This window comes from Paraburkholderia sp. SEWSISQ10-3 4 (assembly GCF_030464785.1).
In the GTDB taxonomy this organism is placed as follows: domain Bacteria; phylum Pseudomonadota; class Gammaproteobacteria; order Burkholderiales; family Burkholderiaceae; genus Paraburkholderia; species Paraburkholderia aspalathi.
On sequence record NZ_JALPRI010000029.1, the window covers coordinates 1 to 57671 of the forward strand.

General features: G+C 62.4%; 49 protein-coding genes (1 of these 49 running past the window's edge). 27 read left to right on the forward strand and 22 right to left on the reverse strand.

Annotated features, from left to right (window positions below):
- Positions 1-152: 152 nt before the first annotated feature.
- From M0D68_RS33020 to garD, 6 genes are all read right to left on the reverse strand, one after another.
- Entirely contained in the window at positions 153-1505 is a 1353-nt protein-coding gene (locus M0D68_RS33020) for a TRAP transporter large permease (protein ID WP_054040217.1), read from the reverse strand.
- Between the two features lie 7 nt (positions 1506-1512).
- On the reverse strand, positions 1513-1992 hold the full coding sequence (locus tag M0D68_RS33025; protein ID WP_200621969.1) for a TRAP transporter small permease: 480 nt from the start codon (positions 1990-1992) through the stop codon (positions 1513-1515).
- A 140-nt stretch (positions 1993-2132) separates the two neighbouring features.
- Positions 2133-3125: a TRAP transporter substrate-binding protein gene (locus tag M0D68_RS33030; RefSeq protein WP_093646447.1), complete on the reverse strand. Its 993-nt coding sequence runs from the start codon at positions 3123-3125 to the stop codon at positions 2133-2135.
- 641 nt (positions 3126-3766) lie between these two features.
- Positions 3767-4696, reverse strand: coding sequence for an SMP-30/gluconolactonase/LRE family protein (locus tag M0D68_RS33035; protein ID WP_211708798.1), 930 nt, complete (start codon positions 4694-4696; stop codon positions 3767-3769).
- A complete protein-coding gene (locus M0D68_RS33040; protein ID WP_266226500.1) occupies positions 4693-5535 on the reverse strand; it encodes an NAD(P)-dependent oxidoreductase in 843 nt (280 codons plus the stop codon). The genes M0D68_RS33035 and M0D68_RS33040 overlap by 4 nt, the downstream gene beginning before the upstream one ends.
- Positions 5536-5569: 34 nt before the next feature.
- Positions 5570-7159 carry a galactarate dehydratase gene (gene garD, locus M0D68_RS33045; protein ID WP_200653857.1) on the reverse strand — a complete coding sequence of 530 codons (1590 nt, stop codon included), beginning with the start codon at positions 7157-7159 and terminating at the stop codon, positions 5570-5572.
- A gap of 227 nt (positions 7160-7386) precedes the next feature.
- Here garD and kdgD point away from each other — a divergent pair, with 227 nt between their 5' ends.
- From kdgD to M0D68_RS33060, 3 genes are all read left to right on the forward strand, one after another.
- Positions 7387-8304: a 5-dehydro-4-deoxyglucarate dehydratase gene (gene kdgD / locus M0D68_RS33050; RefSeq protein ID WP_093646437.1), complete on the forward strand. Its 918-nt coding sequence runs from the start codon at positions 7387-7389 to the stop codon at positions 8302-8304.
- Between the two features lie 125 nt (positions 8305-8429).
- Positions 8430-9782 carry an MFS transporter gene (locus M0D68_RS33055; RefSeq protein WP_200621973.1) on the forward strand — a complete coding sequence of 451 codons (1353 nt, stop codon included), beginning with the start codon at positions 8430-8432 and terminating at the stop codon, positions 9780-9782.
- Between the two features lie 198 nt (positions 9783-9980).
- Entirely contained in the window at positions 9981-10724 is a 744-nt protein-coding gene (locus M0D68_RS33060; protein WP_054040224.1) for a FadR/GntR family transcriptional regulator, read from the forward strand.
- Positions 10725-10838: 114 nt separating this feature from the next.
- Here the strand turns inward: M0D68_RS33060 and M0D68_RS33065 are convergent, their stop codons facing one another.
- Positions 10839-12422: an aldehyde dehydrogenase (NADP(+)) gene (locus tag M0D68_RS33065; protein WP_266226502.1), complete on the reverse strand. Its 1584-nt coding sequence runs from the start codon at positions 12420-12422 to the stop codon at positions 10839-10841.
- Between the two features lie 259 nt (positions 12423-12681).
- Between M0D68_RS33065 and garL the strand changes: the two genes are divergently transcribed.
- From garL to M0D68_RS33080, 3 genes are all read left to right on the forward strand, one after another.
- A complete protein-coding gene (gene garL / locus M0D68_RS33070) occupies positions 12682-13482 on the forward strand; it encodes a 2-dehydro-3-deoxyglucarate aldolase (protein WP_266226504.1) in 801 nt (266 codons plus the stop codon).
- Between the two features lie 11 nt (positions 13483-13493).
- Complete coding sequence (locus M0D68_RS33075) at positions 13494-14408, forward strand: 2-hydroxy-3-oxopropionate reductase (RefSeq protein WP_093646426.1); 915 nt, start codon at positions 13494-13496, stop codon at positions 14406-14408.
- A gap of 270 nt (positions 14409-14678) precedes the next feature.
- Complete coding sequence (locus M0D68_RS33080) at positions 14679-16874, forward strand: glycoside hydrolase family 28 protein (protein ID WP_266226505.1); 2196 nt, start codon at positions 14679-14681, stop codon at positions 16872-16874.
- A gap of 158 nt (positions 16875-17032) precedes the next feature.
- On the opposite strand, the gene M0D68_RS33085 is transcribed toward M0D68_RS33080, so the two are convergent.
- The gene (locus M0D68_RS33085) at positions 17033-18325 is read right to left on the reverse strand and encodes an MFS transporter (protein WP_266226507.1); all 1293 of its coding nucleotides are present in this window, start codon (positions 18323-18325) and stop codon (positions 17033-17035) included.
- A 29-nt stretch (positions 18326-18354) separates the two neighbouring features.
- A complete protein-coding gene (locus M0D68_RS33090) occupies positions 18355-19182 on the reverse strand; it encodes an NAD(P)-dependent oxidoreductase (protein ID WP_266226509.1) in 828 nt (275 codons plus the stop codon).
- Between the two features lie 419 nt (positions 19183-19601).
- On the opposite strand from M0D68_RS33090, the gene M0D68_RS33095 reads away from it, so the two are divergent.
- Positions 19602-20141, forward strand: a complete 540-nt coding sequence (locus tag M0D68_RS33095) for a DUF2867 domain-containing protein (RefSeq protein ID WP_266226511.1) — start codon at positions 19602-19604, stop codon at positions 20139-20141.
- 88 nt (positions 20142-20229) lie between these two features.
- On the opposite strand, the gene M0D68_RS33100 is transcribed toward M0D68_RS33095, so the two are convergent.
- Complete coding sequence (locus tag M0D68_RS33100) at positions 20230-21051, reverse strand: alpha/beta fold hydrolase (RefSeq protein WP_211606998.1); 822 nt, start codon at positions 21049-21051, stop codon at positions 20230-20232.
- Between the two features lie 613 nt (positions 21052-21664).
- On the opposite strand from M0D68_RS33100, the gene M0D68_RS33105 reads away from it, so the two are divergent.
- From M0D68_RS33105 to M0D68_RS33130, 6 genes are all read left to right on the forward strand, one after another.
- The gene (locus M0D68_RS33105) at positions 21665-21997 is read left to right on the forward strand and encodes a type II toxin-antitoxin system RelE/ParE family toxin (RefSeq protein WP_266226512.1); all 333 of its coding nucleotides are present in this window, start codon (positions 21665-21667) and stop codon (positions 21995-21997) included.
- Positions 21984-22271 carry a helix-turn-helix domain-containing protein gene (locus M0D68_RS33110; RefSeq protein ID WP_093646414.1) on the forward strand — a complete coding sequence of 96 codons (288 nt, stop codon included), beginning with the start codon at positions 21984-21986 and terminating at the stop codon, positions 22269-22271. Before M0D68_RS33105 ends, M0D68_RS33110 begins: the two co-directional genes overlap by 14 nt.
- A 386-nt stretch (positions 22272-22657) precedes the next feature.
- The gene (locus M0D68_RS33115) at positions 22658-24070 is read left to right on the forward strand and encodes a cytochrome ubiquinol oxidase subunit I (RefSeq protein ID WP_200622289.1); all 1413 of its coding nucleotides are present in this window, start codon (positions 22658-22660) and stop codon (positions 24068-24070) included.
- A gap of 35 nt (positions 24071-24105) precedes the next feature.
- The gene (gene cydB, locus M0D68_RS33120) at positions 24106-25110 is read left to right on the forward strand and encodes a cytochrome d ubiquinol oxidase subunit II (RefSeq protein WP_097396922.1); all 1005 of its coding nucleotides are present in this window, start codon (positions 24106-24108) and stop codon (positions 25108-25110) included.
- Entirely contained in the window at positions 25085-25276 is a 192-nt protein-coding gene (locus M0D68_RS33125) for a hypothetical protein (RefSeq protein ID WP_093646407.1), read from the forward strand. The genes cydB and M0D68_RS33125 overlap by 26 nt, the downstream gene beginning before the upstream one ends.
- A 340-nt stretch (positions 25277-25616) precedes the next feature.
- Positions 25617-26375: a response regulator transcription factor gene (locus tag M0D68_RS33130; protein ID WP_093646405.1), complete on the forward strand. Its 759-nt coding sequence runs from the start codon at positions 25617-25619 to the stop codon at positions 26373-26375.
- A gap of 48 nt (positions 26376-26423) precedes the next feature.
- On the opposite strand, the gene M0D68_RS33135 is transcribed toward M0D68_RS33130, so the two are convergent.
- The gene (locus M0D68_RS33135; protein WP_266226565.1) at positions 26424-28205 is read right to left on the reverse strand and encodes a hybrid sensor histidine kinase/response regulator; all 1782 of its coding nucleotides are present in this window, start codon (positions 28203-28205) and stop codon (positions 26424-26426) included.
- A gap of 354 nt (positions 28206-28559) precedes the next feature.
- On the opposite strand from M0D68_RS33135, the gene M0D68_RS33140 reads away from it, so the two are divergent.
- The 3 genes from M0D68_RS33140 (at position 28560) to M0D68_RS33150 (ending at position 33960) form a co-directional block, all read left to right on the forward strand.
- Positions 28560-29351, forward strand: coding sequence for a hypothetical protein (locus M0D68_RS33140; protein ID WP_175054841.1), 792 nt, complete (start codon positions 28560-28562; stop codon positions 29349-29351).
- 212 nt (positions 29352-29563) lie between these two features.
- Positions 29564-32974 carry an alpha/beta fold hydrolase gene (locus M0D68_RS33145; RefSeq protein WP_266226517.1) on the forward strand — a complete coding sequence of 1137 codons (3411 nt, stop codon included), beginning with the start codon at positions 29564-29566 and terminating at the stop codon, positions 32972-32974.
- 203 nt (positions 32975-33177) lie between these two features.
- Entirely contained in the window at positions 33178-33960 is a 783-nt protein-coding gene (locus tag M0D68_RS33150) for a substrate-binding domain-containing protein (RefSeq protein ID WP_266226519.1), read from the forward strand.
- Positions 33961-34023: 63 nt separating this feature from the next.
- Here M0D68_RS33150 and M0D68_RS33155 read toward each other — a convergent pair whose 3' ends face one another.
- Both M0D68_RS33155 and M0D68_RS33160 read right to left on the reverse strand, forming a co-directional pair.
- Positions 34024-35448 carry an FAD-binding oxidoreductase gene (locus tag M0D68_RS33155; RefSeq protein WP_266226521.1) on the reverse strand — a complete coding sequence of 475 codons (1425 nt, stop codon included), beginning with the start codon at positions 35446-35448 and terminating at the stop codon, positions 34024-34026.
- Entirely contained in the window at positions 35445-36434 is a 990-nt protein-coding gene (locus M0D68_RS33160; RefSeq protein ID WP_266226523.1) for an isopenicillin N synthase family oxygenase, read from the reverse strand. Before M0D68_RS33160 ends, M0D68_RS33155 begins: the two co-directional genes overlap by 4 nt.
- Positions 36435-36709: 275 nt before the next feature.
- Here M0D68_RS33160 and M0D68_RS33165 point away from each other — a divergent pair, with 275 nt between their 5' ends.
- The 5 genes from M0D68_RS33165 (at position 36710) to hutC (M0D68_RS33185) (ending at position 40668) form a co-directional block, all read left to right on the forward strand.
- Positions 36710-37537: a transporter substrate-binding domain-containing protein gene (locus M0D68_RS33165; RefSeq protein ID WP_093646392.1), complete on the forward strand. Its 828-nt coding sequence runs from the start codon at positions 36710-36712 to the stop codon at positions 37535-37537.
- Positions 37538-37564: 27 nt separating this feature from the next.
- Complete coding sequence (locus M0D68_RS33170) at positions 37565-38215, forward strand: amino acid ABC transporter permease (protein ID WP_054040252.1); 651 nt, start codon at positions 37565-37567, stop codon at positions 38213-38215.
- Positions 38216-38245: 30 nt separating this feature from the next.
- Entirely contained in the window at positions 38246-38908 is a 663-nt protein-coding gene (locus M0D68_RS33175; protein ID WP_054040254.1) for an amino acid ABC transporter permease, read from the forward strand.
- 19 nt (positions 38909-38927) lie between these two features.
- Positions 38928-39797 (forward strand): amino acid ABC transporter ATP-binding protein, encoded by an 870-nt coding sequence (locus M0D68_RS33180; protein ID WP_280530043.1) that lies wholly within the window; start codon positions 38928-38930, stop codon positions 39795-39797.
- A gap of 70 nt (positions 39798-39867) precedes the next feature.
- On the forward strand, positions 39868-40668 hold the full coding sequence (gene hutC / locus M0D68_RS33185) for a histidine utilization repressor (protein ID WP_093646386.1): 801 nt from the start codon (positions 39868-39870) through the stop codon (positions 40666-40668).
- Between the two features lie 40 nt (positions 40669-40708).
- Here hutC (M0D68_RS33185) and hutC (M0D68_RS33190) read toward each other — a convergent pair whose 3' ends face one another.
- From hutC (M0D68_RS33190) to M0D68_RS33225, 8 genes are all read right to left on the reverse strand, one after another.
- Positions 40709-41392 (reverse strand): histidine utilization repressor, encoded by a 684-nt coding sequence (gene hutC / locus M0D68_RS33190; protein WP_266226566.1) that lies wholly within the window; start codon positions 41390-41392, stop codon positions 40709-40711.
- A gap of 227 nt (positions 41393-41619) precedes the next feature.
- Positions 41620-43263: a histidine ammonia-lyase gene (gene hutH / locus M0D68_RS33195; RefSeq protein ID WP_211707563.1), complete on the reverse strand. Its 1644-nt coding sequence runs from the start codon at positions 43261-43263 to the stop codon at positions 41620-41622.
- Positions 43264-43317: 54 nt separating this feature from the next.
- Positions 43318-44109 (reverse strand): ABC transporter ATP-binding protein, encoded by a 792-nt coding sequence (locus tag M0D68_RS33200; protein ID WP_028197383.1) that lies wholly within the window; start codon positions 44107-44109, stop codon positions 43318-43320.
- 34 nt (positions 44110-44143) lie between these two features.
- Positions 44144-44899, reverse strand: a complete 756-nt coding sequence (locus M0D68_RS33205; RefSeq protein ID WP_093646381.1) for an ABC transporter permease — start codon at positions 44897-44899, stop codon at positions 44144-44146.
- A 15-nt stretch (positions 44900-44914) separates the two neighbouring features.
- Positions 44915-45637: an ABC transporter permease gene (locus M0D68_RS33210; protein WP_054040266.1), complete on the reverse strand. Its 723-nt coding sequence runs from the start codon at positions 45635-45637 to the stop codon at positions 44915-44917.
- A 92-nt stretch (positions 45638-45729) separates the two neighbouring features.
- Entirely contained in the window at positions 45730-46590 is an 861-nt protein-coding gene (locus M0D68_RS33215; RefSeq protein ID WP_200620806.1) for a transporter substrate-binding domain-containing protein, read from the reverse strand.
- A gap of 289 nt (positions 46591-46879) precedes the next feature.
- Complete coding sequence (locus M0D68_RS33220) at positions 46880-47560, reverse strand: isoprenylcysteine carboxylmethyltransferase family protein (RefSeq protein WP_266226526.1); 681 nt, start codon at positions 47558-47560, stop codon at positions 46880-46882.
- Positions 47561-47611: 51 nt separating this feature from the next.
- Positions 47612-48451 (reverse strand): arylamine N-acetyltransferase, encoded by an 840-nt coding sequence (locus tag M0D68_RS33225; RefSeq protein WP_266226528.1) that lies wholly within the window; start codon positions 48449-48451, stop codon positions 47612-47614.
- 404 nt (positions 48452-48855) lie between these two features.
- Here M0D68_RS33225 and M0D68_RS33230 point away from each other — a divergent pair, with 404 nt between their 5' ends.
- The 6 genes from M0D68_RS33230 (at position 48856) to M0D68_RS33255 (ending at position 56921) form a co-directional block, all read left to right on the forward strand.
- The gene (locus M0D68_RS33230; RefSeq protein WP_266226530.1) at positions 48856-50379 is read left to right on the forward strand and encodes a carbohydrate porin; all 1524 of its coding nucleotides are present in this window, start codon (positions 48856-48858) and stop codon (positions 50377-50379) included.
- A 100-nt stretch (positions 50380-50479) separates the two neighbouring features.
- Positions 50480-51631: a hypothetical protein gene (locus tag M0D68_RS33235; protein WP_200575109.1), complete on the forward strand. Its 1152-nt coding sequence runs from the start codon at positions 50480-50482 to the stop codon at positions 51629-51631.
- Between the two features lie 84 nt (positions 51632-51715).
- Positions 51716-53104 (forward strand): Dyp-type peroxidase, encoded by a 1389-nt coding sequence (locus M0D68_RS33240; RefSeq protein WP_093646370.1) that lies wholly within the window; start codon positions 51716-51718, stop codon positions 53102-53104.
- Between the two features lie 82 nt (positions 53105-53186).
- Positions 53187-54218, forward strand: coding sequence for an iron ABC transporter substrate-binding protein (locus tag M0D68_RS33245; RefSeq protein WP_093646367.1), 1032 nt, complete (start codon positions 53187-53189; stop codon positions 54216-54218).
- The gene (locus M0D68_RS33250; protein WP_266226534.1) at positions 54219-55823 is read left to right on the forward strand and encodes an iron ABC transporter permease; all 1605 of its coding nucleotides are present in this window, start codon (positions 54219-54221) and stop codon (positions 55821-55823) included.
- Between the two features lie 39 nt (positions 55824-55862).
- On the forward strand, positions 55863-56921 hold the full coding sequence (locus tag M0D68_RS33255) for an ABC transporter ATP-binding protein (protein ID WP_266226536.1): 1059 nt from the start codon (positions 55863-55865) through the stop codon (positions 56919-56921).
- Positions 56922-56966: 45 nt separating this feature from the next.
- Here the strand turns inward: M0D68_RS33255 and M0D68_RS33260 are convergent, their stop codons facing one another.
- Positions 56967-57671 carry the 3' portion of a LysR substrate-binding domain-containing protein gene (locus M0D68_RS33260; protein WP_211707556.1) on the reverse strand. It continues 183 nt past the right edge of the window, so 705 of the gene's 888 nt are visible here — the last part of the coding sequence; its start codon lies beyond the right edge, outside the window — the gene reads right to left on this strand; its stop codon occupies positions 56967-56969.

A 57671-nucleotide genomic window follows, 5' to 3' on the forward strand; every position in this document is an offset into this window, starting at 1 on the left:
CGTACAGCGTCACGCTGCTCTGAGCGTGTGCGCCGAGGGCGACCAACCCAAGGGCCGAGGTTGCTATTACCTTTTTCATTTCTGCTCCTCTTTAAAAAACTTATTTGTCGTATCTGGCAGTGCCACGCCGGCGCTGACTCTTAATCAAGCATTCAAAACACCGGGTGACCATTGATCAGGCTAGGCAACCACGTCGAAAACATCGGTACGTACGTCACAATGTTGATCGCGCTGAAGATAGCCAGGTAATAAGGCCACGCCACCTTGGTGGTTTCACCTATCGACACATTGCCGATCGCGCAGCCGATGAACTGCACCGAACCAATCGGCGGATGCACGAGACCCAATGCGCAGTTCAGCAAAATCATGATGCCGAACTGAACAGGGCCGACGCCGGCATGCATCGCCATCGGCAGGAACAAGGGCGTGGTGATCAGGATGTGCGCGGCCATGTCGACGAACGTGCCGAGGAAGATCTGGATGATGTTGATGTAAAGCAGCATCAACCAGGGGAGGCTCGTTGCCCCGTCGAGCATGTGTTCGATGGCGTCGGGAATCTCCAGATAGGCCATCTGGTAGCGCAGCATGTTCGACACGCCGATCAGCAGCAACACCACGCCCGTGGTTTTAGCGGCCTTGGAGAGCGCATGAAAGAGCTTCTTCATCGTCATCGTGCGATAGATGACGATCGTCAGCACGAGCGAATAAGCCACTGCGATAGCGGCGGCCTCCGTCGCTGTAGCAATACCTTTGGCCACGCAGAACAGAATGATCGCGATCACCATCAAGCCGGGCAATGCGCCGAGGAACGTGCGGGCCACCGCAAACCAGCCGGGAAAGCGCTGCAGTTCGGTCGAGCCGTCAGGACGGCGCGGATAGCCGAACTTGACCGCTTGCCAGTACGCGGCGATGAGCACGAAACCCATCACCCAAAGCACCGGCAACAGACCAGAAAACAACAGATCGCCGATCGACACGCCGCTCATCTGGTGACCGTTCAACGTCCCGGTGATGCCTTGGGCGGCGAACGCATAGATGATCATGTTCGTCGACGTGGGCATCAGCGCGCCCGCCAGCGACGAATGGGTCGTCACGTTGACCGCATAGGCCGCGCTGTAGCCTTCGCGCTTCATCAGCGGAATGACGACGCCGCCCATGGCCGACGTGTCTGCCGTCGGCGAACCGGACACACCGCCGAACAGCGTGCACGCGACCACGTTAGCCATGCCGAGCCCACCGCGGAAATGGCCTACCGTGGCCTGAGCAAAGCGCAGGATGCGGTCGGCGATACCACCGTGCAACATCAACTCGCCGGAGAAAATGAAGAACGGGACCGCGAGAAACGAAAACGCGTTCATTCCCGAAATCATCGACTGCATGGCGGTGGCCGCCGGCAAGCCTTCATACAGATACGTCAGGACGCACGAGAGTCCCAACGCGAACGAAACAGGAACCCCGAATACGAGGAAGACGAGGAAACTAACTGAGAGGATGGCAAGTTCCATGATTCTTCTATTTTTGTTTCTGTGCGAAAAGCCCCAGCAGGTTCTCGAACGAGAACAGAGCGATGCAGGCGCTGGCAATGACCGGAATCAGATATCGAAGCGCTTCCGGAAGGCCCAGGATCGGGATCTTGTCGTCCATCGTCGTCTCCGCCATCTGCCAGCAGCCGAAGAAAATCGCCACGGCCAGCACGATCAGGCAAATATGCTGGAACGCATGGGCGATCGTCTGGCCTTTCGGCGGCAGCTTCTTGACTAGCGAGTCGAGCCCGATGTGGCCGCCTTCGCGAACCTTGAGCGCAGCGCCGAACATGGCGATCACAATCACCAGCAGGAGGGCAATGGGTTCGACAAAATCCGGTGCATCGCTGAAGACATAGCGCATCACGACGCTATAAATCACCAACAGGCACAGCGTGGCGAGACTCGCCGACGCCACGATCACCAGCACGCGGAAGAGAAAATCGTTTGGGCGTTTCATGAATCTCATTGACCCCATCCTTGCATACAGCGGACTTATATTTGATCTTCAGGATTCCTGCTAACCATCACCGGCGCAGGAAACCGCGCGGCGGGAAGAACCAGCAGCGCGTGCTGCACGGCCCTTCGCCACCGCGTTACGTCCAAAACTTATTTGACTGCCTGGATTTCGTCGACGAGTTGCTTCATTTGCGGCGTCTTTTCATACTTCGCCCAGACCGGTTGCATCGCCTTCACGAAAGCAGGACGGTCGATCTGCGACGCGGTAACGATCGTCGCGCCGCCCTTGGTGACCGTCTTTGCCGCGTCGGCTTCACGCGCGGTCCACAGCTTGGTGTAGTAAGGCACTGAGTCGGCCGCCGCCTTCTTGATGATGTCCTGTTCCTGCGGCGTCAGCGTGTCCCACACCTTCTTGGAGAACACCAGCACTTCCGGCGTCATCGAATGCTGGGTTTCGGAATAGACCTGCGCGACTTCGAAGTGCTTGGTCTCTTCGTACGACGGCAGGTTGTTTTCCGCGCCATCCACCAGACCCGTCTTCAGGCCCGTATAGACTTCGGCGAACGGCATCGGCGTCGGCGTGCCGCCCATCGCCTTGATTTCGTCGACCATCAGATCCGACGGCTGCACGCGTACCTTGAGGCCCTTCATGTCGGCGGGAGAATGGATGGCCTTCTTCGCGTACATCGAGCGCGCGCCGCTCTCATAGAACGTCAGCGCGATCATGCCCTTCGCCTTGAAGGCGTCGAGAATCTTCTGGCCTTCCGGGCCGTACATCACCTTGCGGAAATGGTCGATGTCGCGGAACAGGAACGGCAGCGACGGAATCATCGATTCAGGCACGATCTCGTTGAAGGCTGCACCGTTGGCGCGCGCCATATCCAGTGCGCCGATACGCACCTGATCGATCGTGTCGTTTTCGGAACCCAGCGCGCTGTTGCCGAAGACCTTCACGGAATCCTTGCCACCGGTTGCCTTGCTGATTTCTTCACCCATATATTTCACGGCCATATTGGTCGGATAGGTGTCGCCATGCACGTCCGACACGCGGAACACGCGCGCGTGTGCCGATACGGTGCTGAACGCCAGCACGGAGGCCGCGACAATCATCGAAACACGGGAAGAGGCAAACTTGTTTTTCATCGTGACATTCCTTGAAATTAGATCATCCGGATGCGGAGGGCCGCTTACGAAGGACCGCTTTCGCGGGGTCGCTTACGGAAGGCCGCTTACGGATGCGACATGGTTTTGATGCGTCTCCCGGCTCCACGCACGCAACCCCTGTGGGTAGCGTGCGGTTTGCCGTGCTGGCCTGTTCTGCTTCCCCGGAACAGATGCTCAGCACTCCTGTCAGACAACTCGACTTCTTTGCTTCGACTGCTTCGGCATGAACCCCGCGCGCGTTGGTCATGCGCGCAGAGAACGCTGCCCTCTTTGTCCAGCGCCCCAAAACCATCTTGAAATGAATTTGTTGGGGCTCATATGTTGTACGACGACATATGAAGTCTATAAAACGTGGTATGAGTTGTACAGCCGGTATTTACCCGCACGACAGCGGGTTAGACGTAAAAGTTTCTGAGTCGAAATCCGGCCTTAAAGCTATGCCAGAAAGGGATGCGAGCAAAATCTCCGCTTCGCAGATTTATATTTTTCGTAGGGAGGAAGATGACCCGAGAGTGGCATTTTTGCCACTATGTTGTACGACAAGTGATGAATAAAAGGCTGCAACTGTTGGGCGCCGGCGTGCTAATTCCCCGGCGCCCCGCCTCATTCACGTCGCTTATTCAGAGTTCGCCCGCGTATTCGGGCTCAGGCAGCCCGGTCACAGCGGGGCGAACGGCGAACAGGTGGCCGTCGTGTTCACTCGCGCCCGTCGCGGGACGGATCGACGTCACGAACAGCGTGTCCAGATCCCGGCCGCCGAACGCGCACATCGCGGGCTTCACGGCCGGCACGGCAATCTGCCGATCGAGCTTGCCTTGCGGCGTAAAGCGCAGCAAGAGGCCGGCGTCGTTTGCGCAAATCCAGTAGCAGCCGTCCGCATCCACGGCTGCGCCGTCGGGACGACCAGCGTAATCATGCAGATCAGCGAATACGCGCCGATTGCGCGGCTCGCCCGCTTCGATGTCGTAATCGAACGCCCAGATTTGCCGGCGCAGAGGATGCGAGTCCGACAGATACATCGTGGTTCCATCCGGCGACCACGCCAGACCGTTTTGCGTGATCAACGCGTCGACAACCGGCGCCGACAACACGCCGCGCTCGTCGAAGCGATAGAGTGCGCCCGCAGGATTTGCCGCTGCCATATCCTGCACCATCGTGCCGGACCAGAAGCGCCCTTGCCGATCGCAACGGCCGTCGTTGAAGCGCATATCGTCGAAAGCGAAGTGCGGCGCGGCGAGCTTTCTGCCCGTCACCTTCATCGCTTCGCGACGGGGCGCGCCTTCAGTCAGCGTGACAGCGAAGAGCCCCGTCTCACAGCCAGCCAGGACCGTGCCGTGATGATCGAAGGCGATGCACGCCACCTTCTCCGGCAATTGCCACTCGGTGCGCTCTCCAGAATCGATCCGCTGCCGCACAATCTTTTGCGCCGGAATATCCACCCAGTAGAGCGCCTGTTCAGCGGCACGCCATACCGGGCTCTCGCCGACTGACGCGGGCGCCTGCCCTGCCGCTTCGACACGCTCCACCCGCGGGTTCGTCAAGCCGCTCACCGCTTCGGCTCCATCGGACCGGCCAGCACGAACGGGCCACCCTGGAAATGCTGTGTCGGATCGTCGAGGTCGGCGGTAGGCGCCGTGACCGGAAAGAGGTGCTCGAACTCGATCGAACTGTCCTGCGGACGAAAACCAAGGAACGCCGCCTTGGTGTTGTCAACCCACTTGGTCCGGTTATCCGACACACCATAAACAATTGCGTGGCCAACCCGGTTGGTGAACAGCGAGCAGCGCACCAGTTCGATAAAGTCGCGATAGCTCAGATAGGTGACGAGCATGCGCGGATTCTTCGGCTGCTCGAACGACGAGCCGATCCGCAGACACACCGTCTCGAGACCAAAGCGATCGAAGTAATAGCGCGACAGCGATTCGCCGAAGCACTTCGTCACGCCATACAGGCTGTCGGGACGCAGCGGCGCGTCGATATCGACCACCGACGTCGTGGGATGAAAACCCACCGCATGATTCGAGCTCGCGTACACGATGCGCTTCACGCCCTGCTTCTGCGCCGCCGAATAAAGGTTGTACAGGCCGCGGATATTCGCTTCGAGCAGATCTTCGAACGGCGCCTCGACGGAGATGCCGCCCAGATGCACGACCGCATCCACGCCTTCCAGCAGCGCGTGAACGGCGGCTTCATCTGCGAGGTCCACGATCGATGCTTCTTCGTGCGCCGCCACTTCGCCCAGCGGCGCGATATCGGTGACGCGCACGACATCGGCCCATGCAGCGAGCGCACCGCGCAACTGCTGGCCGAGGTTGCCGGCAGCGCCGGTGAGCAGAAGACGGCGGAAAGGTTTCTGCGCCGCCGGGCGGTCGAGGTTCGAGTCAGTCATGTCTCAGTCTTTGTCGTGATTACGATCGGTACTATCAGGTCACCGGCGCTGGATTGAACAGCGTCAACGCATTGTGGAGTTTGAGTTTCTCCGCGCACGTCTCTTTACGTCCGCTTGCGACGTCGAGCATCAGGCGGAACAGCTCCCAACCCACGTCTTCGATCGTCGCTGCGCCGGTCGCAATAGTACCGGCGTTGATATCCATCAGATCGTGCCAGCGGCGCGCGAGATCGGAGCGCGTCGCGACCTTGATGACGGGCACTTCCGCGAGGCTGTACGGCGTGCCGCGGCCGGTCGTGAACACATGCAGGTTGATGCCCGCCGCGACCTGCAGCGTGCCGCAGATGAAGTCGCTCGCCGGCGTGGCCGCGTAAATCAGGCCCTTCTGCTTGACCTTTTCACCTGGCGACAACACACCGGAGATGGCCGAGTTGCCCGACTTAATGATCGAGCCCATCGCCTTTTCAACGATGTTCGACAGGCCGCCCTTCTTGTTGCCGGGCGTGGTGTTGGCGCTGCGGTCCGCGCCGCCGCGCTTCAGATAATCGTCGTACCACTGCATCTCGCGGATGATCGCAGCCGCCACGTCCGCGTTGGCCGCGCGTGCCGTCAGTTGATCGACACCGTCGCGCACTTCGGTGACTTCGGAGAACATCACCGTCGCCCCCGCGCGCACCAACAAATCGGTAGCGAAGCCCACGGCGGGGTTGGCGGTCAGCCCGGAAAACGCATCGCTGCCGCCGCACTGCACGCCGATCACCAGATCGGAGGCCGGGCAGGTCTCGCGGCGGCGATTGTTCAGCCGCTTCAGATGGCCCTCGGCCATTCGCATGATCGACTCGATCATCGACTGGAAGCCGACGTGCGCATCGTCCTGAAGCACCACAACGTCACCGTTCAGATCGGCCTCGACGTCGCCGATGTCGGCCACTTCAGCGACATTCGCAGCAGCGGCAATCGGAATCGTGCCCGGCGGCATCAGGCGTTCAGGCTGCAGCTTCTCGCAGCCGAGGCTGACCATCATCACTTCGCCGCCGAAGTTCGGATTCAGGCTGATGTTTCGCACGGTGCGGATCGGCACCATTGCGTCCGGCGCGTCGATCGCGACGCCGCAACCATAGGTGTGGCCGAGGCTCACCACGTCGTCGACGTTCGGATAGTGCGGCAGCAGTTCTGCCTTGATACGCGTAACCGCGTGCTGAACTACATCAGCAACGCATTGCACCGTGGTCGTGATGGCTAGAATGTTGCGCGAGCCGACCGAGCCGTCGGCATTGCGATAGCCTTCGAACGTGAAGCCTTCCAGCGGCGGCATCTCCGGCGCCTTGATGGTGGCGATCGGCAGATCTTCCAGCCCCGGCGGGCTCGGCATGCGGATCACGTGTTCGTTGATCCAGCTGCCCTTCGGCAAATCCTTGAGCGCGTAGCCAATCACCACGTTGTAGCGGATGACCTCGTCGCCTTCCGCGAGATCGGCAAGCGCGACTTTGTGCCCCTGCGGAACACGCTCGCGCAGCGCGAGGCCATCGGGAAATACGGCGCCCTCACCCAGACCGCCGTCGTTGACGACAATCGCGACATTGTCATTGGGGTGAACGCGAATGTAGAGCGGGGTTTGTTCCATGACATCGATCCTTGTGGCGATTTCACGCCTGCTGCACCAACTGTTGCGTCAATCATTCATACGTCATCCTACAACATGAAAGATTGCCCAGACGTTCCGTATTTACCCTATGGCGCGCATTATGCCGTGAAAACATCGTTGAGTTAGCCGAATTGTTGTTGTACGATGACGTATAAGAAATCATCATTTCTAAATACCGACCCCATTCGACGCCCTGGATACCCATCATGACGACACCGCAGGAACTGAAGCAGATCGTTTCGGAAGGCCTTCTGTCCTTCCCCGTTACCGACTTCGACGAACAAGGCGATTTCCGCGCCGACACCTATGCCGAGCGCCTCGAATGGCTCGCGCCTTACGGCGCCTCGGCGCTGTTCGTCGCCGGCGGCACGGGCGAATTCTTCTCGCTCACGCATAACGACTACTCGAACGTCGTGCGTACGGCAACCGAAGTCTGCAAAGGCAAAGTACCGATTCTCGCCGGCGCCGGCGGCCCGACCCGCGTCGCAATCGCGTATGCCCAGGAAGCCGAACGTCACGGCGCGAACGGCATTCTGCTGATGCCCCACTACCTGACCGAAGCCTGCCAGGAAGGCATCGCGGCGCACGCCGAAGAAGTCTGCAAGTCCGTGCCGAACATGGGCGTGATCATCTACAACCGCGCGAACTCCAAGCTTAACGCCGACATGCTCGAAGGGCTGGCCGAGCGCTGCCCCAACCTGATCGGCTTCAAGGACGGTGTGGGCGAGATCGAGAACATGGTGTCGATCCGCCGCCGCCTCGGCGACCGCTTCTCCTATCTCGGCGGCCTGCCTACCGCTGAAGTCTACGCCGCGGCCTACAAGGCGCTGGGCGTGCCGGTGTACTCGTCGGCCGTGTTCAACTTCATCCCGAAGACCGCGATGGACTTCTATCGCGCGATTGCCGCGAACGACCACGCGACGGTCGGCAAGCTGATCGACGAATTCTTCCTGCCGTATCTGGCGATCCGCAACCGCCGCCAGGGCTACGCGGTCAGCATCGTGAAGGCCGGCGCGAAGCTGGTCGGCCACAGCGCAGGTCCGGTGCGCGCACCGCTGACCGATCTGACCGAAGAAGAAATGGCGCAACTCGACGTGCTGATCAAGAAGCTCGGCGCGCAGTAACACAGCAAGGCGCCAAGCCGTGCGAGCCTGGCCGAACTGGCTCGAGCACGCGGCACCGTAAAGAGCGTCCGGGACGGCAACGTCGCCGGGCGCTTTTTCACAGATAAAAAGTTCAGGAGATGACAATGGAAATGAGCCGCACCGCGAGCCCCGCCCATGTCGCAAAGCGCACCAAGGTCCGCTACGGGATTCTGTTGCTGATCTTTGTGATCACGACATTCAATTACGCGGACCGCGCCACGCTCTCAGTAACCGGATCCGCGATGCGCGCCGAGTTCGGTTTCGACGCGATCAGGATGGGTTACATCTTCTCCGCGTTCAGCTGGGCCTATGTTCTGTCGCAATTGCCGGCGGGGTGGCTGCTCGACCGTTTCGGCGCGCGGCGCGTCTACGCGGCGAGCATTTTCCTGTGGTCGTTGTTTACGCTGCTGCAAAGCTCGATCGGCCTGCTGGGCAGCGCAGCCGCCGCCGTCATCGCGCTGTTCGTGCTGCGCTTCGCAATGGGCGCCGCTGAATCCCCGGCGTTTCCGGCCAATGCCAAGGTCGTGGCGAGCTGGTTTCCCACCAACGAACGCGGCACTGCCTCCGCCATTTTCAATTCAGCGCAATACTTCGCAGCGGTCATTTTCACGCCGCTGATGGCCTGGCTGACCCATGCGTTCGGCTGGCACGCGGTCTACCTCGTGATGGGCGTGGCCGGACTGTTACTCGCCCTCACCTGGCTGAAGGTGATGAAGAACCCCGCCGATCACCCGCGTGTCTCGCGTGCCGAACTCGACTACATCGAACAGGGCGGCGGCGTGGTGAACGGGCACACGAAAGCAGCCCGGGCTGCGGACGTCGCCGGCACCGGTGGCTGGTCGCTCGTGCGTCAACTGCTGACCAACCGCATGCTCGTCGGCGTCTATCTCGCCCAGTACTGCATCAACGTGCTGACCTACTTCTTCCTGACCTGGTTTCCGATCTACCTCGTGCAGGCGCGCGGCATGACGATTCTGCAGGCGGGTCTGGTGGCGTCGCTGCCGGCGATCTGCGGATTCTCCGGCGGCGTGCTGGGCGGCATCCTGTCCGATGGGCTGATCCGGCGCGGGCATTCGCTCACCATCGCGCGCAAGGTGCCGATTGTCGGCGGCATGCTGCTGTCGGTGTGCATTATCGGCTGCAACTATGTTTCGACCGACTGGATCGTCGTCGCGCTCATGTCGCTCGCGTTCTTCGGCAAGGGTATCGGCGCACTCGGCTGGGCCGTAGTGGCGGATACGTCGCCGAAAGAGGCACTCGGTCTGTCGGGCGCGATCTTCAATATGTTCGGCAATGTCGCCGGCATCGTGACGCCCATCGTGATCGGCTATCTCGTCGCGAAGACCGGGTCGTTCAACGGCGCGCTGGTTTTCGTCGGCCTGAACGCCCTGCTGACGGTGTTCAGCTATCTCGTGATCGTGAAAGACATCAAACGGGTCGAACTGCGCCGCGGCTAGCAGTCAGGCTGTTATCGTACTTCCCGGGGCGCCTACAAATTAACGCGGCTTGTCCGCCAGGCGCCTGAAACCGGGCATCGACGCCTGGTCCGACACCGATGCCGAAATTGATCCGGCGTTTATATAATCAGTCGTCAGACGACGGTATAATGAATCGCAAGAAGTACCTGCAACTATCTGATTCAAGGGGCGTTTTCGATGGCTACACCACTGGCATCCGCAGCACCGCCACGGCGCGCGCGCAATCTTGCCGAGTTTGTCGTCAGCTACGTCACCGAGCAAATCGCGTCTAACGCCTTGAAGCCCGGCGACAAACTGCCGACCGAATCGCAATTGATGGTCACGCTGAGCGTGAGCCGCACCGTCATCCGTGAAGCGATTTCACGCTTGCAGGCGGGCAAGATCATCGAGACGCGCCATGGCATCGGCAGTTTCGTGCTGGAACCGCAGCGCGAAAAGCTGGGCATCGACATGGTGCCCGCCACCACCTTGCGCGACGTGCTGTCGATCCTGGAACTGCGCATCAGCCTTGAAACGGAATGCGCGGGTCTCGCCGCTCAGCGGGCCAAACCAGACGACCTCGCGCGCATGCGCGCCGCGCTCGACGCGATTGAAGCCACCCGCCACAACGGGCTGGATAGCGTCGATGCCGACCTGCAGTTCCATATCTCCGTGGCGCGCGCAACCGGCAACCGGTATTTCGTCGACATCCTCACGCAAATGGGCAGCGCGCTGATTCCGCGCAACCGGCTCGACTCGGCGGGGATCGCGCGTGCTGAACCCGACGCGTATCTGTCGCTCGTCAACCTGGAGCACGAAAGCATTCTCGAGGCGATCACGCGGCACGACGCCGAAGGCGCGCGCGCGGCGATGCGCATGCACCTGTCGAATAGCCGCGAGCGGCTGCGGCGCGCCAACGAAGCGGCGGAAGCAAATAGCTGATTCCTTGCGCTGAGCAAGGTCTGATTCATCACGCTGAATGCAAAAATGGCCGGGATATCCCGGCCATTTTTTTGTCTCATGCGGCGCCCACTTGGGCGCCGCTCACGGCTTCGCTTAGCTGCGCGTGATCTCGCCGTCACGACGACGCCACAGGTCCAGCGGGTTGGCGTCGGCCAGCGCTTCCGGCAGCAGATCGGCCGGGAAATCCTGATAGCACACCGGACGCAGGAAGCGCTCGATCGACGTCGTCCCCACTGACGTCGCCCGGCTATCGGACGTCGCCGGGAACGGGCCGCCATGCACCATCGCGTGCGAAACCTCGACGCCGGTCGGGAAACCGTTGACCAGAATCCGGCCGGCCTTGCGCTCGAGAATCGGCACCAGCTTCTTCGCCGCTGCCAGATCCGCGCTATCCATCTGCACCGTGGCGGTCAGCTGACCGTCGAAGTGCTCGGCGACGGCGAGCAATTCCTGCTCGTCCTTGCAGCGCACGATGGTCGACGCAGGCCCGAAAACCTCGTCCTCCAGTGCCGGTGTGGACAGGAAAGTCTGCGCGTCGGTAACGAACAAAGCTGCGCAAGCCTGCGTCGGTCCTGTCGCGTCGATGCCGCGCGCAACCGCCTCGACGCCGCGCGTCGCCGCCAGCTTGTCCTCGCCCTCTTCATAGGCCGCGTGAATGCCGGGGGTCAGCATGGTCTGCGCCGGCTTGCCGCTCAGCGCTTCGGACGCCGTTGCAACGAAACCTTTGAGTGCGTCGCTGTCAATGGCGATCGCGAGCCCCGGGTTGGTACAGAACTGGCCCGCGCCGAGCACCAGCGAATCGACGAAGCCACGCGCGATGGTCTCACCGCGTTGCGACAGCGCGTTCGACAGGAGGAACACCGGGTTGATGCTGCTCATTTCCGCGTAGACCGGAATCGGCTCGGCCCGGGCAGCCGCGACGCGCATCAGCGACGTGCCGCCGGCGCGCGAACCCGTGAAGCCCACCGCCTTGATCGCCGGATGCGCGACCAGCGCTTCACCGACCGAATTGCCGGCGCCGACGATCATCGAGAACACGCCTTCAGGCAAGTCCATGTCCTGCGCGACTTGCTGAATCACACGACCGACCATCTCCGAGGTGCCCAGGTGAGCACGATGCGCCTTCACCACCACCGGGCAGCCTGCCGCGAGCGCCGCAGCGGTATCGCCGCCCGCCACTGAAAACGCGAGCGGGAAGTTGCTGGCGCCGAACACGGCGACCGGGCCCAGCGGAATCTTTTGCATCCGTAGGTCGGAACGCGGCAGCGGCTTGCGCTCGGGCAACGGTGAATCGAGCGTGGCGGCGAGCCATTGGCCGGCGCGTACGACTTGCGCGAACAGTTTGAGCTGGCCAGTCGTGCGGCCGCGCTCGCCTTCGAGGCGCGCCTTCGGCAAGCCGGACTCTTCGTGCGCACGCTGGATCAGCGCGTCGCCGAGCGCCGTGATGCCGTCCGCGATACGCTCCAGAAACTCGGCGCGCACCGTGAGCGGCAGGTGCCGGTACGGGTCGAACGCTTTCTGTGCGAGTTCACAGGCGAGTTCGACATTCGCGACCGAGCCGCTGCCGAACACCGGTTCGGCGATGTCGGATCCCGTGGCGGGATTGAACGCGCGCAGGGGTTTTTCCTCGCCGCGCACTGCTTTGCGGCCAATCAGCATTTCGCCGGTAATAGACATTTCGCTTTCCTTGGATGGACATCTTAGATATAGGTCATCCTACAACATTGAGTAACCTATGCGCAACCTGAAACCCTTGCTCAGCGAGGAATTCGGGTTTACGTGGCCGTTACAACCAATCGGTCCGATGCTAATCTTCATTAAGATGTACGACGACCTATAACATTTCAATCAGTAAACGTCGGAGCTTGCCCGCTTATATCTGCCAGCTTATTTGCCAGTTTACCTGCCCGCTCAATCGCAGCTCGAGGAGACACCCATGACAGCCGCCACGCCTTACCAGCCTTTGCCCAATAGCTTTCGCCGCGCCGTCTGCAGCGGCGAAACCCTGATCGGCTGCTGGGCTTCGCTTGCCAGCCCGATTGCTACGGAGCTGCTTGGCATTGTCGGCTTCGACTGGATGCTGCTGGATGCCGAGCATGCACCGAACGACGTTCTGACGCTGATCCCCCAGTTGATGGCGCTCAAGGACAGCCCGAGCGCGCCGGTGGTGCGGCCGCCGGCCAACGACAGCGTGTTCATCAAGCGACTCCTCGACAGCGGCTTCTCGAATTTTCTGGTGCCGTTCGTCGATAGCGCCGAAGACGCGGTGCGCGCTGTCGCCGCGACGCGTTACCCGCCGCAGGGTATCCGCGGCGTCTCGGTGAGCCAACGAGGCAATCGCTATGCGACCGTTGCCAATTACTTCGATATCGCCAACGACAACGTCTGCGTCATCGTTCAGATCGAGAGCCGCAAGGCGGTCGATAATATCGACGAGATCCTCGCCGTGGACGGCGTCGATGCCGTATTCGTCGGACCGTCCGATCTTGCGGCTGCCTACGGCCACATCGGCAACCCGAACCATGCCGACGTGCAACAGGCCATAGCGCGCGTCTTCGAGCGCGCACAGGCGGCCGGCAAGCCGAGCGGCATCCTCGCGCCCGTGCAGGCCGACGCGGAGCGCTATATCTCGATGGGCTGCCGCGTCATCGCGGTCTGTGCCGATATGGGGCTGCTGAAAGCCGCAGCGCAGACCGTTCAAAAACACTTCATGCAGAAACAGGCGGACCGGAAGTAAGGACGGCCACCATGACATCTCCGGAGATTTCCATGCAAAAAGCAGGCTTTATCGGACTCGGCATCATGGGCAAGCCCATGGCCGCCAACCTTCTCAAGAACGGCGTGGCTCTCGCGGCGTTTACGCGCAGCGGCGTTCCAGACGAACTCACCCAGGCCGGCGCCGTCGCGTGCGACAGCCCAGCCGCCGTGGCCGCGCATGCCGACGTGATCTTCGTCATGGTGCCGGATACGCCGGACGTCGAACGCGTGCTGTTTGGCGAACACGGCCTCGCCGAGGCCTTGCGCCCCGGACAGACGGTGGTCGACATGAGCTCGATTTCGCCGATGGCCACCCGTGACTTCGCAGCCCGCGTCCGTGAGCGCGGCGCGGACTATATGGACGCACCCGTTTCAGGCGGCGAGGTCGGCGCCAAGGCCGGTTCGCTGACCATCATGGTGGGTGGCGAGCCGGCGACTTTCGATAGCGTGAAGCCGCTCTTCGACATGATGGGCAAGAACGTCACGCTGATCGGCGCTGTCGGCGCGGGCCAGGTGTGCAAGGTGGCCAATCAGGTCATCGTCGCCGCGACGATCGAGGCCGTCGGCGAAGCGCTGCTGCTCGCCTCCAAAGCCGGTGTCGATCCGGCGCGTGTACGCGAAGCACTGATGGGCGGCTTTGCGTCCTCGCGCATTCTCGAAGTACACGGTGAACGGATGACGAAGCGCACCTTCGACCCGGGCTTCCGGATCGAGCTCCACCAGAAGGATCTGAATCTCGCGCTCTCGACGGCCCAGGCGCTCGGCGTCTCATTGCCGAATACAGCCACCTGCCAGCAGCTCTTCAACGCCTGCGTGGCGCATGGCGGCAAAGCATGGGATCACTCCGCCATGGTGCGCGCGCTCGAAATACTCGCCAATCACGAGATCGGCCAGAAGACCGCTTAAGCCCGCAAGTCCAACTTGCAGCGCCGTCTCCGCCTGCTCTATGCAAATAGAGAAGATGGAACGGCGCACGCCGCGTTAGGCGTCCCAGCGAATCTTCACAGCAACCCAACCACACTCATCAACAAAGTTTTATTACAAATATTAAGGATGACTGATGGCCATGCAAACGGGTTCGATATTCGGCGCTGATTCAAGCGACGGATTGAAGAGGCATGGCCCATCGAAAACTGACGATTACTTACAACGCCCGCAAAGGGCAAGGAGACATCCGTGGCATCTAAAGATAAAAACAACGGCAAGCCGGCGACATCGAGAATCCGCAGCCAGGACGAACCCAACTCACCTAAACGCAGAGCGTTTATCGTGCTCGCGGGAACCTCCGCGGGCGCAACCCTGCTAGGCGGACTGTCCGCCTGCGGCGGCAGCAGCGGCTCTTTAAGCGCTACGACACCCGTGTCGACTACGCCAACCGCAGCTGCGGACCCAATCTGGGGACCAACCGGCCAGGCAACGGCGATTATCAACAAGCTTGCGGGCATCACCACGTCGACGTTCCCCGCGGTTGATTTCCAGGTGACGGGCTACGGCGCACGGACGCTGCCGGCGTCCGCCTTGATCCAGGCAAGCGCGTGGCCCGGTGGCGCGATTTCATGGGTGACGGGCGCGCAGGCCGCGACGTCGCCGCAAAGCCCCGGCTCGAACGTGATGGTGCCGTGGGATATGACGGACACCGCCTATGATTCGTGCTCCGCGTTCAATGCCGCGATTCAGGCCGCGCATGCGGTGGGCGGCGGGCGCGTGGTGGTGTCTGCGGGCAACTGGTACTGCGGCGGCCCAATCGTTCTCCTGAGCAACGTGAATTTCCATTTGAGTTCCGGTTGCACGATCTATTTCAGCCCGAACCCGGCTGACTACGCGAAGAACGGTCCGTACCCGACTGCGAACGGCAATCTGTACTGGACACGCTGGCAGGCGAACGACTGCCTGAACTTCGGCTCGCCGATCTATGCGTACCAGCAGAACAACATCGCGCTGACCGCCGCCGACAACACCTGCGTTCTGAACGGTCAGGCAATGACGCCGATGCAGTTGAGCACCAAGCCGCCGACGTCATGCTGGTGGACCTTCAAGGGCACGAGCAGCGCGTACGGTTACGTGAAACCGGCTTCGGGAGGCACACCGGTTTCGCAAGCCGACGCCAACACGGGCACCACCTCCTACCCGGGCAACGCCGGCACCTACCCGGCCAGCACTGCCCTGACGAGTCTGCCCGCGGCCCAGGTCACGAATCCGCAAGCCAACGTGTCGTTCACGAATCAGGATGGCACGACGACGACGCTGATGAACCTGCTCACGGTTTCGGGCTGGAATCAGGACCAGAACTACCTGCCCGCGCTGTCGGAACTCGGCGTGCCGGTCGTTAATCGCGTCTTCGGCCTCGGCCACTTTCTGCGTCCATGCATGGTCGAATTCATCGGCTGCACCAATGTGCTGCTGCAGAATTACCACACGCAGAACACGCCGTTCTGGCAGCACCATCCGACCGATTGCACGAACGTGGTGATCGACGGCGTGTTTGCCGACAGCATCGGCCCGAACAACGACGGCTTCGACCCGGATGCGTGTAACAACGTGCTGGTGCAGAACGTTCAGTTCAATACCGGCGACGACTGCATCGCGATCAAATCCGGCAAGTGCCTCGACACGGAGTACGGCCCGATGCAGAACATCGTGGTCCAGAACTGCACGATGCAGAGTGGCCACGGCGGCCTCACGATCGGCAGCGAAATGAGCGCGGGTGTGGAAAACGTCTACGCACGCAATCTGACGATGCAGAACGAGAATTGGGCGACCAATCCGCTGAATATCGCGCTTCGCTTCAAGACCAACATGAACCGTGGTGGCTTCATCAACAACGTGTGGATCAATGGTGTGACGCTGCCCAATGGCGTGAACCTGGCAGGGAAATACGGCGGCGGCGCGCTGGGTTCGAGCGTTCCCAGTTCGGTCCCCGGTACAGGCACGGTCGGTCTTGCGGCAAACCCGTCTACCGGACAGGGCGGCCTGATCACGTTCGACTGCGATTACAGCCCATCGGGCGATTCGGTACGCTGGAACCCGGCGACGATCAACAACGTCAACATCACGAACGTGAATGCGACCAACGTGTCGGGTACGGTGAGCTACGCGATGCCGACAGGCTTCTCCGCGACATCGGCCTCGTGCTTTCAGGCAATCGTCGCGCAGGGTCCGGTGGCTGCGGACTACAACGGTCCGCTACCCGTGCCGACAGTGCAGCCGATTACCGGCGTGACGATCTCGAACTGCAACCTCGGAACGCCGATCTGCGTGGGCCCCGCAACGACGACTACGCCAGGGCCGGTCTTTGTGAGCAACGTGAAATCCATCACGCTCAGCAATGTGGTGATCGGTGGCGTCACGTATAACAGCTCGCTGGTAGGCTGATGGGCAAGCGGTCTCCGGCATGCGTCATGCTGGAGACCTTACGTCGACCGTCGATCAGCGTTAAGGGTTAAAGCGCGAGGTAAAACAAATGGCGGCGCCCTCGGGCGCCGCCATTTTTCATTACCCGGCGCCATTCGCGGCCCGGGCCCAACCGTGACTCACTTGGCCGCTACAGTCGCTGCCACCCAGCGCGAGTCGATCGTCTTGTCGCCGCTTCTGGCCAGCAGGCACACCACAGCAGCCGCAATGATGTCGAACACAGCCAGCACCACGAACAACGGGCTGTAGCCGATCTGCGTGACCAGCACGCCGAACAGCGCCGTGAACGCCGCCGCGCCCAGGTAACCCGCCATGCCGCCCATGCCTGTGGCAGTGGCAACTTCGTTCTTGCCGAACATGTCGGAGGTAATCGCATACAACGCACCCGACAGCGTTTGGTGAGCAAAGCCGCCAACGCACAGCAGCGCGACGGCCGCATAAGGACTTGCCACCAGCCCGACGCAAGCCGGCCCGATCATGCAGAGCGCGCCAACTACGAACACCATCTTGCGCGACGTGAACAGCGATACCTTCGCGTACTTATGAAACAGCGGGCTGAGGTAACCGCCAAGCACGCAACCGATATCCGCGGCGAGAAAAGGCATCCACGCGTACAGCGCGACTTCCTTCAGGTTCATGTGCCGCTCGGTCATCATGTACAGCGGAATCCACGCGTTGAAGGTCTGCCAGGCCGGCTCGGAAAGAATCCGCGGAATGCCGATTGCCCAGAAGTCGCGGCTGCCGAGCATGGAAGCCCAACTGCGTTTAACCGCGCCGGCGTCGCTGTGCTTTGCCTCCTGCCCGCTGAGGATGTAATCGCGCTCGGTGTCGCTCAACAGCTTCTGTTTCTGCGGATGCTTGTACAGCAGCATCCACAGCGCGCTCCAGACAATCCCCGCCACGCCGACGATCAGGAAAGCCCATTGCCATTGACCGTGCAACAGCGCCCAAACGACCAGCGGCGGCGCAAGCAGTGCGCCTACGGACGAGCCGATATTGAACCAGCCGATCGCAACGGAACGCTCCTTGGCCGGAAACCACTCGCTCGTCGCCTTGACGCCGGCCGGGATGCCCGCCGCTTCGGCGATACCGAGCACGCCACGGAAGAACGCCAGGCTGCGCCAGCCCGTCGACCATGCCGCCGCAGCGCATGCCAGCGACCAGGCCAGCGCGAATGCCGCGAAGCCGATCTTGGTGCCGACGGTGTCGAGCACATAGCCCGCGACCGGCTGCATGAACGCATAGCAAAGTTGCCACGCCACCACGACATGCGAATACTGCGCGGTGGTGATGTTGAGGTCCTTCATCAGCGTCGGCGCTGCCACCGACAACGTATTGCGCGCGAGGTAATTGATGATGAGCCCGGCCGCGACCAGGCTGACCATCCACCAGCGGATGCCCTTGATTTTCATGACTGTGTCTCCTCGTATTCCTTAACCAATCAGGACGGCTGGCCCGTTGTGTCGTTGCCTGCGTTGTCGTCGCGCGAGTAATCGATGCCGACGAAGCTGCCGCCCTGGTAACGCTGACCCAAGGCATCGAGCGGATTCGGCCGTGCCAGGATTTCCTCGGCGTAGGCTTCGGCGTCCTGGGTCGGTTGATAACCGAGGCGCTCGGCGCCGCTGTTGTCCCACCAGCTACGTGTGTTGGCCGACACGCCCCACACGGTGATGAAGCCGATGTCCTCTGCCTCGACACAGCGGTCGAGGAAATGCAGCAGATCGCGATGACCGAACCAGGTGCTCAGGTGTCGCTGCTCGGTGGGCCGCTCGAGGCAACTGCCGATGCGCACGCAAATGCTCTCGATGCCGTGCTTGTCCCAATACATTCTTGCCAGTGCTTCACCCCACACCTTGCTCAGGCCGTAGAAACCGTCCGGACGCAGTGCGCAATCGAGGCTGAGATGCTCGGTGACCGGATACATGCCGATCGCGTGATTCGAGCTGGCAAACACCACCCGCCGAACGCCTTGCCGGCGCGCGCCTTCGTACACCTCGACCAGCGCGCGCAGGTTGTTGTCGATGATTTCAGGCAGCGGACGTTCCACGCTCGTGCCGGCGAAGTGAATCAGCACGTCGACACCCTTCAGCAGGCGATCCACGACGGCGGGGTCGCGCAGGTCGCCGTGCATCACGTCCTCACCTTCCACCAGCGGCACGAGGGGCTTCGAACCCGCCGCCGAACGCAAGGGGATGCCGCGGCCGACCAACGCCGTCCGCACTACCGAGCCGAGCTGGCCGCCGGCTCCACTCAGGGCAATCTTCTTCATAAGGATCCTTTACAGCGCCGCGCGCGATTAGAGCCGGTGAACGGCAAGCAGTCGAGCCGTGGCGGCAATGGGCTGGAACCAGCCCTTAGTTGTACGATAACGTACTATCTTCGATTCCAAGGTGGATTTCAACCAGGCATTTACCCGTACAAATTTGACATGTATGGCGATTTGCCTTTTGCAAACAAACACATACGTCGCCACTAATTTATGTGACGTCGTATAACTTGATGCGCATATTGATGCCTGCCGCATACGTCATCCAGCGCATGCGGCCGGTTGCCGCAATAGACACCGATGCTTGAGCGCGCGCCGTCGAGCACGCGTAGACTTGACGCGCAAGTGCGCGATCGAACTGCGGCACCCCGCGGCGAAATCGCCCTGTCCACCTCGATCTCTTTTCGGCGCAGCACCTTCCTATGCCAGATGCCAACCGTTCCGTGCTTTCCGTTGCCGTGCCGGCCGAATCCGGCGTGGCCCGCATGTACGATGCCCCGGACCTCGCAGACGCGTACGCCGTCCGCTTGCCGGACAACGCAATCGACGACCCGGAATTGCTCGCGCGCTTTATGTTCGCCCATCAGGCGAGATGGATCGCGAAACTGCTGGGGTTGCGTGATGCGTTAGTCGCCCGCCTCGGGCTCAAGACGTCGAAACAGTTGCGCATCGCGAATCCACCCGGCTCAAGGGATCGGGTCGACTTCTTCCGAATCTACGCGCGCAGCGCACGCGAGATCATTCTCGGCGAGAACGACAACCATCTGGACTTCCGGCTTTCGATATTGCAGCAAACGCGCGATACGCACGAGGGCAGCGCGCGCTATCTGATTCTGTCCACGGTCGTGCACTGTCACAACGGGCTTGGGCGTTTTTATATCCTCGCCATCGCTCCGTTCCACCGGTTGGTGGTTCGCTCGACATTGCGCCGAGCGGCGCGCATCGGCTGGCCAACTGCCTGAGCGGCGACCGCCGTACGCGGGTACGGGCGCGGCCAGCACCAGCGCGGAACAATCGCCCCTCGCCAGCCGCACTTGCTACATCAACGCATTACGAGCCGATGAACTCCAGTAGATCGGCATTCACCTTGTCCGCCTCCACCGTGCACATGCCGTGCTGCCCGCCCGGATAGACCTTGAGCGTGGCGTTCTTCACGATCTTCGCAGTCTTGCGGCCTGCAGCATCGATAGGCACGATCTGGTCGTCGTCGCCATGCAGTACCAGAGTCGGCACGTCGATCTTCTTCAGGTCTTCCGTGTAGTCGACTTCGGAGAACTGTTTGATGCAGTCGTACAAGCCCTTGATCGATCCGACCATGCCTTGCGCCCAAAACGAATCGATCACACCTTGCGACACCTTCGCGTTCGGACGGTTGTAACCGTAAAACGGTAGCGCGAGATCCTTGAAAAACTGCGAGCGATCCGCCTCAACACCTTTGCGGATGCCGTCGAACACGCCGATCGGCGTGCCCTCCGGATTGCCCTCAGTCTTCAGCATCAGCGGCGGCACCGCGCCGATCAGCACAGCCTTCGCCACGCGTTTCGTACCGTGACGGCCGATGTAGTGCGCGACCTCCCCGCCGCCGGTCGAATGGCCGACCATGGTGGCGTCCTGCAGATCGAGGTGTTCAATCAGCGCGGCGAGATCGTCGGCATAGGTGTCCATATCGTTGCCGTCCCACGTCTGCGCTGAACGGCCATGGCTGCGCCGGTCGTGCGCGATCACGCGAAAGCCTTTGCCGCCGAGGAACAGCATCTGCGCGTCCCATGCATCTGCGGATAACGGCCAGCCGTGCGAGAAGACAACCGGGCGCCCTTTGCCCCAATCCTTGTAGAAAATTTCCGTACCGTCTTTCGTGGTGATCGTGCTCATCTGTCGACTCCTTTTGGATGAAGTCTGCCGTCACCGGCAGGTGGATGAAGCGTGACGCTCAAACCGGTCGGGCAGCACACGCCGTGCCGCCCAATGAAAACCGTTAACAGCGAATGCAGGACGAACTCGGCGCGCGTGAGTGGAGCATGCGAGGGAAACGACCAGTCGATGCACGATGAGACGCTTGCTCAAGCATGACACGGTCTGCAACGCATTTTGATGACGGGCGCACGAAGAACCAGTCGGTTCACGTGGTGTTCGAAATGACTATCAGGAATGAAACAGGATGGCGATGCAGCGCGCATCCATTTCAGGTATGCGATGACGCCGAAGGAACCGCCGGTTAGCTGCTTGCATGTTAGAAGCAAACTAGCCTGTTGGCTAGCTAACCGGCTAATAGAAAGTCGGCGCGAACGGCGTTATTGTCGGATGGTGACGAATGGCCCTGGTTGCGCCAACGCCGTTGTAACCGCTCATCGCGGTCCTGCTTTCGCCCTCTTCCTGTCGTTCGATTTCCTGCCAGGCAATGCGCCCAGTTTTTGCTGACTGACAGCAACAAACTGCGAGGTGGCTTGCTTGCGCGTTAATAACATATTTGTTATCATTGAATCCAATGACATTTACGATCGACTTCTACAACGAAAAGGTCAAAGTGAACGTTGCTTCCCTGCCGAAAACGCTGCTTGCACGCTTCATCGCGTTGGCCGATCGCATGGAGGAATACGGACCGAATCTCGGCGAGCCGCACACCGCATCAATGGGTGGTGGCTTGTTCGAAATGCGCCTCAAAGGCGCGGAAGGCATCGCCAGAGTGTTCTACTGCTCGATCGTGGAACGGAAAATCGTCATGCTTCACAGCTTCGTGAAGAAGTCGCAACAAACGCCGCGCAACGAACTGGACGTCGCGCGCAAAAGACTGCTGGAGATCAGAAATGGCAACCTATAAGGCAATGCGCGAGCAGGCGCTCGCCGATCCCGAAGTACGCGCCGAATACGAGCGGCTGAACCGCGAAGAATTCGCGCTGCTCGACCAGATGCTCGCCGCGCGCCGCGAAGCCGGCCTGACGCAAGCGCAAGTCGCCGAGCGCATGGGCACGAAAGCGCCGGCCATCACCCGGCTGGAACGCGCGCTTGCGTCGGGGCAGCATTCGCCTTCTGTCGATACGCTGCGCAGATACGCGGCCGCGTGTGGCAAGCAGCTGTTTATCTCGATCGCCTAGGCTTCGCCGCGCGCTGTTGAGCGCCCGCGCCGCCTGGTGCGGCGATCTCTTGCTGACTGACATGTCTGGAATGCGGCATCCGCAGCGCAGGACTTAACCACAAAGACGCCAGAGCCACGTTGTTGCAGCGCGGTCTATTGCCGCAGTTCCGCGCAGACCCCGAGAGACGCACGCAAGGACGTACTCAGGAAAACTTGATACCTATCAAGGCTTTGCCGTCTCAAAAACGAAAATACGTGCAAAACAACGTGGTTTTTTGACGCACGTCGCATTGCAGCAAAAATTTTCCTCATCCCCTACTCTTGCGCCATCTGCCCAGCGCAGTGCGCACCGACAACGGTCGACGCGCGTAGTCCGCCCTCCCGGGCGTCACGACCTTCACGCTCATGAACTCCGCAATCTCGGCCTTCGATCTCGCCCGCATTCAGTTTGCGTTCACTGTTTCGTTTCACATTGTTTTTCCGGCGCTCAGCATCGGCCTCGCCAGTTTTATCGCTGTCCTCGAATGGCGCTGGCTGAAAACCGGCAAGGCGTACTACAAAGATCTTTGCCTGTTCTGGTCGAAGATCTTCGCAGTCGCCTTTGGGATGGGCGTCGTGTCCGGCGTCGTGATGAGCTATCAGTTCGGCACCAATTGGTCTGGCTTCTCCAGTTTCGCGGGGCCCATCACCGGACCTCTTCTGATGTACGAGGTCATGACCGCGTTCTTCCTCGAAGCGGGCTTCCTCGGCATCATGTTGTTCGGCTGGCAGCGCGTGAGTCCGCGCGCCCACTTCGGCGCCACGCTGATGGTGGCGATCGGCACGCTGATCTCAACCTTCTGGATCCTCGCGTCCAATAGCTGGATGCAAACGCCGCAAGGCTTTGAAGTCGTCGACGGCCACGTCGTGCCGCTCGACTGGTTCAAGATCATTTTCAATCCGTCGTTCCCGTACCGGCTTGCGCATATGGCGCTCGCGGCATTCATTGTCGCGGGGCTGGTGGTGTCGGCGGTGGGCGCATGGCATCTGCTGCGCGGCCGGCGCGATCCTGCCGTCAAGAAGATGTTTTCGATGGCGCTCTGGCTGCTCCTGATCCTCACGCCGATCCAGGCATTCGTCGGCGATCAGCATGGTTTGAACACGCGCAAATATCAGCCGGCCAAGATCGCCGCGATCGAAGGTCTGTGGGAAACCGAGAAAGGCGGCACCGCGCTGAATCTCTTCGGCATTCCTGATATGCAGGCGGAGACCACGCGTTATGCCGTATCGATTCCGCACCTTGGCAGTTTGATCCTCACGCATAGCTGGGATGGCGAAATTCGCGGCCTGAAGGAATTCCCGCCGCAAGACCGACCGAACTCGACGGTGGTGTTCTGGAGCTTCCGCATCATGGCCGGGCTCGGCGTGCTGATGATCCTGATGTCGCTGGCCGCATGGGTGCTGCGCCGCCGCGAACGCCTGTTCGAAGCGAAGTGGTTCCAGCGCGTCGCCGTGGCCATGGGCCCGACCGGCTTCATCACGTTGCTGGCGGGTTGGGTCACCACTGAAGCAGGCCGTCAGCCGTGGGTGGTGTACGGCGTGATGCGCACTTCGCAGGCCGTATCGCCGCTCACCACGCAGCAGGTCGGCATCTCCCTGATGGCCTTCGTGGTCGTCTACTTCCTCGTGTTCGGCACCGGCATCTACTACATGCTCAAGCTGATGCGCGCGGGTCCGGCATTGCCGGGACAGACGCCGCACGGCGTGCCTGAGCACGTGCCGAATCAGACCGCGCGCCGCCCGCTGTCCGCCGCCGATCACATGATCGACGCCGCCTAACCTCACTGCTTCACTTCCTGCTTGCGAGAAAGAAAATGGACGTAACCGTAGCGTGGGCCGCGATCATTGCGCTGGGCCTATTCATGTACGTGGTGCTGGACGGCTTCGATCTGGGCATCGGCATCGTCTTCCCGTTCTTCCCCGATGAGAAAGAACGCGACCTGATGATGAACACCGTCGCGCCCGTGTGGGACGGCAACGAAACCTGGCTGGTACTCGGCGGCGCCGCGCTGTTCGCGGTGTTTCCGGTGGTCTACTCGACCGTGCTGTCTGCACTGTATCTGCCGCTGATCTTCATGCTCGTCTGCCTGATTTTCCGCGGCGTGTCGTTCGAGATTCGCGCCAAGGCCAAGCGCACGAAACATCTGTGGGATCTGGCGTTCATCGGTGGCTCGGCGGGCGCGACGTTCTTTCAGGGCATCGTGCTGGGCGCGTTCCTGCAAGGCATTCCGGTGATCGACGGCGGCTATGCGGGCGATGCCTTCGGCTGGCTCACGCCGTTCAGTCTGCTGACGGGTCTCGGTCTGGTGATCACCTACGCGCTGCTCGGCTGCTGCTGGTTGGTCGCGAAAACCGAAGGCGATCTGCAACGCCGGCTGCATCGCGTGGTGTGGCCGCTAACGCTCGTGCTGCTCGGCTTCATCGCGATGGTCAGCCTCTGGACGCCGCTGCAAGATCCGAATATCGCGCAACGCTGGTTTCACGACAACCTGTTCTACCGTCTGCTGCCTGTGCCGTTCCTCGTGGCGATCTGCGCCTTCTTCATGCACCGTGCGGTGCGTGCGCGGCATCACAACACGCCGTTCGTGCTGGCGCTTCTGCTGGTGCTGCTCGGTTATGCCGGGCTGCTGGTAAGCCTGTGGCCTTATGCGATTCCGTCGAGCATGACGCTCTGGGAAGCCGCTGCGCCGCGCTCGAGCCAGATGTTCACGCTAGTCGGCGCAGCAGTAATTCTACCGGTCATCATCGCTTATACGACGATGGGTTATTGGGTATTTCGTGGCAAGGTGCGTCATGGCGACCAACATCACTATCACTAAGAACACGGGCGACAGCGCCGCCCGTGGCGCGTCTCAAACGCCGGGGCGCCGGCTGCCGGGCTGGCTGTGGTTCGTCGCGCTATGGTGCTTAGGCGTTGCCTCAGCGATGTCGCTCGGCTTCGCGTTCAAGCTTCTGATGAATGCGACGTTATTTGCAATCAAGTGAATCATGCACTTGCCTAATTTCATCTGGCGCGCATAACCTGCGGATTCCCGCGTGGACGGCTTCAAAAATTGCGCCGTGCGGCTCGTCTTCGTAACAAGCCGGAACCTATGCGCGGGAGACCTACCTTACACATAATGCTGGTGCATCGAACCAGCCGGCGATTACATAAATAGATGTTCATTCGTGCGGCAAACCGCAAGGCGCGCCGCACCACCGATCGGCATATGATCGCGGGGTAGCCGGCAATGACGCGAATCGAGAATAGAAGTAAAACGGGAAGTAGAGCCAGAAGCACGACCGTGGCAGTCCACAACGCGCAGTCCCGACTCGCGGAGACATCATGAAGTTTCTTGTGGCCGACGACCATGAACTGATCCGGCAAGGCGTCAAAGGACTATTGCGCGGGCTCGATCCCGACGCGCAATTCGACGAAGCCGATAGCTGGGAATCCCTCGCCGCCGCCGCGCGGCCCGACGCCGACCACGACCTCGCCATCGTCGACCTGCATATGCCAGGTATGACCGGCGCGTCGTCGCTCGAAGTGCTGTTGAAGGCGAATCCGGCGTTGCCGGTCGTCGTGCTCTCCGCCGAAGAGTCGCCCGACGAGATGCGCGCGGTGCTGGCCGCCGGCGCGCTCGGCTTCGTGCCCAAGCGGCAACCCGCCAGCGTCATGCTCAAGGCGATCGAGTTGGTGTTGTCGGGCGGGGCCTATGTGCCGATGGAGGCACTCAGCCTGCTGGGCTCGCGCGAGACGCAAGCCGCACCCGTGCGCGCCGAAGCGCCCGCCGAGCTTGCCGCCCATGACGCCGGGCACGCCCCGACTCAGGGCGGTACCGCACTCACGGAACCGATCACGCAAATCTCGGCGCTGCAGCCGCATCAGCAACATCTGCTGGAGAACCTGTCGCCGCGACAGCAGGACATCATGCGGCTGGTGCATCGCGGCTGGACCAACAAGATGATCGCGCGTGAATTGGGCGTCGCGGAAGGGACGGTAAAGGTGCATCTGTCCGTGATCTTCCGGGCGCTCGGCGTACACAACCGGTCCACGGCGATCGCCGTGATCAACGGCTGGCTCGAGGCCGGGAAAACCCTGTAATAACAGATCGACGGGCGGCGCTTATGCCGCCGCCCTTCATGTCACCCTTCACGCCGCCCGCCCTTTATCCAGTTCCGCCTGCTGCCACAGCATTTCCAGAGTGCGCCGCAACCGCGCCGGCGTGACCGGTTTGTGCAGCACCGGAATACCCTGCAGGGCCAGCGCCGCCAGTTCGGCCGAGGCCATATCGCCCGTGATCAGCAAAGTCACCACACCGTCGTGACCCGCGCGCCCGAGCATATTGCGCACGGCCGAGAGCGCTTGCGCGCCGGTTCGGTGATTAGCCAGCTGGTAGTCGCACAACACGGCATCCGGTACGAAACCGTCTTCCAGCGCGACGAGCGCGTCGACCTCGTCGCGTGCGCCGCGCACGATGCAACCCCAGCGTCCCAGCAGACTGGTGAGGCCTTCGAGAATCGACGGTTCGTCGTCGATGCACAGCACGCGCCGCCCCTGCGCCGACGGCCCACCCGCCACCGCCTCGTTCAGGCTCGCGACAATGCCGCCAGCGTCGCCCGCCTGCACCGGAAAGCGGAAAACCGAGCCACGGCCCGGCGCCGAGCGCAGTTGCAACTCGCCACCGAGCATTTCGACGAGGCGCTTCACCGTCGGCAAGCCCAGACCGTGCCCTTGACGGGCGTCGCGCTGCGGATTGGCAACCTGGTAAAACTCTTCGAAGATGCGCTCGTGTTCCTCGGCCGGAATGCCGATGCCGGAATCGCGCACCTCGATATAGCCGCCCGAATGACGCCCTGCTCGACGATAGCCGACCCAGATCGCGCCTTCCTCGGTGTAGCGCACTGCGTTCGAGAGCAAGTTGCTCAGCACACGTTCGAGCAGCACCGGATCGTCATGCAGGACCACCGAAGACGGCGCGATCCGCAGCGCCAGCCCCTTGGCCGCCGCCTGCGGACGGTACTGGCTGCCGACCCGCTCGAACAGTTCCGACAGCCGGAAGTGCAAGCGGATCACCTGGGTCACGCCGCTTTCGAGCCGGGCGAGATCGAGCACCTGGTTGAACAGCTGATTCAACGCCTCGACGTTGTAAACGATGTGCTGAGCCGTCCTGGCATGCTGCACGAGCGTCGCCGCCGAGTCGTTGAGCGAAGCCGCCAGCAAGCCGATCGCATGCAGCGGCTGGCGCAAATCGTGGCTCGCGGCTGCAAAAAATCGCGTTTTGGCAAGACTGGCCTCTTCGGCGACACGCTTTTGCGCCGCCAGCGACTCCGCCAGATACTGCTGATCGACGCGCGCCTGCACGACCTGCTGGAACAGCTTGCGATAACTCACCGCATAGACGTTGATCGCGCAGAAGAAGAACGCGAGGACGATGGCGAGAATGGTGCGATCGAATGTATGCGTGCCGAAATGCAGCACGATCGCCGGAAACAGCAGAAACGGAATCGCGGTCGAAAAGTTCAGCAGATCGAAGCCGTTCGACATGAACACGCCGGCCGCCAGCGTGACGATCATCACTGTGTGCAGCAGCGGCAAATCGGCTTGAGGACTCTGGAACGCGAACCACACCGCAAGCCCCGGCGCGCTGTACAGCAGCACGCCGCGCAGCGCATGCAGGTTGATCCAGCCGCGTGGCGTCGCGAGATGCGGGTAGCGGCGATTGCAGATCCACAGCGCCAGGCCACCGCAATTGGCGGCCGCATAAAACCCGAAACACGCGATGAACAGCGGCGGCGACGGCACGTGCGGCCAGTAGATCGCCACCAGCACCGCAATCGAGAACCAGTGCGAAAAGAAGGCGATGGGATCTTGCGCGTACAGCACGCGCACAAGGTCTTCGTCGATTGCACGCTGGATTGGATCAGCCCGCATCATGCGGTCTCCTTTGTCGACCGGATTCGATGGCGTAGGACGCAAGCTCAGCGACGCAGGCACGGCGGGCCTGACGTGCTGCGCGGGAGTTGCTGCATCAGGTGTTGCGGTGCTCCATCGCGCGCTGCAGCCTTTTGGTGCAGCGCACGGTCATCAGACGGCGAACAGGCAGACGCGCGGATGGTTTACCCGGCAGTTTACCCATCAGCTACCACTTAATCCATATAGGCGAAGCGCCCGCCGGAAACCATACTGGCTTCACATTCCAGCGCGGCTCAAAAGTTCCAACACCCCTTTCATTGCCTGCAGTCGAGGCTCCCCGCGCTCATTGCCTAACCCTTTATGGAGGTTTTCATGGGCGCAGTTCCGAGCCACGCGTTCGTCCGCAATCTCGACGATGCGATCCTGCCCGACCTGTGGCGTCGGCGTACCCAGTTGTCCGCCGACGAGATGGTGTCGATGGTCGATCTGGTCAAGCGGGCGCTACGCACCTATCACCCGCTTGAACTGCAGGCGCTCGGTGAAGACAAGGAAGAACTGGTCGCGCAGTTCATCTACGCGAAAGTTCTGCGCCTCGCGCCCGGCCACACGGAAACGAATGCCTGCGCCGACAGCGCACCGTCCAACGGCTACGCACTGTGCGCGTATTTTCGCCGTTACCTGATCGACTGTCTGCGCAGCGCCGGCCATCAACGCAACGTGTCGATGGAAAACGAAGGCATGGCGCAGGAAATCGATCTGCACGCGCAAGCGCTGGAAGACCCGGTCGAAAGCGTGTTGCTGCAATACGGCCTCGACGAACAACGCGTGCGGCTCGCGGCCCGGACTTTTATCGACAGCCTCGACGAGCCGGAGCGCATCGTGCTGGCCGGCAGCCTTGGCTGGTGCTCGGAAGGAAAAGGCGGCCTCTCGGCAGTCGCTGCTCAGCATCGTGTCCCCTCGTATCACTATCGCGCCGTCAAACTTGGCGTCACCATGAAAAAGACGGCCGGGGCCGACGAATTTTCCAATACGAAGATCGGCCGCTGGCTGATCGACGTGCTCGGCATCGAGATCGATCTCGACAACCGCGCGGCGATTCTGATCGCCTTGAACCTGCTCGCCGCCGAATCGAGCGACAGCGAAATGAATGAAGTAGCCGCCTAAAAGCGCATTGACAGACCGGCGTCGGCCGACGGCGGCTTTTTCCCCTCCCCGGAAATCGGGCACGCCCCACGCAAGTGTCGCGCGCCACGTACGATGCGCCTTTTTTTGTCATCGCGCACCGCCTACGATAAAAAAGCCGCAGCCGCACGCCGTCTTCCTTCCGAAGTCCGGGTTCCCCTACCCGGCATCCCCTTCCTGACGAGGTGGTCTGAATGAACCGCTTATCAAGCGCCCTGACAGCAATGCAGTCGCATTACGACGTGGTGGTGGTGGGATCGGGATATGGCGGTGCGATTGCCGCGAGCCGCATGGCGCGTGCCGGCAAAAACGTGTGCGTGCTGGAACGCGGGCGCGAATTTATGGCCGGCGACTATCCACGCACGCCGATCGAAGGCGCCGCCGAGGTGCAATACAACACCGCCCTCGCGCAAATTGGCTCACCGCTCGCGCTGCTCGAAGTGCACGTGAATGAAGACGTGAATGCGGTGGTGGGCTGCGGACTGGGCGGCACCTCGCTGATCAACGCGAATGTTGCGCTCGAAGCCGAACCGCGCTTATGGGACGACGACCGCTGGCCCGCTGCGCTCCGCGCCGACAAGGCGGGACGCGACAAGGGCTACGAACTGGCTCGCGCCATGCTGCAGCCGTCGGCGGTGTCCGGCGATTTTTTGCAGTTGCCGAAACTGCTGGCGCTGAAAAAATCCGCGCAGGCGCTCGGCATGGAAGATCGCTTTTATCCGCCGCCGGTCACCGTCACTTTCGAGGACCGCATCAACGCTGCGGGCGTCGAGCAGAAGGCCTGTGTCGGATGCGGCGATTGCAACTCGGGTTGCAACTACGACGCGAAAAATTCGACGCACATGAACTACCTGCCCGATGCGGTCGCACACGGCGCCCATATTTTCACGGGCGCCGCAGTGCATTCGGTGTTGCGCGACGCCGCCACGCAAAAGTGGATCGTGCGCTTTCAGGAAGTGAAGCTGGGCCGCGAGAGTTATGACGCACCCGATCTGTTCGTGAGCGCCGATGTCGTCATCATGTCGGCCGGCACGATCGGTTCGACCGCCCTGCTGCTGCGCTCGCGCAAGGAGGGCTTGAGCGTGTCGGACATGCTCGGCCAGCACCTCACCGGCAACGGCGACGTGCTCGCCTTCGCGTACAACACCGAGGAGGTGATCAACGGCGTCGGCTGGGGCGCCCACAAGAAGGGCGACATCCCACCGGTCGGGCCGACGATTACCGGCATCATCGACCACCGCGACACCGCTAACGTGACTGACGGCTTCGTCATCGAAGAAGGCTCGCTCGCCGGGCCGGTCGGCGCCGCGCTGGTCGCCCTGCTCGGCGGCGCCGCGCCGTTCGAAGGCGTCGACATTCCCGCGCCGCGCGCCGACGACGAACCGTTCGGCTACGACGCGCGCGTGATCGAGAGCTTCCTGCGCGGCCCCTATCACGGCGCGCTCAATCACACGCAAACCTACCTGGTGATGGCGCATGACGACGAAAGCGGCCAGATCAGCGTGAACGACAAAGGCAGGGCGCGCATCGCCTGGCCGAACGCCGGCAAGCAGCCGATCTTCCAGACCGTCGAAGAAACGCTCGAGAAAGCGCAGGTGCCGCTCGGCGGCAAATACATGCGCAACCCGATTTCGACCAGATTGCTCGGCAACCAGATTGTCACCGTGCATCCGCTCGGCGGCTGCGGGATGGGCGAGGACGCGGCGCGTGGCGTCGTCGATCATCAGGGGCGAGTCTTTAGCGGCACGAGCGGAAATGCGGTGCACGAAGGGCTATACGTGATGGACGGCGCGGTCATGCCGATGTCGCTCGGCGTCAATCCGCTGCTGACGATTTCCGCGCTGGCGGAACGCAATTGCGCGCTGCTCGCCAACGCGCGCGGCTGGAACATCGATTACGAGGCCAAGGGCACGGCCGCTACGCCCACGCCCCAGAAGATCGGCCTGCGTTTCACCGAAACGATGATCGGTACGTATACGCCGGCCGTGGCGGGCGAAGCCGCCACCAGTCCGATTCAATTCACGCTGACGGTGGAATCGGACGATCTGGCCGATATGCTGAGCAATCCGCAACATCTGGCCCACACTACGGGCACGCTGACCTGCCCCGCGCTCTCGGCACAACCGATGACGATCACGGACGGCACCTTCAATCTGTTCGTGGTCAACGAATCGGATGTGGACGAGCGCAACATGAATTACCGCATGACGCTCAACTCCACGGATGGCAAGAAGTACTACCTGACGGGACAGAAAATCATCACGCGTACGTCGCCGATCAACCTATGGGAGCAGACCAACACGCTCTACGCCGAACTCCGCGACTCGGCGCAAGCGGATGCGCCAGCGATCGGCAAGGCAACGCTGATCATTACGCCCGAGAATTTCCTCAAGCAGCAACGCACGCTCGAGGTCACCAACACCCCTGACCTGACATCGCGCCTTGAATGGACGCTGAAGTTCGGCAAGTTTTTTGCCGGCGTGCTGTTCACCGAACACGGCGGCGTGGCCGCGCCCTTGCAGTTTTACGATCCGAAGGCCGAGCCGCGCCTCAAGCGAGCACTGCGCGCGCCCGCGCCGCAAGTCGTCTTCTTCGACACAGCCGACGGGACCAGGCTTCGACTCACGCGCTACGCCGGGCCGTCCGACAAACCGCTGCGCCCCGTGCTGCTGATCCACGGCTCGGGTGTGTCGAGCCGGATCTACTCCACCGATCTGATCGGCACCAACCTGGTAGAGTATCTCTGTGCGGCCGGCTACGACGTGTGGCTCGTCGATCTGCGCGTCAGCATCGAAATGCCGAGCGTGATGGTGCCGACCAATGTCGACAAAGTCGCTCGTGAGGACATTCCGGCGGCGGTCGCCAAAGTGCGGGAGTTGACCAAGGTGCCGGACATTCAGGTACTGGGCCACTGCATGGGTGGGTTGGCCTTGACCATGTCGCTGCTGCACGGCCTCAAGGGCGTGCGCTCGGCGGTCATCTCACAGGTCTCCGCGCATCCGGTGCCCGGCACGCTGGAAAAGATCAAGTGCGGGTTGCACGTCCCTGACATCATGCAGCATCTCGGCGTGCTCGATCTGACCGCTTTTACGGAGCACAGGTCGTGGCCCCAGAACCTGCTCGACGAAGCGTTGCGGCTCTACCCGCTCAGTCATAAACAGGGCTGCGGCAGCCCAATCTGCCACCGGGCAACCTTCCTTTACGGCCTGCTCTACGAACACGAGCAGCTGAATGAGACGCTTCATGCGAATCTGCAGGAACTGCTCGGCGTGCACGACATCGCCGTCTTCAAGCATCTCGCTGCGATGGTGCGGGCGGGCAAGGTCGTCGATGCCGACGGCAAAGACGTCTACCTGAGCGGCGCGGACGGCATGAAGGGCCTGGACGGCTTGCGCCTGCCGATCGGCTTCATTCACGGCGAGAAAAACGAAACCTATCTGCCGAAGAGCACCTTGCTGACCTATGACATGCTGGTCCAACAATGGCCCGAGCAGCCGTACGAGCGGCATCTGATTCCCAACTATGGGCACATCGACTGCATCCTCGGCAAGAATGCGGCGGTGGATGTCTATCCGGTGATTGCGCGGTATCTGAATGCGCATTGACGGAGGTTGCGCGCAGCGTTGCGATTGGGTCGAACCAGCGTATCCCGTAAGCGCGTGCAAGTGTTGCGCGCCGCTCGCTGTGCTGGCGCTGGTTCAGGTGTGGTATGTATAAGGGCGGCGAGTCGCCACGTTTTGTGGTCGGCTTGCCTGGGCTCGTGAGCCGATCACGCCTTTATCCCTATCAGACTGCCACGCTTATCCGGATGAAACCCTTCTTTCAGACCTTGTTGACCGCCGGGCTGCTGGCCGGCACCGTTGCAACGGCACACGTGGAGGCCGCCGAACTCCGCGTGATGAGTTCGGGCGGATTCACCGCCGCATATAAACTGCTCGGCCCCAAGTTCACGGCGTCGACGGGCAATACGCTCGACACCATACTCGGGCCTTCGATGGGCAAATCACCCGAAGCCATTCCGAACCGGCTCGACCGCGGCGAGCACGCGGACGTGGTCATCATGGTCGGCTACGCGCTCGACGAGCTGATCAAGCAAGGCAAGGTGATTCCCGGATCGCGCGTCGAACTCGCCGATTCCCGCATCGGTATGGTCGTGCGTAGCGGTGCGCCGAAACCGGATATCGGCTCCGTCGATGCGCTGAAAGAGACCTTGCTTCACGCCAGATCGATTGCCTACTCGGACAGCGCGAGCGGTGTCTATATCGAGCGCGAGCTCTTCAGGAAGCTCGGCATCGAGGATCAGGTGAAAGCCAAGGCGAAGAGAATTCAGAAGATCCCGGTCGCCTCGGTGGTCGCCAATGGCGATTACGAAGTAGGATTCCAGCAGGTCAGCGAAGTGCTGCCGGTGCCGGGCGTCACCTTCGTCGGAAAGATTCCTGAGTCGGTGCAATCCGTGACGCGGTATGCCGCGGGCATCCCGGTGGGCGCCGAGCATCCGAAAGAGGCGAAGGCGCTGCTCGACTATCTCGCCTCGCCCGCTGCGCAACCCGCAGTCACGTCGACCGGAATGGATTCCGTCGCGGCGCATTGACGAAACTGCAAGGGCATAGCCGCGCGTTACGCGCGCGAGCTGCTGGCGCGCGGCACACCCTGTTCAGAACAACTTGCCCGGATTCAGAATGCCGTGCGGGTCCAGCGCATGTTTGATGGCGGCCATCGCAGCCAATTCAGCAGGCGAACGCGAGATCGGCAAGAACTCGCGCTTGAGCAAGCCGATCCCGTGTTCCGCCGATACCGAACCGCGCAACGGCCCCAGCATCTCATAGACGAACGCATACACCGCGTGATGCTCGACGCCGGGAATCGAATGGCCGTCGACGGTGAGATGCAGATTCGAATCGCCGATATGGCCGAAGAAATACGACACGTTGCCTGGCCAGCGCTGATCAAGCGCTGCGCGGCAACGGTCGACGAAGGCGCCGATCTCGCCGATGGGCAAGCTCACGTCGAAGTTAATCGGATCGAGCCGCACCGGAAACTCCGCAGTGCATTCGCGAATCGCCCATAGCGCCCGCGCGTCGGCCACCGATTGCGCGATCACGGCGTCGCGGATCGCTTCTGAATCGAGCGCTTCGGTCAGCACGGCGGAGAAGCGTTCGCCGCCGTCACTTGCGTCGAAACTCGCGTGTTCGATCAGTGCATAGAGCGGGTGCGAATCGGCGAATGGCGAGCGCGTGCCCGTCAGCTTCACGCCGAAATCATAGAAATCCGGCCACATGATCTCGAACGCGCCGATGTCGTTGCCAAAGCGCGTCGACAGACGGCGCAGCAGGTTCACGGCGGCGTCGTAATCGTCGAGTGCGACGAGCGCAGTGTGGCGCGCCGCGCGTGGCGGATGGAGCCGCAACACCGCGCGTGTGATCACACCGAGCGTGCCTTCCGAACCGATGAACCAGTGCTTGAGGTCATAGCCGGTGTTGTTCTTGACCATCTTGCCGAGCGAAGTCAGCACGTCGCCGTCGGCGAGCACGACTTCGAGACCGAGCACCTGATCGCGCGCGGTGCCCGACTGGATCACGCGATTGCCGCCCGCGTTAGTCGCCAGATTGCCGCCGATCTGGCACGAGCCGCGCGCGCCCAGATCGAGTGCGAGTTCGAAGCCCGCTTCGGCGGCGGCTTCCTGCGCGGTTTGCAAGGTCGTGCCGGCACGCACGGTTAGCGTGGCCGACGCGGCGTCAATTTCTTCGACGCCGGTGAGCCGTTCCAGCGACAACGCGATATCCGTCGCGCGCGCAATCGCGCCGCCCGCGAGACCGGTCATGCCGCCCTGCGGCACCACCGGTTGATGCGCTGCGTGACAAATGGCCAGCGCACGCGAGACTTCTTCCGTGCTGCGCGGCAAAAGCAGCGCGGCGGGACGCGTCGGGTCGTGGCGGGTCCAATCGGTCATCGCGTGTTCGCCGATCTGCTCGCCAATGCGCACCGCGTCGGCGCCGAGCGCGGCGCGCAGCGCGTCGAGCGTCGCGGAAAGCGGCGCTGCGCTATGGGTTGCGCCGTTTGCCAAACTGTTATCTGTCATGCAGGGGTTCCTTGCGTGCCTTCAGCTGCCGCTTTCTTGCGATAACCCATCGAATCGTTGATTCGCCCGAGGATGTAGTCACCCGCTGCGACCGGTTGGTACTTGAGTTCGGCATCGCTCGTACCGAGTTCGCGCGGATCGACCGTTGCACCGTACGTGGGATCGTAGAATGTCGCGATCGAATAGCGCTCGCGCCCCGACGCATTGATCACGCGATGCAAGGTGGAGCGGAAGCGGTCATTGGTCCAACGCGCCAGCAGATCGCCGACGTTCACCACAAAGCTGCCCTCGATCGGCGGCGCATCGACCCACGTATCGTTGGCGATCTCGCGCACCTGCAAGCCCCCCACCCGATCCTGCCACAGCAGCGTAATGCAGCCGTAGTCGGTATGTGGCGCGACGCCGAACTGATCCGCGTCCGATTGGGGCGGCTGCGGCGGGTAGTAGACCATCTGCGTGCGCTGCATCCGCTTCGTATAGCGCGGCGCGAAGAAATGTTCGTCGACGCCGAGACTCACAGCGACGGCACGCAACAGGTCGGCGCCGCATGCGGCGACCGCTTCGTAATAACCGTAGAGCGCAGGCCGCAGCTCCGGCATGAAATCCGGCCAGTTGTTCGGCCCTCGCAGCGCCTGTCCCGCCTTCACATCGGGATCATCCTCAGGCAACTCCAGGCCGATGCTGAAGAATTCCTTGTAGTCGGGGCGCTTGGCCTGATACATGGTGGCGTCGCCGAGAGCGTTGAAACCGCGATGCCGTTGATTGACCGCCGCGCGCCGCTTCGTCTCCACCGGAAACGCAAAGAACGTACGGGCCGCCTGTTCGGCCGCATCGATTGCCGCTTGCGGCACGCCGTGATTGATGATGTAGAAGAAGCCGATCGTCGTGCACGCTTCGCGGATTTCGTGCGCTACTCGCGTCAAAGCCTGCGGGTCGCCGGCACGCACGCCGGCAAGGTCGATGATCGGAATGCGGGTCACGGGCATTGCATTGCTCCCTGGTGGGCTAGTCAATTCAACTGACGAAAGAGGCTGATGAATCGTTCGCGACAGGTTCGCGCGCCTCGTGCATTCCAGTTGTATATACCGCCAAAAGCGGACCCGCAAGTTGCTTTGCACGCCTTCACGTAAGGGCTTTTCTCTACTCGCGAGTTTATTTATTTCGCGCGAAAACTGCGGTATATACTGCATCGCATGACTCGCGCCGGTCCCTACTGACAAACCGCTTTCGCGCGACACCGCTTTGCCAACCGGAGAATCCCATGAGCATCCTTGCAGGCTGGAAGTGTCGTTTGGTTATGCTGGCGTTGTGCGCGGCAAGCGTCACCGCTCACGCGGAAGACCAACTCGCCAAAGTGAAGAAAGCAGGCGAACTGGTGGTGGGCACCGAGATGCAGTTCGCGCCGTTCGACTTCCTGGAGAACGGCCAGCAAGCGGGCTTCAATAAGGACCTGTTCGCCGAGGTCGGCAAGGAGATGGGCGTGAAGGTTCGCTTCATCGACCTGCCGTGGCCGAGCGTGCTGCCGGGTCTCGAAGCCGGCAAGTTCGATATGGTGGGCGGCCCGCTGACGGTTACGAAGGCGCGTATGGAACGCTACACGTACACGCTGCCGATCGCGGACGCCACCGACGCGCTGCTCAAGCGCGCCAACGACTCCGCCGTCAAGCAATCGTCGGATATCGCCGGCAAGACGGTCGGCGCGGGCAAGGGCTCGGCCCAGCTCGACCAGTTGAAGGCTTACGTCGCCACTTTGCCGAAGCCGCCTGAAATCCGCGAATACGTCGACAACAATCAAGCCTACGCCGATCTCGCCGCCGGCCGCATCGCAGCGGTCGCGAACTCGATGACCAACATCGCGTACGTCGCCAAACAACGTCCTGAAACCTTCGCCGTAGTGCAGCCGCCGTTCGGCGCAAAGGTGTACTTTGCTTACTGCCTGCGTAAAGACGCGGACAGCAAGCCGCTCGCCGATGCCTTCAACGCCGCGCTCGTGAAAATGCACAACGACGGGCGCCTCGCGACCTTGCAGAAAAAGTGGTTCGGGGTCGCAATGGATGCGCCGACAACGATGCCGGCGCCGAACTATTAATGCACTGATCTAGCGAGTGCGGCCCTTATGTTCAGCACGACCGTCTTCCTCCAGGGCCTGCCGCTGCTGCTGCATGCGGCGCTCGCTACCATCGGCATTTCGCTGACGGGACTCCTTATCGGTTTCTTCGTCGCGATCGGCGTGTGTGCGGCACGTCTCTCCCCGAAGCGCTGGGCGCGCATGTTCGGCGGCGCCTACGTGTTCTTTTTTCGCGGGGTGCCGATGCTGGTGCAACTGCTGCTGGTGTATTACCTGCTGCCGTTTGCCGGGATCAATGTATCGCCCATCGTCGCGGCGATCAGCGCTGTGTCGCTGTGTTCCGCTTCCTATATCGCCGAGATTCTGCGCGGTGGGTTTCTCAGCATTCCGCCGGGTCATCTCGAAGCCGCACGCATGCTCGGACTGTCACCGTTCGATATGCTGCGGCGCATTCTGGTACCGCAGGCGTTTCGCTTGACGCTGCCTTCGCTCGTCAACGAAATGGTGCTGCTGATCAAGGCTTCGTCGCTGATTTCGGTGGTGGGTGTGGCCGAGTTGACCCGCACTGCGCAGAATATCGCGGCCAGCACCTATCGGCCGCTCGAAGCCTACGTCGCGGCCGGGCTGATTTATTTCGTGATCTGCGGCACGCTGGCGCTCGTCGCGCATGCCGCCGAATACCGTTTGCAGCACGCCTGACCCACCTTGAGCTCGAGACTGAAATAGGCCATGCAAAAGCTCGACCCCACCGTCATCACGCACAACCTGCAGCCGATTGCCGCCGGTCTTGCGACCACGCTCGGCACCTGGGCCGCGGGCGTCGCGATCGGCATTCTGATCGGCTTTCTCATCGCCGTGCTGCAGCTCTTTTGCGGACGCTGGGTGCGCGGCGTATTGCGCTTCTATATCGAACTGTTTCGCGGCACGCCATTTCTGGTGCAGCTGTTTTTGCTGTACTACGGCGGCCCGTCCTTCGGCCTCACGCTCGAACCGATGACAGCCGGCGTGCTCGGCTTGGGCCTATACGGCAGCGCGTATTTCGCCGAAGCCTTCCGCTCCGGTTTCCAATCGGTGCCGCCGGGTCATCTCGAAGCGGCGTCCTGTCTCGGACTCACCCGGTGGCAAGCCGTCCTGCGCATTCAGGTACCGCAAATGCTGGTGCTGATCGTGCCTGCGTTGACCAATCTGATTATCGTGCTGAGCAAGGAAACCGCGGTGCTGTCGATCGTCACCGTCCCTGAGCTCACCTTCGTGCTGACCGGCATCGGTTCGGCCACCTTCGCCTTTGTCGAAACGCTGCTGGTGCTGTGCGTGTGCTATCTCGCGCTGGTCGAACTGACCTCGCGCGCGGGCATGTGGGCCGAAACCCGCATCGCGCGCTTCATGGCATGAACGGAATCCGGACCATCTTATGAACGCTATCGCCGACATGCCGTCCTCCACTTCCACCGCTGCTTTCGATACGCCGCCCGGCGCGCCGCTGATCGAAGTGCGCGACCTGAAGAAACGCTTTGGCGAAGTCGAAGTACTGCGTGGCGTCGATCTCGAGATCGCCCGCTCCGAAGTGGTCTGCATCATCGGCCCGTCGGGCTCGGGCAAGAGCACGCTGCTGCGCTGCCTCGCCGCGCTCGAAACCTACGATCAGGGCGACGTGCGCATCGAAGGCGAACTGCTCGGCTATAGCGAGCGCAATGGGAAGCGCGTGCGAGCGTCGCAAAGCGAGATCAATCGCGTGCGGCGCAATGTCGGCATGGTGTTTCAGCAATTCAATCTGTGGCCACACATGACCGCGCTCGGCAATGTGATGGAAGCCTTGCTGCGCGTGCGCAGTCTGTCACGCGACGAAGCGCGCCGCCGTGCCAATGCGATGCTGGAAACCGTTGGCCTCGCGCATAAGGGGGACGCCTACCCGTCGAAACTCTCGGGCGGCCAGCAGCAGCGCGTTGCCATTGCCCGCGCGCTGGCAATGGAGCCGCACATCATGCTGTTCGACGAGCCGACCTCGGCGCTCGATCCGGAGCTGGTCGGCGAAGTATTGCAAGTGATGAAGCAGCTCGCGCGCGACGGCATGACGATGGCTGTCGTCACGCACGAAATGGGTTTTGCCGCGCAGGTCGCCGATAAGGTCATGTTCATCGATCAGGGGCGCATCGCCGTGCAAGGCAAACCGCGCGAAGTCTTTCACGATGCCGGGCAGCCGCGCTTGCGGCAGTTCCTGCAAAACTACTTTGACCGCAACGCCTTCTGGGCGCGCGGTCCGGATGATGCGGAGCCGGTATGAACTCGCGCCGATGCCCTCCTGATTTGGCTGACTCGTGCAGTTCACGCGGACTGTAGCGCAAGGGCCGCCGATGTCCTCCACCGTCCGCAGCAAAGCTCACGACACCCCGCCCGCCGCGGCGATGAAAACCGCGCGCGTGGCAACTGATGCACCGGCTGCCCGCTACGAACAGGTCAAGAATCACATCCGCCAGATCATCGAATCGGGCGAGCGACAAGCGGGCGACCGTCTGCCGTCAGAGCTGGACCTGGTCGCGACGTTAGGCGTGTCGCGCATGACAGTGAACCGCGCGCTGCGCGAACTCGCCGATGAAGGCCTCGTCACCCGCGTGTCCGGCGTCGGTACGTTCGTCGCGCAAACGAAGCCGCAATCGACGTTGCTGATGATCGCCCATATCGGCGATGAGATCCGCTCGCGGGGTCACGAATACAGTTACGACACCGTCCTCTCGCAACGCGAAACGGCACCGGTGACGGTGTCGAACGCTTTAGGGCTTGCGCCCGGCGCATCCGTGTTTCATGTGATTTGCGTGCATCGCGAGAACGGCCTGCCGGTGCAGCTCGAAGACCGTTACGTCAATCCGGTCACGGCGCCGGACTTCCTGAAGCAGGATTTCTCCACGGCAAGGCCGTCCGAGTATCTGTTCGAGACCGTGCCGGCGCACGACGTCGAGCATGTCGTCGACGCGGGTCTGCCGACGCGCGCCGAAGCCGAGTGGCTGGAAATTCGTGCCGATGAGCCGTGTCTGACGTTGATGCGCCGCACATGGACGAGCGGCGTTGCGGTCACGTTCGCGCGTTTCGTACATCCGGGGTCGCGGTATCGGCTGGGTTGTCGATTTACGCCGGATCTGTCGCAGCGCCAGGGCTAGCGGCGCGCACGCCGCCGTGCCCTCGCTCGCCTCCTGCCACTCACACGTTGCCCGCCAGATGGAAGCGCGATGCCGGATGCCACAGTTGCACCGACGTCGCCACATCGTCACCGACCCATGTGCGGCGCCATAGCTGCAGGCAAGGCTCGCCGATATCCATCATCAGATGCCGCCGCACATACGCGTCGGGCTTCTGCGCATAGATTCGAAACTCCGCGCGCTGGATCGGCGCGAGCCGCACCATGTAGTGATTCGGCGTCTCGACCGTGAAGTCCTGCTCCAGGTACTCGGCGAACACCTTCGGATTGACGTAGCGATCTTCGTACTGGATCGGCTCGCCCTCTTCGTTGTGCACGATGCACGAGTGAAACGCCGGGCCGCTGGCGAGGCCGAGTGCTTCGAGCGCGTGCGGATCGTCGCTGGGTTCGAGCGTCAGCACGCGCGCGGAATGGCGATGGCCACGCGCGGCGATTTCGTCGGCGATATTGCGGATTTCCAGTACCGTGGATTCGTAGCGCTGCGGCGCGACGAACGTGCCGGAACCTTGCACGCGCGTCAGCACGCGTTCGGTGGTGAGCTCACGCAGCGCGCGCGATACCGTCATGCGCGCGACCCCGAACTCTTTAACCAATTCCGTTTCTGATGGAATCAGGCCGCCTGGCTTCCAGTCGCCCTCGCTGATGCGCCTGATCACATAGCGCTTGATCTGCTCATAGGCGGGCATCGCCTTGGCCGGTGTCTCAGCGGTGCGACCCGGGCGGTCCTGCGTGTCTGCGGTTTGCGCGTTTGTAATAGTGTTCACGTCGACCTCGTGGGTGGTACGCGGGTGGTACACGTTAGGCCGGTTCACCGGCGGGTAAGCCCGCTCACCGGCTCTGTCTCCATCAATCCGAATCCATCTATCTGATTCATCCATTCGAGCCGGCCACGCCATTGCAGCAACGAGCGTCGTCAACCTGCGTGGGCAGTGGGCCGGCCGTCGTTGGCCGCCGCGTCGGCGCCGAGTTTGCCTGTAGCGCCCACCCTCGTCACGTTCGCCAATGCGGCAAGCGCTGCGCCGTTGACTGAAGCTTCCGGCCCGGGCCGAATAGTACCCGGGTTTGGCAGCGGCGGCGGCGTTTCATCGGCGATGATGCGAAACGCGATGCTCATGTCGTCCGCGAGCGGCCGATCGTCGCGATAGGTCGGCACAGCGCGGCGTATGCGTTGCCAGAGCGCATCGGTGTGCGGCGCGCGCGGTGCGTCGATGCTTTGCAGATCGTAGGCTTGCGCCGCCGCCAGCAATTCGATGGCGACGATGCGCCCGGCGTTGTCGACGATCTCCAAGGCTTTCAGCGCAGCGGGCGTGGCATGGCACAGGTGGTCCTCCTGCAGACCGGATGTGATGCCACCATCGAGACTCGCGGGCATCGCGAGGCGTCGGTTCTGCGCGACCAGCGAGGCCGCCGTGTACTGCGCGATCATGAAGCCCGAACAGGTGCCGCCCGGCTCCGCGAGAAACGCCGGCAAGCCGCTCACGAGCGGATTGACGAGACGGTCGAGGCGCCGCTCGGCCATCGCCGCGACTTGTGCGATTGCGGTGGCGAGGCTGTCCATCGCCAGTGCGATCGACGCCCCCACCGCGTGCGCCTGCGAATAGACGCGCGGGTTTTCCGGCGTGCCGGCGACGATCGGATTGTCGGTAATCGATGCGAGTTCGCGGTTGACCACGTCGGCGGTCCCCGTGAGCACGTCGCGCGCGGCGCCATGAACGTGCGGAATGGTCCGCATGCTCAGTGGATCTTGCGTGCGGTGGCCAACCACCGCAGCAAGAATGCCGCTATCGGCGAGCGCGGTACGCATGCGTTCGCCGACCAGGTTCAATCCCGGCGAAATGCGCAGCGCCAGCGAGTCTTCGTCGAAGGCCGCGAGTTGACCACGCAGATTCTCGAAGCTCATCGCGCCAACCACGTCAGTCCAGTCAAGCAGACGCGCGGCGCGCGCCAGCGCCAACGCGGCGAGCCCCGTCACACACGGCGTGCCGTTGATAAGGCTTAAACCTTCCTTCGCTTCGAGCACCAGCGGTTCGAGGCCGAGCAGTTGCAACGCGTCGCGCCCCTTGAGACGCTCACCGCGATAGCGCACATGCCCCTCGCCGATACAGACGAGGGCGATATGCGCCATATGGCTCAGATAACCCACCGAACCGAACGCCGGCACTTCCGGCAGGCAATCGGCATTGAGCAACGCGACCAGTTGATCCGCGACTTCGAGGCGAATCCCCGAATGCCCGTGTGCAAAATTATTGACGGCCGCGGCCATGATCGCGCGCGTCTCGGCAACACCGAGCGGCGCGCCAACGCCTACTGCATGACTCATCAGAATGTTGCGCGACAGCGTGCGCTGTTCGGACGGCGACACGATCACGTCGCACAACGCGCCGACGCCGGTATTCACGCCATACGCGCGAATCCCGCGCTCGACGATCTGTTCAACAAGCACGCGTGCCGCACGGATACGCGAGCGGGCATCGGCGGAAAGCTCGAGCGGTTCGCCGGCGGCGATCGCCGCCACCTGAACCCAGTCGAGAGGACGATCGGAACGGATCACGGCCATGATAGTGCTCTGTGCGGTGAAGTAACGAAGTGGTAACCAGTCAAAGCTGATCGATTAGTTCGTGGTGCGATCCTGGTGGCTCGACACGAATTGACGGAAGCGGTCCGACTTGCATTCGACGAACACTTCATCCGGCGTTCCGTCGGCTTCCACCTGACCTTGATGCAGGAACATCACGCGATTCGACACATGGCGCGCGAAACCCATCTCGTGCGTGACGACCAGCATCGTGCGGCCTTCTTCGGCGAGCGAGCGCATCACGCGCAGCACTTCGCCGACCAGTTCGGGGTCGAGCGCCGAGGTCGGTTCGTCGAACAACATCACCTTGGGATGCATCGCCAAAGCGCGCGCGATCGCTACGCGCTGCTGCTGACCGCCGGACAGATGTGCCGGATAGTGACCGCGTTTTTCCGCGAGACCGACCTTCGCCAGCAGCGCTTCCGCTTCTTCAACCGATTCGGCGCGGCTGCGCTTTTGCACGCGCATCGGACCTTCGATCAGATTTTCCAGCACGGTCATATGCGACCACAGGTTGAAGTTCTGAAACACCATGCCGAGTTGCGAGCGCACCCGGTCCACCTGGCGGCGGTCGCTCGGTTGCAGCTTGCCGTCGCCGCGGCGCTTCATTTTCAGCTCTTCGCCGCCGAGCGCCACCGAGCCGTCATCCGGCGTTTCGAGCAGATTCAGGCAGCGCAGGAACGTGCTCTTGCCGGAGCCGCTCGCGCCGAGAATCGAAATCACGTCGCCTTGATGGGCGTCGAGCGAAATGCCTTTGAGCACGTGATGGTCGCCGAACGACTTATGGATGTTCTTGACCGACAGTGCAACTGGTGCCGTAGCGTTCATGGGATTCTCCAGATTCTGCAAGATATGCGTTCGTTCAGGGCGCGGCGCGGCGTGCTTCGGTCGTGGACGAAACCGGCCGGTTCGGCGTGCTTTGCGCGGGCGCCGCACGCAGATGGCGCGACAGGCGCGTTTCGAGGAAGCCGAGCAAACGCACGATGACGAAATTCAGGAACAGATAGATCAGCGCGGCACAGATGAATACTTCCGTGGTGCGATACGTTTGCTGAATGATCTGCTGCGCGACGCCAGTCACTTCCCACACGGTGACGAGACTAGCGAGCGCGGTGGATTTGACAAGCAGCACGGCCTCGGTCGAGTACGCAGGCAAACACTGGCGCAGCGCAATCGGCCCGATCACGCGGCGCAGCAGCGCGAAACCCGACAAGCCGATCGAATAGCCCGCTTCGATCTGACCGACCGGCACGGCCATCAAACCACCACGGATAATCTCCGCGGTATATCCGGCGGTGCACAGCGCCAACGATAAAACCGCGCACATGTACGGCTCGCGCAACACCGGCCACAGGAAGCTCTCGCGAATCACGCCGAACTGGCCCATGCCGTAGTAGACGAGGAACATCTGGATCAACAGCGGCGAGCCGCGGAACACGAGGATATAAGCACGCGCGAAGCGGTTCGGCAGCCAGTGCGGCGACACGCGCATCGTGACGATTACGAGCGAGAGCAAGCCGCCGAGAATCAACGAGCAGAAGAACAGCCCGAGCGTGGTCGGCACAGCCGCGATCAGTTGCCGCAGCGTGTCGAGAAGAAAATCGAAGTCGAAATGCATGATGTCCGGTCCCCGTCAGTTGCGCGCGAAGTTGCGCTTGAAGGATCGGCCAACGCGCGCTTCGGCGTGGTTGAAGACCCGGTTCGAGATGCTGGTCATCAGCAGATACAGCGCGCCGCCCACCACGAAGAACGTGAAGTACTGATGTGTCGAACCCGCCGCCACCTGGCTGGCGCGCAGCAGTTCGGCCAGGCCCGTGACGGAAATCAGCGCCGAATCTTTCAGGCTCAATTGCCAGACGTTGCCGATGCCCGGCAAGGCGAAACGCAGCACTTGCGGAATCAGAATGCGGCGCGCCATCGTCATGGTGGGCATGCCGATCGAACGCGCGGCTTCGAGTTCGCCGCGCGATACCGCGAGCACCGCCGAGCGATAAACCTCGGCCTGATACGCGCCGGAAATCATGCCGACTGCGAGCGCGCCGATCACGAACGGCGGCACGCCGACGAAGCCGTCCGCGCCGAACCATTGACCAATCGTGGTCACGAGCGTCGAACCGCCGAAATAGAACAGATAGATAACGAGCAGCTCAGGTACGCCACGGAACACGGTGGTGTACGCATCGCCGAGCACGCGCAGCGTGCGAAACCGCGACAGCTTGGCCGCCGCAATCAGTGCGCCGAACACGGCGCCGACCGCGAGCGCCGCCAGCGTGAGCGCGACCGTCATCAATGCCGCAAGCAGCAACACGCCGCCCCAGCCTTCCGGCCCGAAGCCGAGCATCTCTATCAGAGCCATTCCCTACCCCTCATCCATTACGGCGGATCGAACCAGCCGACGGGCGCGGCTTTCACGCCGCGCCTGCCGTTACTTCTGAACGCTCAGGCGAATCAAGGCGTGACGTCGGTCTTGAACCACTTGGCGGAGAGTTTCTTGACCGTGCCATCGGCAAGCGCGGCGCTGATCGCGGTATCGAACTTCGCTTTCAGGTCGGCGTCCTGCTTGCGGAACGCGAGGCCTTCACCCGGACCCCAGATCGGGCCGCCGATCTTCGGGCCGGCCATCACGATCGACGCGGTCTCTTTCTTGTCGATGTTGGCGGCGTAGTAAGTCACGTCGTCGAACGAGGCGTCGATGCGACCGTTGGCCAGATCGAGGTCGCGCTCAGGCGAGGTCTTGTAGACGCGGATTGTGGCGACGTCCTTGAAGCCATCGTTGATGAATTTAGTGTAGACCGTGCCCGACTGAATGCCGATGGTCTTGCCCTTCAGCTGCTTGCGCAAGGCGTCGACGGTGGGTTGATCGGTTTTCGGATCGCCCGACAGCTTGACGACGGCAGCGGTCGGCGCGGCCTTGGGCAGCACCTTCGCGTCAGTCACGGCGAACGTGGCCGGCGTGGCGGCGTACGGCTTCGAGAACGCGATGATTTTTTCGCGTTCCGGCGTGATCGAGATCGCGTCCATCAGGACGTCGAACTTGCCGGCTTGCAAACCTGGGATCATGCCGTCCCAGTCTTGCGCCACGAGATTGCACTGGAGCTTGATGCGCTCGCACAGATTGGCGACCAGCTCAGGTTCGAAGCCGCCCAGCTTGCCGCCCGGCAAGGTCAGGTTCCAGGGTGCGTAGCCGCCTTCCAGCGCGATCGTCACCGTCTTCCAGTCTTTGGCCTGCACCGGGGCCGCGAAAATTGTCGCGGCGCCGAGCACGGCGCCCATCAATGCTTTTGCTAACGTCGTGCGCTTCACTTTCACGTCGAAACTCCTTTGATTGAGGAAACCGTCGAGCTGGATTTTTACTGCCGTCTAATTTGTATAGACAAGCTTGCATGAGTCAAAAAGCGATCGCAAGAGGATTTCTTCGAAATCGTCGAAATCATCGGGTAAGCCCCTATAAGAGGCCGTGCGATAAGGCTTTTAAGGGAGTTTTGAAAGGGCAAAGACGATGCGGCGACCAGCGCCGGGTGCGCCAGCGTGGTGCGCTTTGTCTAGACAGGTTGGTGTGAAAGGAGCGAACGCGCTCCGAATTGGCGCATGGCGCGCCCTACCAGATGAACGGCACGAAGCGGTAACGCACGCGCGTGGTGTAGTGGGTGTAGCCCTCGAGTTGCGCCGCCAGCACGCGCTCCTCGCGCACGGCCCGCCAGCCAATGCCGATCACCAGTAACGGCACGCAGGCAAGCCCCCACCACGAGCCGAGCAGCAAGGGCGTGCCGATGAACAACAGCAGCGCGGCCGAGTACATCGGATGACGGACAAAGGCGTAGGGGCCGGTGTCGATAACTTTATGACCGCGGCTGGCCTGAATCTTCACCACGGGCGCGGCATAGCTATTGGCCCGGAAGACGATCAGGCACATGAAGATGCAGACAAGAATGCACAGCGAGCCGAGGCTCACGAGCCAGATTGGCAGCGGCGCCGACCAGCGATAGCGCATTGCGTCGAGCGCCATCAGGACGAGCCAGGCGCTCCACATCACCGCCACAGCCACCATAAAGTAGCGGTCCCAGCGGCTTTGTTGCGCCTGAACGATCGGCGCGAGACGCTCGGCAAGCAAACCGGGATCGTGGCGCAGCAGCCAGAAACCGACCCACAAACTCAGCCCGCCGGTCTCGATCAGATACCACCAGCCGGCGGGCCACGCGAGCGTACCCGCGGCGCCGAACAGCAGCGCGCCCATGCATACCAGCCAGGCTGTGGTTTGCAGGACAAGGCGCGTGATCATGGCTGGTTCGTGCCCGCTGGTGGTTTTTGAAGTTCGTTATACGCGCCTGCCTCAGGCGGAGGCCGTCGCGGGTGAGCGCACCCGTCCGAATACATCTGCCATGTCGATGTCGCCCGTGTTCAGACCGAACTGATCACGCAGGCAGGTTGCGAGTTCGTCCGCGCTTTTAAGCTGCCGTTCGCTGATGACCTGACCGTCCGCGGCGCGTTCGTTCAGTTGGTCATCGAGCAAGGTCAGCCGCGACTCCGCCAGGACCCGGCAAACGATCAGATGATTCAGGAAGACGGAATCCGGTGCGGTCGAGGTGTACCAGTTCGAAGTTTCGTAATCGATCCACTCGACCGGGTGCAGGTCGAAACGGTAGACGCGGGCCCACGTGTCGTCGCGGGATTGGACTTCGAGGTAGAGCGCGTCGTGCGATGCATCGGCAAGGCGGAACGTGCCCAGTTGCGTCGGCTGTGCGGTGCCGGCGATCAGGCGCAGCGGCGCCGTCAACGTCACGCTGCCGAAACCGACGTCGGCGATCCATGCTTCGTCTTTGATGTCGACGCGCAACACCATGTGCGTGCGAGGCGGGATTGCACCGGATTCACGGCCCCACAGAACTCGGCCTAACAGGGGCGTGATATTGAAGCCTAACTGCGTCAGGACGTTCGCGAAGAGCGCGTTCTGCTCGAAGCAATAGCCGCCACGTTTTTGCGTGATCAGCTTTTGTTCGACTGATTCGAGATCCAGTTTCACCGCGCGGCGTGTGAGCGGATTCAGGTTCTCGAAGGGGATCGCCCTGGGGTGCAGCGTGTGGAGTTCCTGGAGCACTTCCAACGTCGCCGCGCGTGGTCCTTTGTAGCCTATGCGGGTGAAATAGTTTTCCAGATTCACTGTGTGTGACATCGGTGTCGTCCCGGTATGGTTTTGCGCGCCCGGCACTTAGGCACTCAAGGCTTTCGCGCTAAGGCGCGGCTTCGAAAGATGATCATAGCGTCTTTTGATGTCGGCCCAGGACACGGGCTCCGGCACTGGTTCCATACGACCGAAACCATACTGAATCATTACGTTTTCATTCTGTTTTATTTACACCCAAAGAACCTTTAGCAGCAGTACGTAAAGCTCAAAATTACATCCTCGTAATATTGATGCGAATCGTTCTCATTTGTGTTGACGCACCTATTCCGCATGCGTACGATCTCGCCATCTGCCGCATCAGGCGTCGCGAACCGATGCGGCACATCGCAGGCCCATGGTGACGTAGCGCCGCGATAGTCAGATCAGTCGATACAACACAAATAAGGATTTCGATGAAGTTCGCTCACTCCGTCGAACCCGCCGTTCAGGCGCGTTCGCTTCACGACTCCGCCATGCGCGGCAGCGCCACCCGCCGTTCGCGTTTGCCTTCCTTGCGCCGCGTCGCGCTCTGCACGGCCTTCGCGTGGGCCTCGTTGACCGCCGGCGCAGCCATGGCAGAAGCCAATCCCGATGCCGCGCCGGAAGCGCCCGAAGCCGACCTGAACATCAAGGCGACACAGACGAATCAATGGACCGGCTTCTGGAATCGCCCGACGATGCTCGGCGACATCGGCGGTCTGCGTCCCTGGCTGGGCAAATATGGTGTGACGTTCGCGCTCACGGAAACCAGCGAAGTGCTCGCCAATGTACGCGGCGGTCTCGCGCGCGGTGCGGACTACGATGGCCTGACCACGGCGACCGTTCAGATGGATACGCAAAAGGCGTTCGGTTTGCCAGGCGGCCTGTTCAACGTCAGCGCCTTGCAGATCCACGGGGCCAACCTTAGCGCCAACAAGCTCGGCACGCTGAATACGGCGAGCGGTATCGAGGCCCAGGACACCACGCGCCTGTGGGAGCTGTGGTACCAGCAGTCGTTCCTGAACAAGCGCATCGACGTCAAGGTCGGTCAGCAAAGTATCGACCAGGAATTCATCACCAGCACGAATTCGGCGCTGTTCGTGAACACGATGTTCGGCTGGCCTGCCCTGCCGTCCTACGACATGCCGTCCGGCGGTCCCGCTTATCCGCTGGCCGACCTCGGTGTGCGCGTGCGCGGACAGATCACGCCTTCGTTGACGGCGCTCGCCGGCGTATTCGACGGCGATCCGCTCGGCAACAACCCGAACAACAAGAGCGGCACCAACTTCAATCTGCACAACGGCACGCTGTTCATCGGCGAGTTGCAGTACGCGATCAACCAGCCGGCCGATGGCGAAATGGTCAGCGCGGGCGGCGGCGGGTTGCCCGGCACCTACAAGCTCGGGCTCTGGTACAACAACGGCAGCTTCGCCGATCAGCGTTTCGATAACACCGGCCTCTCGCTCGCGAACCCGGCGTCGACCGGCGTCGCGCAGAATCATCACGGCGACTATAGCTTCTACGCGGTCGCTGACCAGATGATCTGGCGCCCGGATCCGGACGAAGCGCGCAGCCTCAACGTGTTCGCGCGCGTGATGGGCGCGCCCGGCGACCGCAACCTGGTGAGTGTCGCGGCCAACCTCGGCATCGTGCTGAAGGCGCCGTTCGCCGGCCGCGACAACGACAGCGCGGGCATCGCGCTCACCTACATCAAGATCGGCAACCACGCGAATGGTCTTGATCAGGATAACCTGGCATTCAGCGGCGGCCCCTACGGCGTGCGCACCAGTGAAACCACGCTCGAAGCGACCTACCAGTATCAGGTCAACCCGTGGTGGCAACTGCAGGCCGACGCGCAATACACGTTCAATGCCGGCGCCGGCCAGAACCCGAGCGATCCGACGCAGCCGCTGCGCAACACGTTTGTCATCGGCGTGCGGACCAACATTACGTTCTGATGCCGTTCGCCATCACCACACACGCTCAAGACCCATCGAATCCCATGCTTTCGATCATGACCGCAACTACCGCTTTGTGCGCAGGCACCGAGGCTCACTCATGAACAATCCCACGCGCAAGTTTTCGCCGCGCGCCGCGCGCGCCCTGATCGCCGCCGCAGTCAGCACTGCCGCATTCGCGACAGCTGGTGTCGCGCACGCCGAGCCCCAAGGTTTCCTCGAAACCGTCAAGCATCACACCACGCTGATCAACACCGTGCCGGGGAACGGCGACCAGAATCCGTACGCGGTGGTGGTCGCTCCGGTCACGGCAGGCACCGTCAAGCAAGGCGACGTCCTGGTCGGCAACTTCAATAACTCGACCAATCTGCAGGGCACTGGCAGCACGATCATCAACTACCACCCGGACACCAAGGAAATGACGGTGTTCGCCACGGTGCCGCGCGATCTGAAGGAATGCCCGGGTGGCATCGGCCTCTCGACCGCGATGACGATGCTCAAATCGGGCTATGTAATCGTCGGCAGCACGCCGAGCAATGACGGCACCACCGGCACCAAGGGCGCCGGCTGCCTGATCGTGATCGATCCGAACGGCAAGGTTGCTTCGACCATCAGCAGCCCGAATATCAACGATCCATGGGGCAATATGGCAGTCGTCGATAACGGCACGAGTGCGACGCTGTTCGTCAGCAACGCCGGCTTCGGCGTGGGCGGTGCGAACGGCAATCCGCCGGTGTTCAAGCAGGCCACCGTGCTGCGTCTGGACCTCGACGTGCCGGCCGGCAAGCCACCCGTCGTGAAAAAGGAAACCGTGGTAGGCAGCGGTTTCGGCGCGCAGGCCGATAAGGGCGTGTTCCTCGTCGGTCCGACCGGACTCGCGCTCTCGAACGATCAGAAACTGCTGTACGTCTCCGATGCAATCGGCAACCGCATCACCGAAATCGAAGAACCGATGACGCGCGACACCAGCGCGGGCGTGGGCCGCCAACTGACCGCCGATGGTCTGCTGCACCGCCCGCTCGCAATGGTCACCGCACCGAACGGCCACCTGCTCGTCACAAACGCGCTGAACGGCCAGATCGTCGAAATCGACCCGGCCAGCGGCAAGCAGATCTACGCGCGCTGGATCGACACCGACAAGGCGCAATCGCCCCCGGGCAACGGCGATCTGTTCGGTCTCGCAATGACGCCTGAAGGCGACGGTTTCTACTACGTGCAGGACGACGTGAACACCCTGGTGCTCGCGAAGTAAAAGCAGCAAAGACGGACGCAGATCCGGCCAACGAGCCGGAACGCAACCCTGGCATCCCCACGGCCAAATGAAGGTGAAGGAACCATGGCAAACGATCACCCCCCGCGGCCCTCACGGCGCGGTTTTCTGAAGGCCGGCAGTGCCGCGGTCGCAGCGGGCGCGAGCCTCGGTGCGACCGGCGTCGCCCAGGCCGCGCTCGGTAAGACGCCGGCGCACGGTGCCGATCCGCAGACGGCGGTCGAGCCGTTCTACGGCTTGCATCAAGGCGGCATCGTCACGCCGCAGCAGAGTCACACGTACGTTGCCGCGCTCGATCTGACGACCGAGAAACGCGAAGACGTGATCGCGCTGCTGCGTGCCTGGACCGACGCCGCCGCGCGCCTGACGCAAGGCGCCACGGCCGGTCCACTGCCGACTGGCGCGGCTGCGAAAACGGCACTGGCCGACACCAAGATTGATACGCAGGTCGAAACCAAGGCTGACGCCAAGGCGAACGACACGGCCTACAGCCCGACCAACGCCAAAGCCGCGCCCGATTCCGGCGACGTGCTCGGCCTCGGCCCATGCGGCCTGACGATCACGTTCGGTTTCGGCCCAGGTCTGTTCACGAAGGACGGCAAAGACCGCTACGGTCTGGCCTCGCGCCGCCCCGCCGCGCTCGTCGATCTGCCGCGCTTCAACGGCGACCAGCTCATCGCCGAAAAAACCGGCGGCGACCTGTTTATCCAGGCCTGCGCGAACGATCAGCAGGTCGCGTTTCATGCGGTCCGGCAATTGGCGCGTCTCGCGTACGGCACCGCAGCGATGCGTTGGGGCCAATCCGGTTTCCTGTCGGGTCCGCGCGGTCAGACGCCGCGCAATCTGATGGGCTTCAAGGACGGCACCAACAATCCGTCGACCGCGAAACCGCAGTTGATGAACGAATTCGTCTGGGCCGGCGCCACCGCCGACGCACCCTGGATGGAAGGCGGCACCTACACCGTAGTACGGCGCATCCGCATCACGCTCGAACACTGGGACAACACGGAAGTCGACTTCCAGGAACAGGTGTTCGGCCGCCACAAATACAGCGGCGCGCCGATCGGCAAGAAGAATGAGTTCGACGCCGTGGACCTGAAGGAAGAGGACAAGGACGGCAATCCGGTGATTCCGGAGAACTCGCATGTGCGTCTGTCGAATCAGGCGAGCAACAACGGCGCGCAGATTCTGCGCCGCTCCTATTCGTACAACGACGGCACGAACTTCTACATCGAGCGCTGGCCGCCATGGCGTCAGGAAACCGAATACGACGCGGGGCTGATTTTCGTGGCTCACCAGAGCGACCCGCGTACCGGCTTCATTCCGATCAACGACAAGCTCGCGAAGTTCGACATGATGAACCAGTTCACGACGCACGTAGGCAGCGCGGTGTTCGCAGTGCCGCCGGGCGCGAAGCCGGGTTCTTATATCGGCGCGGGGCTGTTCGAGACGTAATGCAGGCCGCAGTAAACCGCCGGCCATGAGGCTGGCGGCGCTTCGAAGACTAACAACAACATCTCTAACGGATTTTAGGATCATGGCTCATTCCTGGTTTGGCACCCGCCTGCGCCTCGTCAGCAGCGCCGCCGCCCTCACGCTGGCAGCGCTCACAACGGTGCCGTCGACGGCCCACGCTGCATCGATCACGCTGTACAACGCGCAGCACGAACAGGTCGTCAATCTGCTCGCGAAGGACTTCGAAAAGCAGTCCGGCATTTCGGTGAAGATCCGCAACGGCGAAGGTCCGGCAATGGCCGCGCAAATCGTCGCGGAAGGCGCAGCGACGCCTGCCGACGTGTATTTCACGGAAAATTCGCCTGAGCTGATGCTGCTCGAAGAGAAAGGCCTGCTGAACAAGGTGGACGGCTCGACGCTCGCCACCGTGCCGGCGCGCTTCAACTCGCCGACCGGCGCATGGGTGGGCGTGACCGCGCGCGAAAGCGTGCTGGCCTACAACACGACGAAGGTGCAGGCATCGCAACTGCCGCAATCGCTGTTTGACCTGGCCAAGCCTGAATGGAAAGGCAAGGTCGGCATTGCACCGAGCGACAGTGACTTCCTGCCGCTGGTGAGCGCCGTGCTCGCGTTGAAGGGCGAAGCGCAAACCGTCGCATGGCTGAAGGGTCTGAAAGCCAACTCGCAGATTTTCGACGACGACGAAGGCGTGGTGGCAGCCGTCAATCGCGGCGGCGTCGCGACCGGCATCATCAATAACTACTACTGGGCGCGTCTGCACGCCGAACTCGGCGATGCGAAAACCCGCAGCGCGATCTATCACTTCGGCAACGGCGACGCCGGCGCGATGGTGAACGTGTCGGGCGCAGCGGTGCTGAAGTCGGCCCACAACACGGACGGCGCGCAGAAGTTTCTGGCCTATCTGGTCAGCGAACGCGCGCAGGACTTGATGGCGAAGAGCCACGTCATGTTCGAGTATCCGCTGCACGCAGGCGTTGCACCAGACCCGATCCTCAAGCCCTTCACTGAACTGAGCCCGCCGGCGCTGACGATCCAGCAACTCGGCGACGACAGCCAGGCAGGCAAACTGCTGCGCCAGGCAGGCTTGCTGTAAATGAGCGATGCCGTGTCAGCCGGACCTCCGGCTGTAACCCCCGCCCCGGCGCGCGCCCGTTCGCGCGCGCCGCGCGGTTTGTTCGCGGCAGCAGCACTCAGCGCTTTGCTGGTGTTGCTGCCGATTGCGTTTACCTTCTGGCGTGCGGCGAGCTTCGGCATCGGTGAGGCGGTCGATCTGATCTTCCGGCCGCTGGTCGGCGAACTGCTGGTCAACACGCTGCTGATCACCGTATCCGCTACGCTCGTCTGCGCTGTCGTCGGCACGGCGGCCGCCTGGTTTGTCGAACGCACGCATTTGCCGGGGCGTCGCGTCTGGGCCGTGCTCGCCGCTGCACCGCTCGCGATGCCGGCCTTTATCTCGAGCTATGCCTGGGTGTCGCTGAGCCTGGATTTGCAGGACTTCAATGGCGCGTTGCTGGTGCTGAGCTCCGCGTATTTCCCGCTCGTCTATCTTCCCGTCGCTGCGGCGTTGCGCAGCATGGACCCGGCGCTCGAAGAAAGCGCGCGCGCGCTCGGCTGCAATCGCTGGACCACGTTTATTCGCGTCGTGCTGCCGCAACTGCGCCCTGCGCTGCTCGGCGGCATGCTGCTGGTGGCGCTCGGTGTGCTATCCGAATTCGGCGCGTTTACGCTGCTGCGCTTTCGCACCTTTACCACGCAGATCTACGCGGAATACCGCACCAGTTTCGATGGCGGCGGCGCTTCGCTGCTCGCGTGTCTGCTGATCGTGATCTGCCTCGTCGTGCTGGCGTTCGAGTTTCGGGTACGCGGCGCGGCGCGTTATGAACGCGTCGATCGCGGCACACGTCGCGCGGTGTTGCGCTACGACCTTGGCGCATGGCGCTGGGTTGTCGTCGCCGGTTTTGCCGCGCTGGCGATCGCAACGCTCGGTGTGCCGCTCGGCATGATCGGCTTCTGGCTTACGCAACCGGGCGCGGCCGCCGTCACACCGGCCGACGTCTCGCCCGAACTTCTGTTCAACGCGACGATCTCGTCGCTCGGTTTCGGGCTCGCCGCCGCATTGCTGACCACGCTGCTAGTCGTGCCGCTCGCGTTTCTGCTGGTGCGCTATCCGACGCGTTTCGCGACGCTGTTCGAACGCACCGTGTTTCTGGCGCAAGGCATACCGGGGCTGGTGATCGCGCTGGCCATCGTGTCGCTCGCGGTGCACGCGCTGCAGCCGCTTTATCAAAGCGCGACGCTGCTGGTGATTGCCTACGCGATGCTCTTCATGCCCGTGGCGCTGGTGAGCGTGCGCGCCGCCTTCATGCAGGCGCAGCCGCGCCTTGAAGAGACTGCGCGCGCTCTCGGCCTGACCTGGTCGCAGACCCTGTTCCGCGTGGTGTTGCCGCTCGCGGGCCCTGGGCTCGGCGCGGCCGCGGCGATGGTGTTCATCTCGGTCGTCACCGAGTTGAATGCGACGCTGCTGCTCTCTCCCATCGACACGCAAACTCTCGCGACCCAGGTGTGGGCCGACACGTCGACAATGGCTTTCGCCGCCGCCGCGCCCTATGCGGCGTTGCTCACCGGCATTTCGCTGTTCGCCTCCGGCCTCCTGTTCGCATTGCTCGGCAAATCGGCATTACTCGGCGAGCGCAGCTGAACGCCGCGCGCCCTCGCCCGCTTTTTCCATCGGATTTTCATGAGCGAACTTCGTATCCGCGGCCTGCAAAAATCGTTCGACGGCCATCCGGTGCTGCACGGCATCGATCTCTCCGTCGAGCGCGGCACGCTGCTCGCGCTGCTCGGACCGTCCGGCAGCGGCAAAACCACCTTGCTGCGTCTGTTGTGCGGCTTCGAACGCGCGGATAGCGGCAGCGTCGAAATCGACGGCCGCCGCGTGGCCGGCGACAACCTGCATGTGCCTTCAGAGCAGCGCCGCATCGGCTACGTGCCGCAGGAAGGCGCGCTGTTTCCGCATCTGTCCGTGGCGGACAACATCGTGTTCGGCTTGCCACGGACGCAGCGGCGCGCACGTCATCGTGTGGCTGAATTGCTGGAGCTGGTCGGCTTGCCGGCGAACTTCGGCACGCGTGCGCCGCAGCAATTGTCGGGCGGTCAGCAGCAGCGTGTGGCGTTGGCTCGCGCGCTCGCGCCGTCGCCGACCCTGGTGATGCTCGACGAACCTTTCTCCTCGCTCGACGCCGCCTTGCGACTCGAAACGCGGCAAGCGGTGGCCAGCGCCCTGGCCGCGGCGGGCGCAACTGCTGTTCTTGTCACGCACGATCAATCGGAAGCGTTGTCGCTCGGGCATGAGGTCGCGGTGCTGTGGAACGGCCGGCTGATCCAGACAGCGACGCCGGAAACGCTGTACCGCCGGCCAGTGACGCGTGAACTCGCTTCGTTCGTCGGCGAAGCAGTGTTGTTGCCTGGCGTGGTCAAGCAGGATCGCGTCGACTGCGAGCTCGGTGACTTGCCGCTGTGCGCGCCGATGGGCAATGGCCCGGTCGATGTGATGGTGCGGCCTGAACAGATCCGTCTGCTGCGCGCTGAAGAAACGATGCCGAATGGCGTGGCGTCTTATGACGCCATCGTGCAGGAAGTGATTTTTCAGGGGCAGGACGCGGGCGTCGCGCTGCAATTACAGTCCGGCGCACGGACCGTGGTGCGCGCTCGCGTGCCGGGTTATCTGTCGCCGCGGCCGGGCGAACACGTGCGGCTCGCTGTGGATGGCGAGGTGACCGCTTATCCGCGGGGCTGAGCGGCGCGCTTTCAAACTACCGCGCGCCAGGCGAGCCGGTAGAGACTACGCGGACGCCGCCGCTCCGCGCCCCTGCGGGCGCAGCGACAAATCCTGCACCATCTGCGCGGCCAGATAATCGCACGTCGGCCGATCCGATTTGGCGCTGCGCGCTACCACGATTTCCACCGGTGCGATCTTCGGCAAGCCTTGCGCTTCGCCGAGAATCGCCAGCCGCGACGGCACGCTGCAACGCGTGAGTGCGACCACCGAAAGCCCTGCGTCCACCGTAGCCACCAAGCCCATCAGACTCGCGCTGCTAAACGCAGCCCGATAGCGAATACGTGCGCCGTCCAGCGCAGCCAGCGTATGCTGCCGCGCGATACAACCCGGCTCGTAAAGCCCAACGGGCAAAGGTGATGCCGCCAGCACCGGCGTATCCACCGACGCCCCCACCCACACCATCGGCTCGCTGCGCACGAATTCGCCCCGCAATTTGCGGTCACGCGTGACGAAGGCGAGATCGATCTTGTTATCCGCCAGCATCGGCGCGAGCGACGTGCTTTGCGCGCAGACGATCTCGATCTCAACGTGCGGATACAGATTCGAAAAGCGCCGCAGCACCGGCGACAGCAGCGACGACGCGTAGTCGTCCGGTGCGCCCAGCACCACGCGCCCGGTCACCTCGGGCCGCACGATCGCCGACCACGCCTCCTCATGCAGCGCCAGCACGCGCCGCGCGTATTCGAGCAGCGTATTGCCGGGCCGCGT

Bases quoted from the DNA above. Each gene is read 5' to 3' on its own strand.
- M0D68_RS33155 (WP_266226521.1), bottom strand. From the start codon at position 35,448: ATGACAGATAACAGTTTGGCAAACGGCGCAACCCATAGCGCAGCGCCG.
- M0D68_RS33235 (WP_200575109.1), top strand. From the start codon at position 50,480: ATGAACAATCCCACGCGCAAGTTTTCGCCGCGCGCCGCGCGCGCCCTG.
- hutH (WP_211707563.1), bottom strand. From the start codon at position 43,263: ATGGCCGTGATCCGTTCCGATCGTCCTCTCGACTGGGTTCAGGTGGCG.
- M0D68_RS33040 (WP_266226500.1), bottom strand. From the start codon at position 5,535: ATGACTGACTCGAACCTCGACCGCCCGGCGGCGCAGAAACCTTTCCGC.
- M0D68_RS33165 (WP_093646392.1), top strand. From the start codon at position 36,710: ATGAGCATCCTTGCAGGCTGGAAGTGTCGTTTGGTTATGCTGGCGTTG.
- M0D68_RS33170 (WP_054040252.1), top strand. From the start codon at position 37,565: ATGTTCAGCACGACCGTCTTCCTCCAGGGCCTGCCGCTGCTGCTGCAT.
- M0D68_RS33135 (WP_266226565.1), bottom strand. From the start codon at position 28,205: ATGCGGGCTGATCCAATCCAGCGTGCAATCGACGAAGACCTTGTGCGC.
- garL (WP_266226504.1), top strand. From the start codon at position 12,682: ATGACAGCCGCCACGCCTTACCAGCCTTTGCCCAATAGCTTTCGCCGC.
- M0D68_RS33090 (WP_266226509.1), bottom strand. From the start codon at position 19,182: ATGAAGAAGATTGCCCTGAGTGGAGCCGGCGGCCAGCTCGGCTCGGTA.
- M0D68_RS33200 (WP_028197383.1), bottom strand. From the start codon at position 44,109: ATGAACGCTACGGCACCAGTTGCACTGTCGGTCAAGAACATCCATAAG.
- M0D68_RS33020 (WP_054040217.1), bottom strand. From the start codon at position 1,505: ATGGAACTTGCCATCCTCTCAGTTAGTTTCCTCGTCTTCCTCGTATTC.
- M0D68_RS33175 (WP_054040254.1), top strand. From the start codon at position 38,246: ATGCAAAAGCTCGACCCCACCGTCATCACGCACAACCTGCAGCCGATT.
- M0D68_RS33065 (WP_266226502.1), bottom strand. From the start codon at position 12,422: ATGTCTATTACCGGCGAAATGCTGATTGGCCGCAAAGCAGTGCGCGGC.
- M0D68_RS33160 (WP_266226523.1), bottom strand. From the start codon at position 36,434: ATGCCCGTGACCCGCATTCCGATCATCGACCTTGCCGGCGTGCGTGCC.
- M0D68_RS33060 (WP_054040224.1), top strand. From the start codon at position 9,981: ATGGCTACACCACTGGCATCCGCAGCACCGCCACGGCGCGCGCGCAAT.
- hutC (WP_093646386.1), top strand. From the start codon at position 39,868: ATGTCCTCCACCGTCCGCAGCAAAGCTCACGACACCCCGCCCGCCGCG.
- M0D68_RS33205 (WP_093646381.1), bottom strand. From the start codon at position 44,899: ATGCATTTCGACTTCGATTTTCTTCTCGACACGCTGCGGCAACTGATC.
- M0D68_RS33100 (WP_211606998.1), bottom strand. From the start codon at position 21,051: ATGAGCACGATCACCACGAAAGACGGTACGGAAATTTTCTACAAGGAT.
- M0D68_RS33145 (WP_266226517.1), top strand. From the start codon at position 29,564: ATGAACCGCTTATCAAGCGCCCTGACAGCAATGCAGTCGCATTACGAC.
- M0D68_RS33030 (WP_093646447.1), bottom strand. From the start codon at position 3,125: ATGAAAAACAAGTTTGCCTCTTCCCGTGTTTCGATGATTGTCGCGGCC.
- M0D68_RS33245 (WP_093646367.1), top strand. From the start codon at position 53,187: ATGGCTCATTCCTGGTTTGGCACCCGCCTGCGCCTCGTCAGCAGCGCC.
- M0D68_RS33225 (WP_266226528.1), bottom strand. From the start codon at position 48,451: ATGTCACACACAGTGAATCTGGAAAACTATTTCACCCGCATAGGCTAC.
- M0D68_RS33130 (WP_093646405.1), top strand. From the start codon at position 25,617: ATGAAGTTTCTTGTGGCCGACGACCATGAACTGATCCGGCAAGGCGTC.
- M0D68_RS33085 (WP_266226507.1), bottom strand. From the start codon at position 18,325: ATGAAAATCAAGGGCATCCGCTGGTGGATGGTCAGCCTGGTCGCGGCC.
- M0D68_RS33230 (WP_266226530.1), top strand. From the start codon at position 48,856: ATGAAGTTCGCTCACTCCGTCGAACCCGCCGTTCAGGCGCGTTCGCTT.
- M0D68_RS33075 (WP_093646426.1), top strand. From the start codon at position 13,494: ATGACATCTCCGGAGATTTCCATGCAAAAAGCAGGCTTTATCGGACTC.
- cydB (WP_097396922.1), top strand. From the start codon at position 24,106: ATGGACGTAACCGTAGCGTGGGCCGCGATCATTGCGCTGGGCCTATTC.
- M0D68_RS33140 (WP_175054841.1), top strand. From the start codon at position 28,560: ATGGGCGCAGTTCCGAGCCACGCGTTCGTCCGCAATCTCGACGATGCG.
- M0D68_RS33180 (WP_280530043.1), top strand. From the start codon at position 38,928: ATGAACGCTATCGCCGACATGCCGTCCTCCACTTCCACCGCTGCTTTC.
- M0D68_RS33240 (WP_093646370.1), top strand. From the start codon at position 51,716: ATGGCAAACGATCACCCCCCGCGGCCCTCACGGCGCGGTTTTCTGAAG.
- M0D68_RS33055 (WP_200621973.1), top strand. From the start codon at position 8,430: ATGGAAATGAGCCGCACCGCGAGCCCCGCCCATGTCGCAAAGCGCACC.
- M0D68_RS33250 (WP_266226534.1), top strand. From the start codon at position 54,219: ATGAGCGATGCCGTGTCAGCCGGACCTCCGGCTGTAACCCCCGCCCCG.
- kdgD (WP_093646437.1), top strand. From the start codon at position 7,387: ATGACGACACCGCAGGAACTGAAGCAGATCGTTTCGGAAGGCCTTCTG.
- M0D68_RS33125 (WP_093646407.1), top strand. From the start codon at position 25,085: ATGGCGACCAACATCACTATCACTAAGAACACGGGCGACAGCGCCGCC.
- hutC (WP_266226566.1), bottom strand. From the start codon at position 41,392: ATGCCCGCCTATGAGCAGATCAAGCGCTATGTGATCAGGCGCATCAGC.
- M0D68_RS33255 (WP_266226536.1), top strand. From the start codon at position 55,863: ATGAGCGAACTTCGTATCCGCGGCCTGCAAAAATCGTTCGACGGCCAT.
- M0D68_RS33150 (WP_266226519.1), top strand. From the start codon at position 33,178: ATGAAACCCTTCTTTCAGACCTTGTTGACCGCCGGGCTGCTGGCCGGC.
- M0D68_RS33025 (WP_200621969.1), bottom strand. From the start codon at position 1,992: ATGAGATTCATGAAACGCCCAAACGATTTTCTCTTCCGCGTGCTGGTG.
- M0D68_RS33110 (WP_093646414.1), top strand. From the start codon at position 21,984: ATGGCAACCTATAAGGCAATGCGCGAGCAGGCGCTCGCCGATCCCGAA.
- M0D68_RS33210 (WP_054040266.1), bottom strand. From the start codon at position 45,637: ATGGCTCTGATAGAGATGCTCGGCTTCGGGCCGGAAGGCTGGGGCGGC.
- M0D68_RS33220 (WP_266226526.1), bottom strand. From the start codon at position 47,560: ATGATCACGCGCCTTGTCCTGCAAACCACAGCCTGGCTGGTATGCATG.
- M0D68_RS33115 (WP_200622289.1), top strand. From the start codon at position 22,658: ATGAACTCCGCAATCTCGGCCTTCGATCTCGCCCGCATTCAGTTTGCG.
- M0D68_RS33095 (WP_266226511.1), top strand. From the start codon at position 19,602: ATGCCAGATGCCAACCGTTCCGTGCTTTCCGTTGCCGTGCCGGCCGAA.
- garD (WP_200653857.1), bottom strand. From the start codon at position 7,159: ATGGAACAAACCCCGCTCTACATTCGCGTTCACCCCAATGACAATGTC.
- M0D68_RS33105 (WP_266226512.1), top strand. From the start codon at position 21,665: ATGACATTTACGATCGACTTCTACAACGAAAAGGTCAAAGTGAACGTT.